General features: G+C 59.2%; 48 protein-coding genes and 1 pseudogene (1 of these 49 running past the window's edge). 25 read left to right on the top strand and 24 right to left on the bottom strand.

Going from position 1 to position 57,506, the window contains the following annotated elements; genetic code table 11:
- Positions 1-1,066: the 5' portion of an undecaprenyl-phosphate glucose phosphotransferase gene (locus COA65_06810; GenBank protein ID PCJ59137.1), read on the bottom strand. 380 nt of this gene lie to the left of the window's left edge; 1,066 of the gene's 1,446 nt are visible here — the first part of the coding sequence; it begins with the start codon at positions 1,064-1,066; its stop codon lies beyond the left edge, outside the window.
- Positions 1,067-1,112: 46 nt separating this feature from the next.
- Between COA65_06810 and COA65_06805 the strand changes: the two genes are divergently transcribed.
- The 5 genes from COA65_06805 (at position 1,113) to COA65_06785 (ending at position 7,637) form a co-directional block, all read left to right on the top strand.
- Positions 1,113-1,313 (top strand): hypothetical protein, encoded by a 201-nt coding sequence (locus COA65_06805; GenBank protein ID PCJ59136.1) that lies wholly within the window; start codon positions 1,113-1,115, stop codon positions 1,311-1,313.
- A 14-nt stretch (positions 1,314-1,327) separates the two neighbouring features.
- The gene (locus COA65_06800; protein ID PCJ59135.1) at positions 1,328-1,684 is read left to right on the top strand and encodes a hypothetical protein; all 357 of its coding nucleotides are present in this window, start codon (positions 1,328-1,330) and stop codon (positions 1,682-1,684) included.
- A gap of 112 nt (positions 1,685-1,796) precedes the next feature.
- Complete coding sequence (locus COA65_06795) at positions 1,797-3,044, top strand: hypothetical protein (protein ID PCJ59134.1); 1,248 nt, start codon at positions 1,797-1,799, stop codon at positions 3,042-3,044.
- Positions 3,004-4,521 (top strand): efflux transporter periplasmic adaptor subunit, encoded by a 1,518-nt coding sequence (locus tag COA65_06790; protein PCJ59133.1) that lies wholly within the window; start codon positions 3,004-3,006, stop codon positions 4,519-4,521. Before COA65_06795 ends, COA65_06790 begins: the two co-directional genes overlap by 41 nt.
- Positions 4,518-7,637, top strand: coding sequence for a CusA/CzcA family heavy metal efflux RND transporter (locus COA65_06785; GenBank protein ID PCJ59132.1), 3,120 nt, complete (start codon positions 4,518-4,520; stop codon positions 7,635-7,637). Before COA65_06790 ends, COA65_06785 begins: the two co-directional genes overlap by 4 nt.
- A gap of 8 nt (positions 7,638-7,645) precedes the next feature.
- Here COA65_06785 and COA65_06780 read toward each other — a convergent pair whose 3' ends face one another.
- From COA65_06780 to COA65_06770, 3 genes are read right to left on the bottom strand one after another with little or no spacing between them, the layout of a single operon-like run.
- A complete protein-coding gene (locus tag COA65_06780; GenBank protein ID PCJ59131.1) occupies positions 7,646-10,342 on the bottom strand; it encodes a nitrate reductase in 2,697 nt (898 codons plus the stop codon).
- Positions 10,339-10,680 carry a nitrite reductase (NAD(P)H) small subunit gene (nirD, locus tag COA65_06775; GenBank protein PCJ59130.1) on the bottom strand — a complete coding sequence of 114 codons (342 nt, stop codon included), beginning with the start codon at positions 10,678-10,680 and terminating at the stop codon, positions 10,339-10,341. Before nirD ends, COA65_06780 begins: the two co-directional genes overlap by 4 nt.
- Positions 10,677-13,121, bottom strand: a complete 2,445-nt coding sequence (locus tag COA65_06770) for a nitrite reductase large subunit (protein PCJ59129.1) — start codon at positions 13,119-13,121, stop codon at positions 10,677-10,679. The genes nirD and COA65_06770 overlap by 4 nt, the downstream gene beginning before the upstream one ends.
- A 426-nt stretch (positions 13,122-13,547) precedes the next feature.
- On the opposite strand from COA65_06770, the gene COA65_06765 reads away from it, so the two are divergent.
- The 3 genes and pseudogenes from COA65_06765 (at position 13,548) to COA65_06755 (ending at position 18,144) form a co-directional block, all read left to right on the top strand.
- On the top strand, positions 13,548-15,020 hold the full coding sequence (locus tag COA65_06765; GenBank protein PCJ59128.1) for an MFS transporter: 1,473 nt from the start codon (positions 13,548-13,550) through the stop codon (positions 15,018-15,020).
- Positions 15,021-15,035: 15 nt separating this feature from the next.
- Positions 15,036-16,748 (top strand): protein kinase, encoded by a 1,713-nt coding sequence (locus tag COA65_06760; protein PCJ59127.1) that lies wholly within the window; start codon positions 15,036-15,038, stop codon positions 16,746-16,748.
- Between the two features lie 371 nt (positions 16,749-17,119).
- Positions 17,120-18,144: pseudogene (locus tag COA65_06755) on the top strand (phosphodiesterase).
- Here the strand turns inward: COA65_06755 and ccmI are convergent.
- The 9 genes from ccmI to COA65_06710 are packed head-to-tail and all read right to left on the bottom strand — an operon-like array spanning position 17,979 to position 24,545.
- Entirely contained in the window at positions 17,979-18,833 is an 855-nt protein-coding gene (gene ccmI / locus COA65_06750; GenBank protein PCJ59126.1) for a c-type cytochrome biogenesis protein CcmI, read from the bottom strand. The pseudogene COA65_06755 and the gene ccmI overlap by 166 nt on opposite strands.
- The gene (locus COA65_06745) at positions 18,830-19,306 is read right to left on the bottom strand and encodes a cytochrome C biogenesis protein CcmH (GenBank protein PCJ59125.1); all 477 of its coding nucleotides are present in this window, start codon (positions 19,304-19,306) and stop codon (positions 18,830-18,832) included. The genes ccmI and COA65_06745 overlap by 4 nt, the downstream gene beginning before the upstream one ends.
- Positions 19,303-19,830 (bottom strand): DsbE family thiol:disulfide interchange protein, encoded by a 528-nt coding sequence (locus COA65_06740; protein PCJ59124.1) that lies wholly within the window; start codon positions 19,828-19,830, stop codon positions 19,303-19,305. The genes COA65_06745 and COA65_06740 overlap by 4 nt, the downstream gene beginning before the upstream one ends.
- Positions 19,831-19,832: 2 nt before the next feature.
- A complete protein-coding gene (locus tag COA65_06735; GenBank protein PCJ59123.1) occupies positions 19,833-21,815 on the bottom strand; it encodes a heme lyase NrfEFG subunit NrfE in 1,983 nt (660 codons plus the stop codon).
- Positions 21,812-22,273, bottom strand: coding sequence for a cytochrome c maturation protein CcmE (locus COA65_06730; GenBank protein ID PCJ59122.1), 462 nt, complete (start codon positions 22,271-22,273; stop codon positions 21,812-21,814). The genes COA65_06735 and COA65_06730 overlap by 4 nt, the downstream gene beginning before the upstream one ends.
- Positions 22,270-22,452: a heme exporter protein CcmD gene (gene ccmD, locus COA65_06725; GenBank protein ID PCJ59121.1), complete on the bottom strand. Its 183-nt coding sequence runs from the start codon at positions 22,450-22,452 to the stop codon at positions 22,270-22,272. Before ccmD ends, COA65_06730 begins: the two co-directional genes overlap by 4 nt.
- A 22-nt stretch (positions 22,453-22,474) precedes the next feature.
- Positions 22,475-23,215, bottom strand: a complete 741-nt coding sequence (locus COA65_06720; protein PCJ59120.1) for a heme transporter HemC — start codon at positions 23,213-23,215, stop codon at positions 22,475-22,477.
- A 15-nt stretch (positions 23,216-23,230) separates the two neighbouring features.
- A complete protein-coding gene (gene ccmB / locus COA65_06715; protein PCJ59119.1) occupies positions 23,231-23,896 on the bottom strand; it encodes a heme exporter protein CcmB in 666 nt (221 codons plus the stop codon).
- A gap of 4 nt (positions 23,897-23,900) precedes the next feature.
- Complete coding sequence (locus COA65_06710) at positions 23,901-24,545, bottom strand: heme ABC transporter ATP-binding protein CcmA (protein ID PCJ59118.1); 645 nt, start codon at positions 24,543-24,545, stop codon at positions 23,901-23,903.
- Between the two features lie 217 nt (positions 24,546-24,762).
- Here COA65_06710 and acnA point away from each other — a divergent pair, with 217 nt between their 5' ends.
- Entirely contained in the window at positions 24,763-27,450 is a 2,688-nt protein-coding gene (gene acnA / locus COA65_06705) for an aconitate hydratase AcnA (protein PCJ59117.1), read from the top strand.
- A gap of 10 nt (positions 27,451-27,460) precedes the next feature.
- Here the strand turns inward: acnA and COA65_06700 are convergent, their stop codons facing one another.
- The 4 genes from COA65_06700 to COA65_06685 form a co-directional block, all read right to left on the bottom strand.
- Positions 27,461-29,764 (bottom strand): RND transporter, encoded by a 2,304-nt coding sequence (locus COA65_06700; GenBank protein PCJ59116.1) that lies wholly within the window; start codon positions 29,762-29,764, stop codon positions 27,461-27,463.
- Between the two features lie 49 nt (positions 29,765-29,813).
- Complete coding sequence (locus COA65_06695; GenBank protein PCJ59115.1) at positions 29,814-31,268, bottom strand: histidine kinase; 1,455 nt, start codon at positions 31,266-31,268, stop codon at positions 29,814-29,816.
- 69 nt (positions 31,269-31,337) lie between these two features.
- Positions 31,338-32,765, bottom strand: a complete 1,428-nt coding sequence (locus COA65_06690; protein PCJ59114.1) for a dihydrolipoamide dehydrogenase — start codon at positions 32,763-32,765, stop codon at positions 31,338-31,340.
- Between the two features lie 13 nt (positions 32,766-32,778).
- Positions 32,779-33,525 (bottom strand): hypothetical protein, encoded by a 747-nt coding sequence (locus COA65_06685; GenBank protein ID PCJ59161.1) that lies wholly within the window; start codon positions 33,523-33,525, stop codon positions 32,779-32,781.
- 194 nt (positions 33,526-33,719) lie between these two features.
- Between COA65_06685 and COA65_06680 the strand changes: the two genes are divergently transcribed.
- Genes COA65_06680 through argB form a run of 6 tightly spaced genes read left to right on the top strand, consistent with a single transcriptional unit; the run spans position 33,720 to position 37,983 of the window.
- Positions 33,720-33,854: a 50S ribosomal protein L34 gene (locus COA65_06680; protein PCJ59113.1), complete on the top strand. Its 135-nt coding sequence runs from the start codon at positions 33,720-33,722 to the stop codon at positions 33,852-33,854.
- A gap of 9 nt (positions 33,855-33,863) precedes the next feature.
- Positions 33,864-34,262, top strand: a complete 399-nt coding sequence (rnpA, locus tag COA65_06675) for a ribonuclease P protein component (GenBank protein ID PCJ59112.1) — start codon at positions 33,864-33,866, stop codon at positions 34,260-34,262.
- Positions 34,259-34,516 (top strand): membrane protein insertion efficiency factor YidD, encoded by a 258-nt coding sequence (locus tag COA65_06670; GenBank protein ID PCJ59111.1) that lies wholly within the window; start codon positions 34,259-34,261, stop codon positions 34,514-34,516. The genes rnpA and COA65_06670 overlap by 4 nt, the downstream gene beginning before the upstream one ends.
- 18 nt (positions 34,517-34,534) lie before the next feature.
- A complete protein-coding gene (locus COA65_06665; protein PCJ59110.1) occupies positions 34,535-36,322 on the top strand; it encodes a membrane protein insertase YidC in 1,788 nt (595 codons plus the stop codon).
- A 51-nt stretch (positions 36,323-36,373) separates the two neighbouring features.
- Positions 36,374-37,063, top strand: coding sequence for a YihA family ribosome biogenesis GTP-binding protein (locus COA65_06660; GenBank protein PCJ59160.1), 690 nt, complete (start codon positions 36,374-36,376; stop codon positions 37,061-37,063).
- 11 nt (positions 37,064-37,074) lie between these two features.
- Positions 37,075-37,983, top strand: a complete 909-nt coding sequence (argB, locus tag COA65_06655) for an acetylglutamate kinase (protein ID PCJ59109.1) — start codon at positions 37,075-37,077, stop codon at positions 37,981-37,983.
- A 21-nt stretch (positions 37,984-38,004) separates the two neighbouring features.
- Here the strand turns inward: argB and COA65_06650 are convergent, their stop codons facing one another.
- The gene (locus COA65_06650; GenBank protein PCJ59108.1) at positions 38,005-39,561 is read right to left on the bottom strand and encodes a hypothetical protein; all 1,557 of its coding nucleotides are present in this window, start codon (positions 39,559-39,561) and stop codon (positions 38,005-38,007) included.
- Complete coding sequence (locus COA65_06645) at positions 39,558-41,279, bottom strand: diguanylate cyclase (protein ID PCJ59107.1); 1,722 nt, start codon at positions 41,277-41,279, stop codon at positions 39,558-39,560. The genes COA65_06650 and COA65_06645 overlap by 4 nt, the downstream gene beginning before the upstream one ends.
- A 153-nt stretch (positions 41,280-41,432) precedes the next feature.
- Between COA65_06645 and COA65_06640 the strand changes: the two genes are divergently transcribed.
- From COA65_06640 to COA65_06630, 3 genes are all read left to right on the top strand, one after another.
- Positions 41,433-42,143, top strand: a complete 711-nt coding sequence (locus COA65_06640) for a pyrimidine 5'-nucleotidase (GenBank protein ID PCJ59106.1) — start codon at positions 41,433-41,435, stop codon at positions 42,141-42,143.
- Between the two features lie 90 nt (positions 42,144-42,233).
- Entirely contained in the window at positions 42,234-43,100 is an 867-nt protein-coding gene (dapD, locus tag COA65_06635; GenBank protein ID PCJ59105.1) for a 2,3,4,5-tetrahydropyridine-2,6-dicarboxylate N-succinyltransferase, read from the top strand.
- Positions 43,097-44,257, top strand: a complete 1,161-nt coding sequence (locus tag COA65_06630) for a succinyl-diaminopimelate desuccinylase (protein PCJ59104.1) — start codon at positions 43,097-43,099, stop codon at positions 44,255-44,257. Before dapD ends, COA65_06630 begins: the two co-directional genes overlap by 4 nt.
- On the opposite strand, the gene COA65_06625 is transcribed toward COA65_06630, so the two are convergent.
- The 3 genes from COA65_06625 to COA65_06615 are packed head-to-tail and all read right to left on the bottom strand — an operon-like array spanning position 44,251 to position 46,470.
- The gene (locus COA65_06625) at positions 44,251-44,988 is read right to left on the bottom strand and encodes a tRNA pseudouridine(38-40) synthase TruA (protein ID PCJ59103.1); all 738 of its coding nucleotides are present in this window, start codon (positions 44,986-44,988) and stop codon (positions 44,251-44,253) included. The genes COA65_06630 and COA65_06625 overlap by 7 nt on opposite strands.
- A gap of 10 nt (positions 44,989-44,998) precedes the next feature.
- Entirely contained in the window at positions 44,999-45,952 is a 954-nt protein-coding gene (locus COA65_06620) for a methionyl-tRNA formyltransferase (GenBank protein PCJ59102.1), read from the bottom strand.
- Positions 45,952-46,470 carry a peptide deformylase gene (locus COA65_06615; protein PCJ59101.1) on the bottom strand — a complete coding sequence of 173 codons (519 nt, stop codon included), beginning with the start codon at positions 46,468-46,470 and terminating at the stop codon, positions 45,952-45,954. The genes COA65_06620 and COA65_06615 overlap by 1 nt, the downstream gene beginning before the upstream one ends.
- Positions 46,471-46,522: 52 nt before the next feature.
- Here COA65_06615 and COA65_06610 point away from each other — a divergent pair, with 52 nt between their 5' ends.
- The 6 genes from COA65_06610 to COA65_06585 all read left to right on the top strand — a co-directional run bounded on the left by COA65_06610 (position 46,523) and on the right by COA65_06585 (position 53,910).
- Positions 46,523-47,593, top strand: a complete 1,071-nt coding sequence (locus COA65_06610) for a DNA recombination protein RmuC (protein PCJ59100.1) — start codon at positions 46,523-46,525, stop codon at positions 47,591-47,593.
- Between the two features lie 4 nt (positions 47,594-47,597).
- Positions 47,598-48,941 carry a modulator protein gene (locus COA65_06605; GenBank protein PCJ59099.1) on the top strand — a complete coding sequence of 448 codons (1,344 nt, stop codon included), beginning with the start codon at positions 47,598-47,600 and terminating at the stop codon, positions 48,939-48,941.
- 120 nt (positions 48,942-49,061) lie between these two features.
- Positions 49,062-50,858 (top strand): lipid A export permease/ATP-binding protein MsbA, encoded by a 1,797-nt coding sequence (gene msbA / locus COA65_06600; protein ID PCJ59098.1) that lies wholly within the window; start codon positions 49,062-49,064, stop codon positions 50,856-50,858.
- Positions 50,758-51,612: a hypothetical protein gene (locus COA65_06595; protein PCJ59097.1), complete on the top strand. Its 855-nt coding sequence runs from the start codon at positions 50,758-50,760 to the stop codon at positions 51,610-51,612. The genes msbA and COA65_06595 overlap by 101 nt, the downstream gene beginning before the upstream one ends.
- A complete protein-coding gene (locus COA65_06590) occupies positions 51,612-52,922 on the top strand; it encodes a 3-deoxy-D-manno-octulosonic acid transferase (protein PCJ59096.1) in 1,311 nt (436 codons plus the stop codon). Before COA65_06595 ends, COA65_06590 begins: the two co-directional genes overlap by 1 nt.
- Positions 52,915-53,910, top strand: coding sequence for a tetraacyldisaccharide 4'-kinase (locus COA65_06585; protein PCJ59159.1), 996 nt, complete (start codon positions 52,915-52,917; stop codon positions 53,908-53,910). The genes COA65_06590 and COA65_06585 overlap by 8 nt, the downstream gene beginning before the upstream one ends.
- Here COA65_06585 and COA65_06580 read toward each other — a convergent pair.
- Both COA65_06580 and COA65_06575 read right to left on the bottom strand, forming a co-directional pair.
- Positions 53,894-54,757 carry a peptidase M23 gene (locus COA65_06580; protein PCJ59095.1) on the bottom strand — a complete coding sequence of 288 codons (864 nt, stop codon included), beginning with the start codon at positions 54,755-54,757 and terminating at the stop codon, positions 53,894-53,896. The two genes, COA65_06585 and COA65_06580, sit on opposite strands and share 17 nt — an antisense overlap.
- A complete protein-coding gene (locus tag COA65_06575) occupies positions 54,757-56,208 on the bottom strand; it encodes an exodeoxyribonuclease VII large subunit (protein PCJ59094.1) in 1,452 nt (483 codons plus the stop codon). Before COA65_06575 ends, COA65_06580 begins: the two co-directional genes overlap by 1 nt.
- Positions 56,209-56,280: 72 nt before the next feature.
- Between COA65_06575 and COA65_06570 the strand changes: the two genes are divergently transcribed.
- A partial coding sequence (locus tag COA65_06570) for a phosphoribosylamine--glycine ligase (protein ID PCJ59158.1) occupies positions 56,281-57,506 on the top strand: 1,226 nt, incomplete at its 3' end.

The raw sequence follows: 57,506 nt of genomic DNA, 5'->3' as shown, positions 1-57,506 counted from the left end.
CCAGCTTGCTTGCGTCCTGGTCTGTCTGGCCATGATGCATGGTTCTAAATTTATAGACTTCGATGAGTTGATTGTTAAACCCATAGCGTTGCTGGCGAAACAGAACCGGGCCGGGGCTGGTGGTTTTGATGACGATGGCGATCAGCAACATTATCGGAGCGGAAGCGGCCAGAAGGACGGCGCCGGCCACGCGGTCTTCGATTATTTTCAGGACGTAATTCCAATCCGAAATTGGCTTGTCGAAAATATCCAGCATCGGAATGCTGCAGCAGCGGTCAAAATTATGAAACAGGGGATTTAATCCAATCTTGTCCGGGCTTAATCGGATGCGCGCCGGAATGACTTTGAGTTTTCTGAAAATGTCGAGCAACCGGTTTTCGGCCTCCCAGGGAATTGCGATCAGCACTTCATCGACCCGCGTATGTCTGGAAAATTCAATCAGGCCATCCAGATTGCCTTGCAGCCTGTGGTTTCCCAGCTGGCATGGGATGCGGTCGGTGCGGTCATCGAAAAAACCAAGAATCCGAATCCACGGCTCGCGATGTTTCTCCAGCGCTTCGAGCAGGCGAACCCCCTGTTCGCCGCCGCCAACGATAACGAGGTTGCGCGTTAGTTTTCCGGCTCTTGCCAGAGAGCGAACCAGATAGGACGTTGTGCCCCTGAGTATGCTCAACGCTGCGACGGTCAGCAGATACCAGGAAAAAAACCATATGCGCGAATATTCGAAGGAAAGCTTTAATGCGAATGCGAGCCCGATCAGGACAAGGAACAGGATGGAAACGCTGAGGATAATTCGTTTGATCGAATAAAGATGGCGCAGAAGCGAATCGAAGCCATACAAGCCAAGAAAATAAAACGTGGTTACAATGATAGCGGACTGAATGACCATGGCCGTGACATAAAGCTGCGCCTTGTCCTCCGCATTCCAGCCGAGATAGGCGAGATAGAGGAACAAGCCAGTCAGAAAAACGGCAAGCCCGTCGCCAATGGCAAACAGCCCCGCCGCAATACGCGGCGAAAATGCCTTGCCGCGTCGAAGGTCGTGCTTTGCGTCACGTTCTGCCATAAAAATTTCCGTATTCTTTGCCCCTGGAAAGGGCTCTTTTTTTATTATGTCCAGCGCGCCAGCCTACAGCAAAATGGCCGTGCATGCTGGCAAAGGCGGGGTTTTTTCAATCTTTTCCAGCGGTTGCCAGCGTTTTTCGGGAATAACTGTCGTGTCGGAAAGGGCGTTGCGATCGGCTCTGACCGTATTTATGATCGTATTTGAACGGAAGGATGGATTCCCTTGGGCAGAATTGGTGCGAATTTAAGGCTGAAAACCGCCATGGCATTGCTGCTGCTGGCGGTTGTCGTGCTGGCACCCGGGGCGTTTGCCTATCCGTCTGCCGCGCCGGTGGCTTCAATGGAAAGCGCCGACACGCATTCTACTTCTATGCATTCTGCGCATTCTACGGATAGGACTCAGGGTTCGGCCCATGCCTGTTGCGACCAGCATGAAGGCGGGGCCTGTCCGGCGGATATGAATTGCAACCTTCCCTGCGGCGCATTTTCCGGGTTGTTTGCGGTCCTTCCGGAAATTCGTTCTGCTGAAAGAACGCCGAAAATGTACGATCCAATCCAGACCGACTGGAACCGGGATGGCCGGTTGATTGCGCAGAACACGCCGCCTCCTCGAAGCTAGATCTTTTCAACGCATTTTCAGGCCTGCATTTTTTGCGGGGCTATTTTCGCAGGCCCATTGGCCTGTGCGCGTAATGTAAAGATTTCGGCTTTGAAAAAAAGGGGCGTACCTCATGACCTCACCTATCTTCACTTGCATGCTGGCCGTTGTGGCGGGCGTGCTGCTTGCGGTTCCGGTTGCCGCGCAACCCCTGGGCCTGGCCGAAAGTGTGACCATTGCCGTGCGGGCCAATGATCCGAGCGTGGCGCTCTTTGACGAACGCGCCGAGGCGTTGGAAGAACGCGCCATTGCCGACAGCCAACTCCCTGATCCGACCTTCACGGCGCGCATGCAGAACGTGCCGCTTTCTTCCCTGGACATCAACCGCGAAGGCATGACGCAATTGTCTCTTGGCGTGCGCCAGGCCTTTCCAAAGGGCGACAGCCTTCGTCTGATCCGGCGAAAGCGTTTTAGCGAAGCTTCGGCCGAGCGCGAACAAAAAACGTTGCGCGAGCGGCAGATCGCCCTTCAGACGCGCACCGCATGGCTGGAGATTTTTTACTGGCAGGGTGCGCACAGGATTATCAAAGAAAGCCGGGCGCAAATTGCCGAGCTTGGCGGCATTGCAGAGGCAGTGTTTGCCACTGGACGCAGTGCTGCGCAGAATGTGCTGCGCATTGATCTGGAAACCAGTCTTTTGGACGCGCGCCTGGTGGAAATTAGCCGCAAGGCGGATATGGCGCGTGCGGACCTTACCCGGCTGATCGGCATGGCCGATGCGGTGCGTCCGTTGCCAGGGACATTGCCGCATTTGCCACCCCTTCCGGCGGTGCAGGAAATAAAGACGGGCCTGATCCATCATCCAAGCATGAAGGCGTTTGATGCCAGAATCGCCGCCCGTGACCGCGACGTGGACATTGCGGGTGAGCAATACAAACCCGGCTTTTCCGTTGAGGGCGCCTATGGCCTGCGTGACAGCCGCTCGGATTTTGGCACAATCGGTGTGGTGCTCAGCGTGCCGCTTTTTACCGCGAACCGCCAGGCCCCAAACCTTCGCGCCGCCAAGCGCCTGAAGGCTTCCGAGCGTCTTGGCCGCGACGCGCAATTGCTGGAATTGAACCGTGAGCTTGGACGCGCCTACGCTGAATGGACGCGCCTTGGCGAGCGTGTCGCACTTTACGATGGCGACGTGCGCAAACGGGCGCAACACGCCGCCGGGGCCGCTCTCATCGGGTATGAAAATGAAACGGCGGATTTTTCCGAACTGGTGCGCGCAGAACTTGCCGTGCTGGACGCCGAGTTAACCCTTTTGCATCTGCGCACCGACCGTAAAAAAGCCCATGCGGCGTTGCTCTACCTCAATGGAGAAGGCCATGAATAAGCCAAAGATCATCGGGTTCGCTTTCGTGCTGGCCCTTGGCCTTGCGGGCGGCTTTGCCCTGTCGGAATGGACGGGTCATGGCGGCGGCAAAAGTGATGCGCCCGCATCGGATACAAAAAAGATTCTCTATTGGCAGGCCCCGATGGACCCGAATTTCAGAAGGGACCAGCCCGGAAAATCTCCCATGGGGATGGATCTGATCCCGGTCTATGGGGAGGAAGAAGCTGGCGCGGGTGATAAAAATTATGTGCGCATCAACCCGGTGGTTGAAAACAACATCGGCGTGCGCATTGCGCGGGTTGTGCGCGCGACGCTTTACCGCAACATCGATACGGTTGGTTTCGTGCGCGCCGACGATGACAAAACCGCCATTGTGGATGTGCGTTCCGAAGGCTGGATTGAAAAACTTTATGTGAAATCACCGGGCGAGGTGGTGCGCCGTGGTCAGCCCTTGTTTGATCTTTATTCGCGGCCTCTGGTGAGTGCGCAGGAAGAATATTTACAGGCGGTGCGTATTGGCAAGGCCTCGCTGATCCGCGCGTCGAAGAGCCGTTTGCAGGCCCTTGGCATGAGCGTGGCGCAGATTGCATCGGTTCGGAAGTCCGCCAAGGCGCAGCGCCTGATCCGTATGTATGCGCCACAAGACGGCGTCATCACCATGCTTGGTGCGGGCGAGGGGGCCTTCGTCAAGCCGGGCCGGCAGATTATGATGCTGGCGGACCTTTCAAGGGTCTGGGTGTTGGCGGAAGTTTTTGAAAGTCAGGCCGGGTGGGTGAAAGCCGGGCAAAACGTGGACATGCGCATCGATGCCAGCCCCGGGCGCGTCTGGAAGGGCGTGGTGGATTATGTCTATCCCACGCTGATTGCCAGTTCGCGCACCGTGCAGGTGCGCCTGCGGTTTGACAATCCGGATGGTGCCTTGAAGCCGGACATGTACGCAAAAGTGAACATCAAGGCCGAGCCGCATGTCGGCGTGCTGGCGATTGATCGCGAGGCCCTGATCCGTACCGGCAAGGCGGACCGGGTGATCCTGGCCCTTGGCGATGGGCGCTTTCGCCCGGCCCATGTGGTGGCCGGAATGGAATCGGGTGACAAGGTTGAAATCCTGGAGGGTCTGGCAGAAGGCGAGACCGTGGTTATTTCCAGCCAGTTCCTGATTGATTCCGAAGCCAGTCTGCGCGGCACCAGCCTGCGCATGTACGCGCCCGTTACGGATTTTGCCAGCGAGGCTGAAACCACGGGCGTGGTGGAATCCATGATGGCTGACCACGGGATGATTGCCATTCGTCACGAGCCCGTTGAGGCTTTTGGCTGGCCTGCCATGAACATGAATTTCGTCATCAATCCAGGTTTTTTGCAAAACCTTGAGGCCGGGGATGCCGTGCGTTTCACCATTCGCGGAAAGGCGAATAAAAACGGGGATTTTGTCATCACGGCCATTCGGAAAGTGGCGAAGAAAAAAGGACCGGTGCAATGATTGTCGCGCTCATCCGCTGGTCCATCGGCAACCGTTTTCTGGTCGTCATGCTGGCTTTGTTGCTGGCGGGCTGGGGGGCCTATGCGTTGAAAAATACGCCCCTTGATGCCATTCCGGACCTTTCCGACGTGCAGGTGATTATCAAGACCTCTTATCCGGGTCAGGCGCCCCAAGTGGTCGAGGATCAGGTGACCTATCCTCTGACAACCGCCATGCTGGCGGTGCCGGGCGCAGTCACGGTGCGCGGCTATTCTTTCTTTAATGACAGTTTTGTCTACATTATTTTCAAAGACGGCACGGACCTCTATTGGGCGCGTTCGCGCGTGCTCGAATATCTCTCGCAGGTTGCACCGACCCTGCCGGATGGGGCCAAACCGGCCCTGGGGCCGGATGCCACGGGTGTCGGCTGGGTCTATCAATACGCGTTGATCGATCGCACCGGAAAACATGACCTGGCGCAATTGCGCTCTCTTCAGGACTGGTTTCTGAAATATGAATTGCAGACCGTGCCGGGGGTTTCCGAGGTTGCCAGCATTGGTGGCATGGTTCGCCAGTACCAGGTTGTTGTCGATCCGGACAAGTTGCGAAGTTTTGAAATTCCGCTTTCGAAAGTGCGCACCGCCATCGCGCGCGGCAATCAGGAAAGCGGCGGGCGCATCATTGAAATGGCCGAGGCCGAATACATGGTGCGCGCCAGTGGCTACATCAAATCAGAGGCAGATTTGCGCCAGATTCCGCTGAAAGTCACCAAAGACGGCACGCCGGTGCTTCTTAGGGACGTGGCGCAGATTCGCATCGGACCGGAATTGCGCCGTGGCATTGGCGAACTGAATGGCGAGGGCGAGGCCGTTGGCGGTATCATCATCATGCGTTTTGGCGAAAATGCCCTTCGCGTCATTGAACGCGTGAAGAAAAAGCTGACGTCCTTGGAAAAAAGTCTGCCCGAAGGGGTGGAACTGGTTACGACCTATGACCGCTCGTCGCTGATTGAACGCGCCGTCGATACGTTGCGCGAAAAGCTTACCGAAGAATTCATCGTCGTCATTCTGGTCTGCGCCATCTTTCTTTTTCACCTGCGTTCGGCCCTGGTCGTTGTGCTTAGCCTGCCCCTGGGCGTGCTCATCGCCTTTATCGTGATGAACCTGCAGGGCATCAACGCCAATATTATGTCATTGGGCGGCATTGCCATTGCCATTGGTGCCATGGTCGATGCGGCCATCGTGATGATTGAAAACATGCACAAACATATTGAGCGCACGGGGCTGACAAAAGAAAACCGCTGGCGTCTCGTTGCCGATGCGGCCACGGAAGTGGGGCCGGCGGTCTTTTTCTCGCTGCTGATTATCGCGTTCAGCTTTGTGCCGATTTTTGCTCTGGAGGCCCAGGAAGGCCGCCTATTTCATCCCCTCGCCTATACCAAAACCTACGCCATGGCGGCGGCGGCGGGACTTGCCGTTACGCTGGTGCCGGTGCTGATGGGCTATTTCATTCGCGGGCGCGTGTTGGCGGAACAGAAAAATCCGATCAACCGGATGCTGATCACCCTCTATCGGCCCTTTATCGGCCTGGTGTTGAAACACCCTGTCCGGATGTTGCTTGTCGCAGGCCTTGTGCTGGCAAGTGCAATGGTGCCGTTGTCGCGTGTGGGCGGCGAGTTCATGCCGGATCTCGATGAAGGGGATCTTCTTTATATGCCGAGCGCCTTTCCCGCAGCCTCGGCGGGCAAAATGGCGCAAATCATTCAGCAGACCAACAAGCTGATTATGACCGTGCCAGAGGTAAAAAGCGCCTATGCCAAGGCCGGACGCGCCGACACCGCAACCGACCCGGCGCCGCTGACCATGGTGGAAACGACCATCCGCCTGCATCCGCACGATCAGTGGCGGCCCGGCATGACCATGGAAAAGCTGAAGAAGGAACTCGATCGCATCGTGCAGGTGCCAAGCCTGACAAATGTGTGGATCATGCCGATTAAAAATCGCATCGACATGCTGGCCACCGGTATCAAGACGCCCGTTGGCATCAAGGTGGCCGGCCCCGATTTAAAGGGCATCGGTGCGATCGGCGAGGCCATTGAAAATGTCATCAAAACCGTTCCCGGCACGGCGTCCGTCTATGCGGAGCGGGTCACCGGAGGACGCTTTATCGATATCGATATCCGCCGCGCCGAAGCGGCGCGTTTTGGGCTTAACGTGGCCGATGTGCAGGACGTGGTGCGAACGGCCATTGGCGGCATGACGATTACCCAGAGCGTTGAAGGGCTGGAGCGCTATCCGATTAATCTTCGCTATCCGCGCGATTACCGCGATAGTCTGGGAAAATTGAAAACCCTGCCGGTGGTCACACCCATGGGCGCGCAGATTCCCCTTGAGCGGCTTGCCGATATTTCCATTTCCGACGGGCCCGGCGTGATCCGTAGCGAAAACGCCCGGCTGAACGGGTGGATCTATGTGGACATTGCAGGCCGTGATATCAGCTCTTACGTGGCCGACGCTAAAAAGGCGGTGGCTGCGGGCATCGTTCTGCCGCCGGGTTATTCGCTCACCTGGTCTGGCCAGTATGAATATATGGAGCGCGCGAAAGAACGCCTGTCGGTGGTGGTGCCGGTGACCCTTGCTATCATTCTTTTGCTTCTGTTTTTGAACTTCCGGCGCGTTGCGCCGGTGTTGATTATCATGAGCACGTTGCCGCTGGCGCTTGTTGGCGGTCTGTGGCTTATGGCTTTGCTTGACTACAATTTCTCGGTGGCCGTGGGCGTCGGCTTTATCGCCCTTGCCGGGGTGTCGGTCGAAATCGGCGTTTTGATGATGGTCTATCTGGAACAGGCCCTGACCGGGCAACGTGCCATCGCTGAAAAAGAGGGCCGCGTGTTGACCCTGGACGATCTGCGCCACGCCATCGTCCATGGCGCCTTGATGCGCGTGCGTCCGATCCTGATGACGGTGACGGCGACCATCGCCGGGCTGCTTCCCATCATGCTTGGGTCCGGCACCGGATCGGAAGTCATGCGCCGCATTGCCGCCCCCATGGTGGGGGGCATGGTGAGCGCCACGGTACTTACCTTGCTGGTTATTCCGGCGGTGTTTCTGATCTGGAAACGGGCCGGACTGCGTTAGTGCGACGCTTATGCGCGTGGTGCTTGTGTGGCAGGGGTGGCCGCCTTTTCAAGGAGGCGGCTGAGTTCTGGTTTGCACGAACCGCAATTGGTCCCCGCGCCAAGGCTTTCGCCAATTTCGTCGAGGCTTGTCAGGCCGCCAAGCGCGATGGCGGAAGCGATTTGCTTACAGCCTATGGAAAAACATGCGCAGACGATGGCCCCGATATCCTTTCGGCCGGCGGGTGGCTGACCGGAAAGCAGGGTTGCGCGCTCTAACGCGGTAACGCTTTCTGCCGCAAACAATTGCCCGATCCAGTCGAAGGCTTCTTCGACCTGGACATCGGCTACGAACAGGCTGGCTTCAAGCCGCCCATCCATGAAGCAGGCATAGCGATAGATGCCCGAGGCGGCATCCCGGTAAGATATCCATTCGGCGTCCTTGTGCGCATCGGGCAAAAGCATGCGCGCATGGGCATCCCAATCAACCGGGGTTTGCCTGCCTGCAAGGTGGTGACGCCAGAAGCCGTTGCCGCGCGCACATGTCCAATAATCTGCGGCGGCGGGGCGAGTCCTGTTCCGGGTTAACGCCAGGGCCTGCCACGAGGTTGATACAGGTTTGATAGCAACCGGCGTGTGTTTTAATTCGGGCTGGCCAGAGACCGGGTCCGTCACGGGATTGACAAGATTGGCGACGCAGCCCGCATTGGTAAATTGATTGTTCCAATGAATGGGGACGAAAACCTGCCCGGGAATTTGGCCGGGTTCGGTCGCAATCCGGGCCGTCATTTCACCCCACCGGCTGACGAGGCGCGCAAAATTCCCCGCCTTTAATGCGTAGGCCGTGGCATCGTTCGGGTGAATTGCGATCGTCGGTTCTTCCATATGGGCTGATAGTTTTGGCGAGGCCCCGCTGCGCGTCATGCTGTGCCAATGGTCCCGGGTTCGACCCGTGTTCAGGACAAGGGGATAGGCCCTATCGCGTTCATGGCTGGGGGCGTTGGCCGGGCTATGGGGCGGCACGGCAACAAATTGCGCGCGGCCATCAGGGTTGAAAAATTTTCCGGTCGTAAACAGGCGCGCGGTACCGTTGGCCTGCGCGTTCGTCACTGGCCATTGAATAGGGGCAAGGGCGTCGTACCCGGCATCGTCAAGCAATGCCAGGCCGGAAATGTCGAAACTGCGCGTGCCATTGTTTTGGTGGCCGGACAAGGCCGCATGCTCGCGGAAAATATCTGCCGGTGCTTGATAGCGAAAGCCGGTCACAAACCCCATGCGTTTTGCAACTTCGCAGAAGGCCCACCAATCGGCCTTGGCTTCGCCGGGCGGATCCAGAAAGGCGCGTTGGCGCGAAATGCGACGTTCGGAATTGGTGACGGTTCCATTTTTTTCGCCCCAGGTCAGCGCTGGTAGCAACACATCGGCATGGGCGGTGGTGTCGGTCTTTGCCATGCAATCGGACACCACAACCAAAGGACAGGCGGCAAGCGCACCGGCGACACGCCCGGCATCGGGCAGGCTGACAACCGGATTGGTTGCGACGATCCAGATGGCCTTGATCTTGCCGTCGGCAACGGCCTGGAACATGTCCACGGCCTTGAGCCCCGGCGTGTCGGCTATCACCGGCGCGGTCCAGAATTTTTGCACCAGGTTGCGATGGGAAGCGGTTTCGATGTTCATATGGGCGGCAAGCTGGTTGGCCATGCCGCCGACCTCGCGTCCCCCCATGGCGTTCGGTTGGCCGGTCAGGGAAAATGGCCCCATGCCGGGACGGCCAATGCGGCCCGTCACCAGATGGCAATTGAGGATGGCATTGACCTTGTCGGTTCCGGCAGAGGATTGATTGATCCCCTGGGAATAAAGGGTCACCGTGCGTTCGGTTTTGGCAAACCAGTCAAAGAATTTTTTGACGTCCGCTGTGGCAAGGCCGCAGGCGGTCGCGATGTCCTCAACCCTTTCAGGGCCAAGTCTGGCCACCGCCAGGGCCGGGTCGAGGCCCGTGGTGTGGTCTGCGACGAAGCCGCTGGAAATTTGATCCTTGGCAGCCAGATGCATCAAAAGGCCGTTGAACAGCGTGGTGTCGCTGCCAGGCTTCAGCGCTAGGTGGAGATCGGCTCCTTCGCAGGTGGCGGTGCGGCGGGGATCAATGATCACCATCCGCCGGGTGGGGTTCTTTTCTCGTGCCGCCATGATCCGTTGGTAAAGCACCGGGTGGCACCAGGCGGCATTGGAACCGGCAAAAATGACAAGGTCGGCTTCGTCGAGGTCCTGGTAATTTCCGGGCACGCTATCGCTGCCAAAGGCGCGCTTGTGTCCGGCCGTCGATGAGGCCATGCACAGCCGTGAATTGGTGTCGATATTTGCGCTGCCGATAAAGCCCTTCATCAGCTTGTTGGCGACGTAATAATCTTCGGTCAGAAGTTGACCGGATACATAGAACGCCACGGCGTTCGGTCCATGTTTGGCGATAGTTTTGGTGAAGCCTTCTGCGGCGCGGAAAAGAGCGGTGTCCCAATTCGTGCGTTTCCCATCGACCATGGGATGAAGCAGGCGGCCCTTATGGTCGAGGGTTTCGTCCAGGGCGGCGCCCTTGGAACAGATCCGGCCGAAATTGGCTGGATGTGCAGGGTCGGGTTTGATGACAACGTCACCCGCAACGCCGCATGACGCAATCAGGCCACAGCCGACCCCGCAATAGGGGCACGTGGTCTTGACCTCTCTTGTCATTGGACGGAAGTGACGGCCTGGCCGTTTTTGGCGAGGTTGATTTCGATCTTGTCATTGGCAATGCGCACAGCATAGGTGGTGACGCAGCCCTGATCGGGGGCGACGGCTTTGCCGGCGGCAAGGTCGATGGTCCAGTCGTGGAGTGGGCAGGTCACGCGCCCGCCATGGACGATGCCCTGGCTCAGCGGCCCGCTCTTATGTGGGCAGCGATCCTCAATCGCGTAAATCTGGTCCCCGGCGACGCGGAAAACGGCAATGTCGATGCCGTTCCTGCGCACCACCCGCGCGCCCAGGCGCGGGATGTCTTTGACATGGCCAATGGCGACCCAATTGCTCATGCGCCTAGCTCCGCAAGGGGTACGTATTCGCGCCGTTCGGGGGCGTCTTTTTCGGTCCGCCTGGCCCATGGATCGTGCTGGCATGCGGCCTGGGCGGCGAGAAAACGGGCATGGAGGCTTTGACGGCCTTTGGCATCTTCGACAACATGCGATTTGACATAGGCAAGGCCGACCCGTTCGATCCAGGGGGCGGTGCGCTCCAGATAATGCGCCTCTTCGCGGTAGAGCTGCATAAAGGCGCCGCAATATTCCTTCACCTCGTCGGGTGTTGTCACCCGGCACAAGAGGTCGGTGGTGCGAATCTTGACGCCGCCATTGCCGCCAACATGAAGTTCCCATCCCGACTCCACGGCCACCACGCCGAAATCCTTGATGGTGGCTTCGGCGCAGTTGCGTGGGCATCCCGACACCGCCATCTTGAACTTATGGGGTGTCCAGCTGCCCCAGCACATTTTTTCAAGTTCGATTCCCATGGCGGTTGAATCCTGGGTGCCGAAACGGCACCATTCAGAACCGACGCAGGTTTTGACGGTCCGAAGCGACTTGCCATAGGCGTGGCCCGATACCATCCCGGCGGCGTTCAGATCGTGCCACACGTCTGGCAGGTCTTCCTTCTTCACGCCCAGCAGGTCGATGCGCTGGCCACCGGTAATTTTCACCGTCGGGATTTCGAATTTGTCGGCGACATCGGCAATGGCGCGCAATTCCGCAGAATTTGTCGTGCCGCCCCACATGCGCGGCACCACCGAATAGGTGCCGTCTTTCTGGATGTTGGCGTGGGCGCGTTCGTTGATAAAACGCGACTGACTGTCATCCACATATTCATCCGGCCAGGCGCAGATCAGGTAGTAATTCAGCGCCGGGCGGCATTTCTGGCAACCGTCAGGCGTGTGCCATTCCATGAATTCCATCACATCGGGAATGGACATCAGCTCCTGATCCAGGATTGCGTGCCGCACCGTGTCATGGCTGTGTTCGGTGCAGGGGCAAAGGGGCTTTTCCTTGGGCGTTGCGGAATAGTCGCCGCCAAGGGTGAACGCGATGAGCTGTTCCACCAGGCTGGTGCAAGATCCACAGGAAGAAGACGCCTTGGTGTGGGCGCGCACCTCGTCCAGGGTGAATAATTTCTTGGTCGTAATTGCGTTGACGATTTTACCCTTGCAAACGCCGTTGCAGCCGCAAATTTCGGTGTTGTCGGGAAGGGAAACGATCGACTGGCTGGTGCCATGTTCCGAATTGCCAAGATAGGCCTGGCCGAACACCAGCCCGTCGCGCATGGCCGAAATATCGGTGCCGTCGCGCATCAGCCGGAAATACCAGCTGCCGTCAATGGTGTCGCCGTAAAGCACGGCACCCTTGATGCGCCCGTCTTTGAGGACCAGTTTTTTATAAACGTTGCTCGCCTTGTCCTGGAGCACCACTTCTTCGGTGCCGTCGCCGCCGGAGAAATCCCCTGCCGAGAACAGATCAATGCCTGTTACTTTGAGCTTGGTAGAGGTGAGAGAGCCGCTATAGGCGGCATAGCCAAGCATTGCCAGATGTACGGCGCAGACCTTGGCCTGTTCGAACAGGGGCGCGACGAGGCCATAGCAGGTGCCCCGGTGCTGGACGCATTCGCCAACCGCGTAGATGGCAGGGTCATAGGTCTGCAAGGTGTCACCCACGACGATCCCGCGTTCCACATAGAGGCCCGCCTTACGGGCAAGGCTGACATTTGGTCGAATGCCGACCGCCATGACCACCAGATCGGCGGCAATTTTCCGACCGTTCTTGAGGCGTACGGCGCTGACATGGCCGTCGCCCAGGATGGCCTCGGTCTCGGCCTCCATGGCGAAGGTCAAGCCGCTTGTGTTGAGGGAGGCGCGAAGCATTTCACTTGCGGCTTTATCTAGCTGACGGTCCATCAGACTGGTGCTGAGATGCACCACGGTGACCGACATGCCCCGCTTCATCAGGCCGTTTGCAGCTTCCAGGCCAAGCAGGCCGCCGCCGATTACCACGGCGTTTTTGTGTTTATCGGCAGCCTGGATCATGGCGTCGACGTCATGGAGGTCTCGGAAGGTCACGACCCCGGGAAGGTCAGCACCGGGCAGCGGCAGTATTACCGGATCGGACCCGGTTGCCAGCAGCAACCGGTCATAGGGGGTCGTCTCTCCCGTCTCATCCGTTACATTGCGCACACGCCGGTCGATGCCGACAATTTTACGATCGGATTTCAGAGTGATTCCGTTGGCGTCGTACCAGTTGAAATCGTTGAGCATGATTTCATCAATGGTTTTTTCCCCGGCCAACACCGGCGACAACAAAATCCGGTTGTAATTGCCGAAGGGTTCCGCGCCGAACACGGTGATGTCGTAAAGGTCGGGCGCCAGCGCCAGCAGTTCTTCGACGGTGCGCATTCCGGCCATGCCATTGCCAATAACGACCAAGCGTTTTTTCATAAGCCTTCTCTCCTTTTGCCTGGCTTTCGGGCGCAATTTCCGCCGGCCCGGTTTCCGACCGTTCGCGCGCGTTTTTTTCTTGTTTCGTGCCCCTCCATTACCAGAAAGAGAGCAAGAAGCTTGCCAACCCGGAATTTGCCCGGAATTTTGCGAATTTTCTTGGTTTTCCAAGGGTTTTTTGGGCGGTGGAAAGTGCGGATGCGAAACGGATCTGGCCATTTCCTGCGCAGGGCCTAGAAACTCTGCCTAACATTTAATCACACAATTTGGCTGATTAAAAAACAGTCAGTTTAAGCAACTCATTAAAATCAAAGGAAAAATATCCTAAGACGGTGGTGGTTCCGACTTGGCACAGCTTTCGCAATCTTTGCTGGCAACAGGTCTTATTTTTTCCGTTCAGCTGATTTGCCGGAGCCTCACACAAATATGGAAACCCCTGCGAAACTTCATCTCTTCTCGTTCAAAGGGCGCATGCGCGTGCTTCACCTGAACTGGGTGGCGTTTTTCATCACCTTCGTCATCTGGTTTAACCACGCACCCTTGCTGGCCTCCATTCGCGATACGTTGCATCTGACCGATCAGGAAATTGGCGCGCTTTTGATTCTCAACGTGGCGTTGACCATCCCGGCGCGCATTCTCATCGGCATGTTGGTCGACAGCCACGGGCCGCGGCTTGTGTATACGGCGTTGCTGGCGGTCTCGGGCGTGCTTTGTTTGCTATTCGCCGTGGCCGACAGTTTCGAAATGCTGGCCCTGACGCGTTTCCTTCTTGGGTTTGTGGGTGCCGGATTCGTTATCGGTATCCGCGCCATCGGCGAATGGTTCCCGGCGCGCCAGGTTGGTCTTGCCGAAGGCATTTATGGTGGCTGGGGGAATTTTGGTGCGGCTGCCGCCGCCGTGGGGCTGCCCACCGTGGCGCTGATGTTTGGTGGTGCCGATGGCTGGCGTTACGCTGTTGGTGCGACTGGGTTGGTCGCGCTTGTTTATGCGGGAATCTATTACCGTTGGGCTCGCAACACGCCGAAAGGTTCAACCTATTTCAAGCCAAAGAAAACCGGGGCCATTGAGGTGTCGGACAAGACCGACTTTTTCCTTCATGCGCTGATGCAGGTGCCATTATATTTGGCGCCGGGCCTGCTTGCCTGGAAGCTCGGACCCGGTTATTTGGCGCTTCTCTCTCCTTTGGGCGTTGCCTTGGCGTATGGGGTGCTTGGTGCGTTCTATATCTATCAGATTTTCCGCAGCTACCAGATCAACCGACAGGTCTTCACCGCGCCGGTAGCAAAAATTCACCGTTATCACTTCAAGCAGGTGGCGGTGTTGAACCTTGCTTATCTGGTGACGTTCGGTTCGGAGCTTGCGGTGATTTCCATGTTGCCTCTGTTTTTCATGGATACGTTCGGGCTTTCGCAAATTGTGGCCGGAATATTGGCGGCGGGCTTTGCCTGCATGAATCTTTTCGCGCGGCCCGGTGGCGGCATGCTTTCGGACCGGTTCGGTCGCAAGCGCGTTCTGATGGTGTTGATCGGCGGTCTCGGTTTTGGCTTCCTCGCGATGTCGCAAATCGACCAAGGCTGGTGGGTGCCGCTGGCGGTCCTGGTTTCCATGTTCTGCTCTTTCTTTGTTCAGGCTGGCGCGGGGGCTGTTTTTTCCATGGTTCCGCTGATCAAGCGTCGCCTGACCGGCCAGATTGCCGGCATGGTGGGCGCTTATGGAAATGTCGGCGCCGTGGTCTTTCTGACCGTGCTGTCCTTTGTTTCACCGCACGTGTTTTTCCTGGTTATCGCGGGGACGGCGGTGCTGGTCCTGATCGGCATCTATTTGTTTCTGAATGAGCCTGAGGGTCATATGGTGGAGGTGTTGCCCGACGGCACCGTACAGATGATCGACGCTGGCTGAGGCGCGTAACGCTCTATGGGACGGACACCAACGCTTACCATTGGCCAGCATTCCGAGGCCGGACGGAAGGAGAGGAATGAGGATTCTTTTGGAATTCTTATTCCTGATGAGCCGCTGCTCACCACCAAGGGCATTGTCATGGCCATCGCCGACGGCATGAGCGGCAGCGAAGCAGGCAAGGAAGCCAGCGAAAGCTGCGTCAAAAGCCTGCTGTCCGATTACCTTTGCACCCATGAATCCTGGTCGGTGCAGACCTCGGTGGAACGCGTGATGGTTGCCGTCAATCGCTGGCTTTGCAGTCAGGGGATGGCGCTTGCTCCAGCCGGCATGGGCATGGTCAGCACCCTAAGCGCGCTTATTCTAAAACCGGGCACCGTCGCCTACATCTTCCATATTGGTGATTCGCGCATCTACCGCTTGCGAGGGGGCGGGCTTGAAACCCTGACCCGGGATCACCGGATGCAGGTTGCGGGCAACAAGACCTATCTAAGCCGTGCCATGGGGGTCGATACGGATCTTAAAATCGACCATCGCAAGATCGAGGTGGAAGCCGGTGACGTCTTCATTTTCACCACCGACGGCATCCACGATTTTTTGCCGGACAGCGAGATCGTGGCAACAATTGCATCTGCGTCAACTTTGAACGAGGCGGCTGGAAAGCTGGTCGCTTCGGCTTTGGAGCATGGGAGCACCGACAACGTTACCTGCCAGATTGTTCGCGTCGACGATACGGGCATTGAGGACAACGAAGCCTATTTTCAAAAGCTTCAGGCGCTTCCCTTCCCGCCGGATCTGGAACCGGGGATGGTGCTGGACGGCTATCGCATCCTTCGCGAATTGCACGCCAGTAAACGTAGCCAGGTTTACCTGGCAGTTGATACGGAGACGGATTTGCGCGTGGTCATGAAGACGCCGTCAGTCAATTTCGAGGATGACGAAGCCTATCTTGAACGCTTTGCGCGCGAGGAATGGGTCGGCCGCCGCCTGGCGAGCCCCCATGTGCTGAAAATTATCGAGCCGAAACGGAAAAAGCAGTGCCTCTATTACATCAGCGAATATGTCGAAGGGCCGACCTTACGCCAATGGATGACGGACCACCCGACACCCAGCCTGATGGAAGTCCGTGATCTTGTCGCGCAGATTGCCATGGGGCTTCGGGCCTTCCACCGCAGGGAGATGATCCATCAGGATTTGAAGCCGGAGAATATTCTTATCGATGCTTATGGCACGGTGAAGATTATCGACTTCGGATCCGTCAAGGTCACCGGCCTTGAGGAAGTTGCTTCACCTGTTAACTCGGGCGGCGTTCTTGGAACCCTTGCCTATACGGCCCCGGAAGGCTGGCTTGACCAGCCATCCACCAACCGGACCGACATTTTTTCCCTGGGGGTTATCGCTTACGAAATGCTGACAGGTGAGCGGCCTTACGGGGATGGGTTTTCGTCGCGGCGCTCTGCGCAGCGGCGTTCCTTTGTTCCCGCCACGCGCCACAATCTGGATTTGCCGACATGGGTGGCCGCGGCTCTCGCCAAGGCCGTGGCTCGCGATCCGGAAAAACGCTACGACGTGCTATCGGCTTTTATCACCGATCTTTCACGGCCAAATACGGCGTTTCTTACCCGTAAAAAACGTCCCTGGATCGAAAAAAACCCCGCCGGATTTTGGAAAAGCACGGCCTTGTTGCTTCTGGCGACGGTGATGGTTCTGCTTTACAGGCTTTTGGGCTGATTCATATAGGAGGTCTGATCTCGGGCGGATGTTGTGGCTTCCAGCAACCGTTGGCGCACCCGCCACGGCCAGGGTGGATTCTTGATCTAGACTAAGCAGCCAGCCGTGTGGGCCTGTTCCGGCGCTGCATTTTATCCCGGCAATGCGTTGCTTCGGCAATGCGTTCATGGGGGAGTTGATTTTTCGACATGGTCCTTCACCAGCCTAATAAGAAAAAGCAGATGGGTCGAGGATTCCAGGGGGCGGGGCCGGATGGGTATCCTTCCCTGCGCGCCACCGCCAATAGCGTATAGTGTCGTCCTTCACTTTGGATTTTTCGGATTTTTCGGATTTTTCGCGGGTTTTTTACGCGCAACGCAGGATTCTTATTTATGATTTTGGCTCAGATTACCGATCTTCACGTCCGTTCCCCCGATATTCCTTCGCATTTTCAGTTTGACCCGATCCAGATGCTGAAAAATGCCGTCGCGCGGTTAAACGCGCTGACCCCCAGGCCCGATGCCGTCATCGTGACGGGGGATTTGGTTGATTGCGGGCGCCCCGATGAATACCGGTTGCTGGCCGAAACCCTTGAGCCGATGGAAATTCCGCTCTTCCTGATTCCCGGAAATCACGACAACCGCGACAATTTACGCGCGGTGCTGCGTTCCCGTTATCCGTATCTGCCAGAGGCGGGGTTCCTCAATTATGTGATCGAGGATCTTCCGCTGCGCCTGATTGGTCTGGACACGACAATCTTGGGCAATGACGCCGGCCTCCTTTGCGAGGAACGCCTGGACTGGCTTGCGGCGCGTCTTGACGAGGCGTCGGACCGGCCGACGCTTTTGTTTATGCACCATCCGCCTTTTCTTACCCGGATGCAGGAAATGGATGCACTGACATGTGCAAACGGGGACAAATTGCGTGCCCTTCTTGCCGACCACCCCCAGGTGGAACGCGTTATCTGCGGTCATGTGCATCGGCCCATTCAGACCCGTTGGGAACATGCGCTTGTCAGCGTATCCCCCAGCACGGCCCATCAACTCTACCTTGATTTTAATACGGAACTGACGGGCTATGTACTGGAGCCGCCGGGCTTTCAATTGCATATGTGGGATGCCAAGGACGGGTTTGTCAGCCATACCGCGCCGATTGACGCTTTTCCCGGCCCCTTTGATTTTCACCCGACCGCCCGGGCAGCGCTGCGCAAGAACCTTGCCTAAGTCAGGCTTCGGGCCGTTGCGTCTGGAATTATTTTTCGGTGGCGTCTTCGCGCATCTTTTCTTCGAGCCATTTGACCTGGCTTTTGAGGGGCGTAAGCAGGGGGTGGTCTGCGGGTAAATCCACGATCAGACGTTGCCAGCGCAACAACGCGTCGGCGAATTTCTTGTCCTGCATGGCAGCGAGGCCGAGATAGTAGCGGGCCGACGGGTCCTTCGGGTCGTAGTCGAGGACAGAGGAAAAGGCGCGCCTCGCTTCGGGCGTTACCGCGCCTTCTTCTGCAAGCACCAGCGTTTCGCCATAGGCGGCAAGCAGGTCCGGGCGTTCCGTTCCCAGCAGTCCGACAGCGACAGAATAGGCCTCTGCCGCCTCTGCGTAACGGCCAAGAAAGCGGTAAATCAGGGCTAATTTTGTCCAGGCATCGGCGTTTTCCGGTTCGTCCTGGAGTGTTTTTTCCAGTTTTTCGAGAAGCTTGGTCACCTTGCCCTGGGGGTCTGCGGCGGCGGTTTCGGCGTCAAAGGGGCGGCTCTGAAGCATCGGCGCGCCGTGGTACGCATAGATGATCACGGCGCCGATGGTCACGCAAAGCACGATGAGGCCGGCCGTCCTCAGGGGGTCGAAATAGAAATGGGCTTTCGGCGCTTCTTTCTCTGCGGCGATCAACCGGCGGCCAATTTCTGCGCGCATCGCTGCGGCTTCTTCCGGGGAAAGGGTTCCGGTTTCAATGTCACGCTGAAGCGCGTCCAGCTGGTCGCGATAGATCGCAAGATCGGCGTTGTCTGTAAAGGCGGCCTCGATGGTTTCATGCCGGCGAATGAACGGGCGCAACAACAGAACAAGTGTGACACCGGTAAGAAGGATGGCAAGCAGCCAGAAATAGCTCATGGGTGGCGATCCAAAATTTCCTGAATACGGCGTTCTTCATCGGGCGAAAGCGTCCGTGGTGGTGCAAGATGACGTCTTCGCCGGTGAAGATAAAAGGCGGTGACGGTGATGGCGATCGCGAAAAGAAGAAAGGGGCCCAACCACAGAAGATAGGTCGTCGGCTTCAAGGGTGGGCGCAGCAACACATAATCGCCATAACGTTCGACGACGAAGGCAAGGGCCTCGTCGTCCGATGCCCCCGCCAGCAATTGTTCGCGGATAAGCATGCGCAGATCGCGCGCAAGTTGGGCGTCCGAATCGTCGATCGACTGATTCTGGCAAACAAGGCAGCGTAACCCTTTGCCGATTACGCGCGCGCGCGCCTCCAGCGCCGGGTCTTTCATGATCTCGTTCGGTTCAATGGCAAGGGCCGGCACCATGACGAGGGACGGCATCATGGCGAAAGACAGCAGCGCGATGAAAACGGCCCTCATTTTTCCAGCTCTTCAATCAGAGGCAGAAAATCTTCCTGCCAGGCGTCTGGGGTGAGCATGCCCACATGTTTCCAGCGTATGCGACCTTCGCGATCCACCAGATAGGATTCCGGCACACCATAAACGCCCCAATCGATGGCGGTACGGCCGGAAAGATCAACGCCGATGCGGTCATAGGGATCGCCGCGCTCGGCCAGCCAGCTTTGCGTTGCTTCGGGCGTGTCGCGGTAGGAAATGCCGACGACGGCAATTCGGCCTTCCTGTTTCAGCTTGAGAAGCAGGGGGTGTTCGATCTTGCAGGGCAGGCACCAGGAAGCAAAAAAATTAACGAGGGTCACCTTCCCCACCAGATCTGCTTTTTTGAACCCGTCTTCGCCGCCTTCGAGGGAGGGAAGCGCAAACTCCGGCGCTGGTTTATCGATCAGGGGCGACGGCACGACGGCAGGGTCAAGGCCGAGGCCCACCAGAAAGACGGCAAGAAGGCCGACGAAGAAAAGCAGCGGCAGAAGAACGGTAATGCGCATGGTCAGCTTTTCCCGATTTGTGGCAGGCGGCCTGCCTTGCGCGGGGTCTGCTTCCGGCGGCGCCGTTCCATCAGCGACAGTCCGCCGCCAAGGGCCGTCAGGATAGAGCCAATCCAGATCCAGGGGGCCAACGGGTTGTGATAAAGGCGCACGGCCCAGGTGTCGGCGTCTTCCGATTGTTCGCCAAGCACGACGTAGAGGTCGGAAAGCCATGTGGTATGAATGGCGGCTTCCGTCGTCCAGCGTTTCTCGACCGGGTAATAGCGCCGTTCCGGTGCAAGGGTGGTCAGAAGCGTGCCGTCCCGATGGATGCGGAAATCGCCGCGATCGGCAAGGTAGTTTGGCCCCTGGACGCGCTTGGTCCCCTTAAAGCTGATTTGATACCCGGCGATGTCAACAACCTCGTCCACTTTCAAGGCACGGATTTCTTCCGTTTGCCACACCGTCGCGCCGGTGATACCGGCCAGCAGGACGGCAATGCCGCCATGGGCGACAAGCATGCCGAAAAAACGGATGGGCAGGCGGCGAAGCCTTGCCAGGCTTGCCATGGGGGCGACGCGAAAAAGCTGCACACGTTCGCTCAGCAACACGAGCAGGCTGGCAAACAGCCATGTGGCCAGGCCGATGCTGAGAAGGGCAAGGGGCGATTGGTCCGAATGAAAGGCATAGGCGATGACGGCGACGGCAAGGCTTGCCAGCCCGGCTGCCCAAAGGCGCTTTAAAACCGGAAAAATGTCGGCCTTCTTCCATGGCAGGAACGGTCCGATTGCCATCATGAAGACAAGCGGCAACAAAAGCGGAAAGGTGGTCGCGTTGAAAAAGGGCGCGCCGACGGAAACCTTGTCGTTGCTCAGCACATCAAGAAGAAGGGGATAGAGCGTGCCGAGGAAAACGGTGGCGGTGACCGTTATGATCAGCAGGTTGTTGAGCAACAGGGCGCCTTCGCGTGACAAGGGTCTGAGGGTGCCGGGTGTTTTTAGCGTATGGGCGCGCGCCGCATAGAGGGACAGCGATCCGCCGATCGTGATCCCCAGCAGAGCCAGGATGAAGACGCCGCGCGTTGGGTCCGTCGCGAAAGCATGGACGGAGACCAGAACACCGGAGCGCACAAGGAAGGTGCCAATCAGACTTAGCGAAAAAGCGAGGATGGCCAGCAGCACCGTCCAGCTTTGCAGACATTCACGCTTTTCGACGATGCAGACGGAATGAAGAAGCGCCGTGCCGGCAAGCCAGGGAAGAAGGGAGGCATTTTCAACCGGGTCCCAGAACCAAAACCCGCCCCACCCAAGTTCGTAATAGGCCCACCAGCTTCCAAGGGCGATGCCGATGGTAAGAAAGCTCCAGGCGGCCAGCACCCAGGGCCGCACCCGCCGCGCCCAGGCCGATCCGATCTGGCCCTCAAGAAGGCCGGCGATTGCAAACGCAAAAGCGATGGAGAAGCCGACATAGCCGAGATAAAGAAAGGGCGGATGAAAGGCGAGGCCCGGATCCTGCAACAGCGGGTTCAGGCCCTGGCCATTCATCGGCGCCGGATCGAGGCGGAGAAAGGGATTCGACGTAAAAAGAATGAAAAGCAGAAAGCCCGTTGAAAGGCATCCCTGCACGCCAAGGATGCGGGCTCGCAGGCCGTGGGGCAGGTCTTTTCCAAGCAGGACAAGAAGCTGGCCATAGATGGCAAGAATAAAGACCCACAGCAGCATCGAGCCTTCGTGGTTTCCCCAGACACCGCTGATTTTATAAAGAAGCGGTTTTGCGGAATGGGAATATTTCGCGACGATGGCGACGGAAAAATCGGACGTGACGAAGGTGTAAGTCAAGGCAAGGAAAGCAAATGCGACGAGCAGGAATTGCGTCGAGGCAGCCGATCTGCTCGCCAGAATCCAATAGGCATCTTTTCGTGCGGCGCCCAGCAGGCCAAGGAGGCCCTGTACGCCCGCTGCGAAAAGGGCGAGCACCAATGCGTAGTGACCAAGCTCGGGGATCATTCCAGCGGCTCTTCTTTCCGCTGTCCGTCCTTCCATTGGCCGGATTTTTTCAAGGCGTCCGTCACCGCTGGTGGCATGTAGTTTTCATCATGCTTGGCCAGAATTTCGCTTGCCTCGAAAATGCCGTTTTCCTGCAAGTAACCCTCGGCAACGATCCCCTGGCCTTCGCGGAAAAGATCCGGCAACAACCCGCGGTAGTGTACGGGAATGGTGTTGCGCAGATCCGTCACCCGAAAGGTTATTTCCAGGCTGTTGGCACCGCGCGCGATGCTGCCTTCTTCGACAAGCCCGCCGATGCGGATGCGTTCCTGCGCGCGGACGGGATTTGTCTGAAGGTCCGTTGGGGAATGGAAGAAGACGAGGTTGTCCTCAAGGGAGGAAAGAATCAAAGCGGCGGCCACGCCTAAGGCGAGCAATCCGGAAAGAACGAAGAAAAGACGGCGGCGTTTGGGCGTCATGTTTCTGGCCCAGCCTTCGCTGCCTGCGACCGAAGACGGTGCAGCGCTTGCCTGTTATGGCGCAGCTCGCGCAAGGTCCATGTGAAAAGCCCTGCCAGCATAAGAAGGGCAAGACCATAGGCGGGCCAGACAAAGACGCCATAGCCATCCAGAGTCAGGAAATTTTCGATCTGGTTCATGTTGCCTCAGACAGGAGCGCGCTCAATTCCCTGCAATATGAGGGTCTGTGCCAGCTTGAGCAAGGCGAAGCACACGAATTTTCTGGGCCAGCAGGGCGCTTTTGACGCGAATAAGCAGGAGAACGACGAAAATGGCGGCAAAGCTCACGGCCATCAGAAGAAGGGGTGCCAGCATGGAAATGTGGATCGTCGGTCCGTCCAGGCGGAGCACACTCGCCGGCTGGTGGAGCGTGTGCCACCACTCGACGGACCCTTTGATGATCGGCACGTTCACAAAACCAACCAGCGCCAGGATGGCGGCGGCTTTGGCGCTGCGCCCCCGGTCGTCAAAGGCGTTCTGCAAGGCGATGTAGCCAAGGTAAAGAAAGAAAAGGATAAGCACCGATGTCAGCCGCGCATCCCACACCCACCATGTGCCCCAGGTCGGTTTTCCCCAAAGCGATCCGGTGACAAGGGTCAGCAGGGTAAAGCTGGCACCGATTGGTGCGGCGGCGCGCGCCACAATGTCCGCCAGTGGATATTTCCATATAAGAAAGAAGGCGCTGGCGGCAGCCAGCATTGTATAGGCGCCGATGCCGACCCAGGCCGATGGCACATGGACGTACATAATGCGCACGCTTTCTCCCTGCTGATAGTCGGGTGGGGAGGCGAAAAGGCCAAGGCCAAGGCCCCCAAGCAGGCTCAGCACGGCAAGGCCAGCCACCCAGGGGAGAACCAAGTCAGCGAGTTTTAAAAAGTGCTTTGGGTTGGCAAGGCGAAACATGGGGCGCAGACAACCTTATTCCAGCGCCTGGCGCAAGGTCGCCGCACTGACCCATGGCGAGAAGGCAAGGGCAAGGACAAGAAAGCCTCCAAGCACGGCAAGCCGCGGGGTGGGATCGGTGCCTTGAATGGCGGCATCCACGGCGGCAACCCCGAAAATCAGGACCGGAACCAGCAATGGCAGCAACAGCAGCGCCAGCAGAACACCGCCCCGGCGCGCACCAAGAACAAGCGCTGCGCCCACGGCACCTAAAAAGCTTAAAACCGGCGTTCCAAGCAGCAACGCCAGTTCCATGGTGCCGATGGCCGAGATGGGCAGGTTCAGCAGCAAGGCCAGAATGGGGGCGGCGATCAACAGCGGCAGGCCGGTCGTCAGCCAATGGGCCAGGCATTTTGCCAGAACAATGGCTTCCAGCGGCACGGGCGCGATGACAAGAAGTTCCAGGCTGCCATCCTCAAAATCCGCCTGAAAAAGCTGTTCCAGGGAAAGCATGGCGGCCAGCAGTGCCATCACCCAGATCACGCCGGCGGCAATCCGCGCCAGAATTTCGGCTTCCGGACCGACACCAAAGGGAAAGAGCAGGGCACCCAACAGGAAAAAAAGCACAGCCGTGGCGCTGTCGCTCGCTTGGCGATAGGCCAGTCGCAGTTCACGGCGGAGAAGGGCGGTAAAACGGTTCATGGGTTCAAACCCCCTTCCACGCCGCAACGACAAGTTCGAGGGTTGTATGGCCCGGGGGCATGTCGTCGCCATGGGTTGCAAAGACAACGATGCCGCCATGGTCGCGGTGGCGGGCAATGGCATCGCGTAAGCTATTCATTGCCTGGGTGTCCAGGGCGGTTTCCGGTTCGTCGAGCAGCCACAGCGGGGCGTCCGTCACGCATAACCGGGAAAGGGTCAGCCGGCGGCGCTGGCCTGCCGAAAGAAATCGCGCCGGAAGGTCGGCCAGACGGTCGAGCCCGAAGATGCCAAGGGCCGCCGGCACCTTTTCTTCGGTGCCATGCAGGGTGGCCCAAAAGGTAAGGTTTTCTTCGACACTCAGGCTTGCCTTGACGGCGTTCCCATGGCCGACAAAGCAAAGCCTTGCGTGATGGGCGTCGGGGTCGTCGGTGATCGCGATCCCCTGCCAGCAGATGGCACCGGCATCGGGGCCACGAAGGCCGGCCATCAGACGCAGCAAGCTCGTCTTGCCGCTGCCATTCGGCCCTGTCAGCATCAACGCGCCGCCGTCCTCGATGGCAAAGTCCAGCCCTTCGAAGACGTGACGTTCGCCGCGAATGCAGGTGAGGTTTTGGCCGGTAAATGCCGCCATGAGGTGCCTTCGTCGCATTGGTTTCGGACACGAGTATAGGGAAAGGGTGGCGACGGTCCAGAAGTCTGGGATACCCTGGCGCGCGCCGCAGGTGCAGGTTCAGCCCCCCCCGCGACGCGTCGGTCTCACCTCTTTAAAAATTTTCCAGAAAAAGGGCTCCGGCATCCTCGGGCGTGAGGACGGCGGCGGCAATTTGTGTTAGCTTTGGCGCGCTTGAACCCCAAGGAGGAAACTTATGCCCGCCACGACGTCCCCCACGCCATCCGATAGCTTGCACGCCAGAAAATCGTTCAAAAGCGGGGGCAGGGCTTACGACTATTTCAGCCTTGAGGCGGCAGCGAAGTTCGGCGATGTCGCCCGGCTTCCTTTTTCGCTGAAAGTGTTGCTGGAAAACCTTCTGCGCCATGAGGATGGCGAGACGGTCACCCTTGCGGACATTGAGGCCCTTGCAAAATGGACGGAAACCCGGACCGTCCAGCGCGAGATTGCGTTCCGTCCGGCACGCGTGCTGATGCAGGATTTTACCGGCGTTCCCGCCGTTGTCGATCTGGCGGCGATGCGCGACGCGATGGTGGCGATGGGTGGCGATGCCGGCCAGATCAACCCGCTTTCACCGGTCGATCTTGTCATCGATCATTCCGTCACCGTCGATTACGCAGGCAGCGCCGGGGCGTTTGCGAAAAATGTCGCCGGCGAGTTCAAGCGCAACCGCGAACGCTATAGCTTTCTCCGCTGGGGTCAGGCGGCGTTCGACAATTTTCGCGTCGTGCCGCCAGGCACCGGCATCTGCCATCAGGTCAATCTCGAATATCTGTCCAAGGTCGTCTGGACGTCGCAAGTGGCGGGGGCCGAGATTGCCTACCCCGACACCCTGGTCGGCACGGACAGTCACACGGTCATGGTGAACGGCCTTGCCGTTCTCGGTTGGGGCGTTGGTGGCATCGAAGCGGAAGCGGCGATGCTGGGCCAGCCGATTTCCATGCTGATTCCCGACGTCATCGGCGTCCGGTTGACCGGCAAATTGGCGGAAGGCGCCACCGCAACGGATCTGGTGCTGATGATTACGGAAAAACTTCGTGCCAAAGGCGTCGTTGGGAAATTCGTTGAGTTCTTCGGCCCCGGCCTCGATCATTTGCCCCTGGCCGACCGCGCCACAGTTGCCAACATGGCACCGGAATATGGTGCGACCTGCGGTTTTTTCCCGGTCGATGAGGAAAGCCTTCGCTATTTGCGGCTTACCGGCCGCGAGGACGCGGACATTGAACGCGTCGAAATTTACGCGAAACTTCAGGGAATGTGGCGCGACTCTGCCAATCCGGACCCGATCTTTACCGAGACGCTTGCCTTTGACCTTGGCGAGGTCGAACCAAGCCTGGCCGGGCCGAAACGGCCCCAGGACCGGCTTTTGCTTTCCGACGTGCCGACGTCCTTCGGCGAGACGCTTGCGTCTGCGGGCGTGCCTGAAAAACGAAGCGTCGCGGTTGAGGGAACGGATTACGCATTGTCGGACGGCGACATTGTGATCGCCGCTATCACCAGCTGCACAAACACCTCGAACCCGACCGTCATGATCGCCGCCGGGCTTTTGGCAAAGAAAGCCATTGAAAAGGGCCTTGCGGTCAAGCCATGGGTGAAGGCGTCGCTGGCCCCCGGTTCGCAGGTCGTGACGGAATATCTTGAAGCTGCGGGCCTGCAGGCCCCCCTTGACCAGCTTGGGTTCAATCTGGTCGGCTATGGATGTACGACCTGCATCGGCAATTCCGGTCCGCTGGCCCCGCCGATTGCTGCGGCGGTCGAGAAGGGCGATTTGATTGCAACCAGCGTGCTTTCCGGAAACCGCAATTTTGAAGGCCGCATCAGCCCATCGGTGAAGGCAAATTACCTGGCCTCGCCGCCGCTGGTTGTGGCCTATGCGCTAGCGGGTTCCGTCACCGTGGATTTAAAAAAGACGCCGCTTGGCGAGGGGACGGATGGGCCGGTCTATCTGCGCGATATCTGGCCGACGAACGCCGAAACCCATGCGGCGGTCAAAGCGGTGCTGGGACCGGACATGTTTCGCAAACGTTATGGAAATGTCTTCGAGGGGCCTGAAGAATGGCGCGCGGTGCAAGCGCCTGTCGGCGAGACCTATCGCTGGGAAGCGGACAGCACCTATGTCAAGCATCCGCCCTATTTTGAAGGCCTTTCGGACACACCGGCGGCCATCACCGACATTCTTGGTGCACGTCCGCTTGCCATCCTTGGCGACAGTGTGACGACGGACCACATTTCGCCTGCCGGGGCCATCAAGGAGGCATCTCCCGCCGGGGCTTATCTGCTGGAGCGGGGCGTCGCCCGGGCCGATTTCAATTCCTATGGGGCGCGGCGCGGCAATCACGAAATCATGATGCGCGGCACATTCGCAAACATCCGTCTGCGTAACGAGATGGCGCCGGGAACGGAAGGCGGCGTCACGCGCCACATGCCAGACGGCGAAGCAATGTCGATTTACGACGCGGCGATGGCCTATGGCGAGCAACGCGTGCCGCTGGTTGTCATCGGCGGCAAGGAATATGGCACCGGGTCGTCGCGCGACTGGGCGGCGAAGGGCACACGCCTGCTTGGCGTGCTGGCCGTGATTACGGAAAGTTTCGAGCGCATTCACCGCTCGAACCTTGTCGGCATGGGGGTGCTGCCCCTTTGTTTCCCGGAAGGCGTTGACCGCAAATCGCTTCGGCTCGACGGCAGCGAAATGTTTGACCTGCTGGGCCTGAGTGCCGGCGTGACGCCGCGCATGAAAGTCAACTGCCGGATCACGCGCGCAAACGGGGAAAGCGAAATGCTGTCCCTGCTATGTCGCATCGACACGACGAACGAGGCGGAATATTTCCGAAACGGCGGCATTCTTCATTACGTGCTTCGCCGTCTTGGAAAGGCTGGCTAAGAAGGCCGCCTCACGGCAGCGGGGCGTTTTTCTTTCCAAGCCACATCAGCAAAGGCGGCAGGAACAGAAAATCCGATAGCAGGGCGAGGGCAATTGTGACCGCGGAAAGCAGTCCGAAGGTCACATTCACCTGGAAGGTCGATAAAGTCAGAACAAGGAATCCGAGGATAAGAATAACCGACGTCGTCACCATCGCCTTGCCGACCGTTGCAAAGGCATAGTGGACGGCGTCCTCGGAGGTTAGTTTCATTTCCCGCATGGCGCGCAGATATTTGCTAAGGAAGTGCACCGAGTCGTCGACAACGATGCCCAGGCAGATGGCCGCGACGATGGCGGCCGAAACGTTGATCTGTCCGACAACGGCGCCCCAAAGGCCAAAGGCCAAAAGCATCGGCACCAGATTTGGGATCATGCTCAGCATTCCGATCTTGATGCTGCGCAGCGCAAGCACAAGCGTCAACCCGATCAGCAGAACCGCGAGGGATGTTCCAATCAACATGCTGCGGATGTTGCGCTCGGAAATATGCGCAAACATGATCGAGCCGCCGCTTCCCTCCGCCCACATGTGGCTGGGCGTGTTTTCCCGAAGCCAGGCCTCCGATCTGGCAGCAAGATTTTTCAAGGCCTCGGTGTTCATGTTTTCCGTTGTGACGACGAAGCGTGCGGCGGAACGGTCGATGTTGATCTGGTTGTTTAAATCAAGCCCAAAGGGAAGCGACAGCTCGTAAAGCAGCAGATATTGCGCGGCGAGTTCGCGGCTGGATGGCAGGCGGTACCAGTCCGGGTCGTCGCCGTGCATGTTTTTGTTCAGCCGTTTGAACGTATCGGTCAGTGTGTTGACGTGGATGACGCCGGGCTGTTGCCGGTACCATTCGGTAAAGCGTGCGACATTTTCCAGATAATCCGGTTCCGCGATGCCGCCACTTTCGGCGGCTTCAAGGGAATAATCGATAATCGAAATGCCGGTCAGATTGTTCATCACGAAATCCGTGTGCTGCCGGAATTCCATTTTCTCATCGAAATAGCCAACCCACTCGTCGTTAAACTCGATACGCGGGATCATCAGGCTGACCAGGACGATCAGCGCGCTCATGCCGTAAAGCAGCGGTTTCCGGCGCGCGATGACAAAATTGGCGAGGGCGTTCATCGGTGTCCCGGTCGTGCGGGTTTTTGCAGGCACACGCACCGGAAGCGACGCGACAAGCGCCGGCAGGAACAGGATGGAATAGAAGAAGGCCGCCACGACCCCCATGGCGGTGATGTTGCCCAAATCCTGAAAGGGCGGCGCGTCGCTGAAATTCATGGTCAGGAAGCCGATGACGGTGGTCAGGCTGGTAAGGAAAACCGGCTGCATGTTGATGCGAAGGCTTTCAACAAGGGCCTCGTTGCGGTTCATGCCCCGGCCCATGGCGGCAAACATCGAAATCAGGATATGCACGCTGTCGGCGACTGCCAGAGTCATGATGACGGTGGGCGCACCCACCGAGGACGGGGTCAGCAGAATGCCGAGCCACCCGGCAAGCCCCATCGCGGTGACGACGGCAAGCAGAATGATGCTGACGGTTCCAAGCACGCCTGCGAAAGAGCGCAGCATCAGGATCATCGCCACCAGCAAGATGCCGTACATAAGCGGCGTCAGGTTCTCCATGTCCGCAATGCTGGCTTCGGCAAAGGCGGCGTTCAGCATCACAAGCCCGGACAGGTAAACGGCCACATTTGGATGGGCTCCGCGAATTTTTTCGGCCAGCTTGCGCGCATAGGCAACGGTTTCTTCTTCGGCCTTCGGGTTTTTCCGTTTCAGGTAAATGGTCACATTGATGCCGGTGACGTGGGCCGTCTCCGAGATCAGGCGGCGCAGGAGCAACGGCTCGCCAAGGGCAACGCGCCGGATTTCGGCAAGGGTTTCGGGGGAAAGTTTTGTCGCATCCGGCACCAGATCGGAAACGATCAGATTGTCTCCTTCGGCCCGGGTGTGTTGATAATTCGTGATTGAATCGACGCGCGTCGAATGGGGGGTTTTCCAGGCTTCCTCGGTCAGTTCACGAACGGCTGCCAGGGTTTCCCGGGTGAACACCCGGCCGTCTTTCGGCGCAAGGACGAAAAGAACGTTGTCGTTGCGGCCATAGATAGCCTGCAAGGCTTCGAAAGCCTGCAACTGCGGATTGTTCTCGCCGAAATAAACGCGGTAATCCTTTTCGAATTGCAGCCGGCCCATGCCAAGGCCTGCAAGAACGGTCACCAGAATGCAGCCGACCATGACGACGAAGCGATAGCGGATCACCCAATTGGCATAGCGAATGACACGGTCTTCCATCGTTATTGATCAGGCTTTCCAAGTTGGTTGGAAGGGGGCGGCTTGAAAATCAGGCGGCGGTGCCGTCATTTTTTCGAAAGGTGCGCCAGCGGCGGGAGGGAACGTGGATTTTGGCTGGCAGGTGAATGCAAAACGTCGTTCCTTCTCCGGACGTTTTGACAAGCTCAAGCCGGCCACCATGCGCTGCGAGAAGCTCGTTGGAAATGACAAGGCCAAGACCGGTGCCCCCGGCTCGCGTCGAGCCGGCGAAGGGCTGGAACAGGTGTTCGAGAGTTTTTTCCGGGATGCCGTGGCCATTATCGGCAACATCGATGATGATTTCATCCCCGACAAGGACGGCTGAAATCGTCAGCCAATTGGCACCCGCTTCTACCGCGTTGCGGGCGAGGTTGCTCAGCGCCCGGTAAAACTGGTCGCGATCCAGTTCGAGGACAAAATCCGCCGATACCCGGTTGTCGATGGCAAAAACACGCTTTTCCTTCTCGGCGAAAAGAAGGCCGGTCCCCACTTTGTCAACCAGATTGCGAAGGGAGACCTGGGCAAGCTGCAAAGGCGGCGGTCCTTCCCGTGCGAAGGCCAGGGTTTGCGTGCAAAGCGACGCGGCCCGGTCGATGGCATCGAGCAGGCGCGGCGCGACGCGTTTTACTTCCGGGTCGCTGCTGAGGGAGAGGCGGTCAGAAACAAGGGACGCCGTTGCAAGGATGTTGCGTAAATCGTGGTGAATTTTGGCGACCCCTTCACCAAGGGCGGCGAGGCGCGTCTTCTGGGTGAGGGCAAGGCGCAATTCTTTCTGCATATGGGCCAATTCGCGCTCGGCGAGGCCGATCTCGTCCATGCGGGTGCTAAGCGGCTCGCGTCGCGTCGCGTCCTCGGGCGCTTTGCGGAAGGCAACCATGCTGGCTGTAATCCGCTGCATCGGTCGGACGAGAAGGCGATGCAGGGCGATGTAAACGAGGCTGGCGGTAATCAGGGAAATCACGATTGAAAGCGTAATCACGCGAACGGCAAAATCGTACATGGCCTCGCGAAGCGGCTGTTCATCCATGACGATGCGCACGACGGAGTCCGGTGCCGTTGTCGGGTTTCCGGTCACCTGGATGACGCGGTTGATATTCTGGGACAATGCGGTCATCGCCTGGTGGAGATGGGTAAAAAAACTGTCTTCACGAAGGTCAAACATGACTTCGATTGGTGTCGGCATCGCGCGGCGAAGCATGTACGTTGCCGAGCCTTTGTGAAAGGTTGCCGCATCGTCCACACGCGCGTTGTCGAGAAGTTTTTCTTCCAGTTCCGGGCTTACTTCGAGGGTCGGCGTCGCTTCAAGGGCAAGGGTTGCAACATGGGCGGCGTTGATGTGTTCCTGAAGATAATTGATCCGGTAACGGCTGATCGACGGGAAGAAGATCAGCATTTCGCTGACCATCACAAACGAGACCGTCAGCATCAGAAGCCGCGCCGAAAGGCTTCTTCCAAATCCAGGCAATTGCAGGTTTTGCGGGGCCATTTCCTATTCTACCCCGCTCCGTTCCTTGGAACAGGATACGGAATTTTTTTATTTAAAAACAATTACTTCCTATCCAAATTTGGCCAGGAAGCGGACCAGTTTCTGCGTCCGTTCTCCGAAAAGGGTGGGGGCGTAATAACTTCCGGCGGCGCGCTTGCTGGCTTCGCCCAGGGTGGGATAGGGGGCCATGGCGTTGGCCATGGCGCCGATCTTTAGCCCGCTTGCAATGGCCAGCACCCAGGGCTGGATCAGCTCGCCCGCCCGGGGGCCGAGGATGTCGGCGCCAAGGATGCGGCCTTTCTTGTCTGTTGCGATTTTTACCAGCCCCGACGTCAGGCGTTCGGTCTGGGCGCGATCGTTTTCCGAAAACGGCCAGCGCAGGACACGAATGGAACCCGTTGCCGTTTTTGCTTCGCGTTCGCTCAAGCCCACATGGGCAAGTTCGGGCGTGGTGTAGGTCACCCAGGGCACGTTTGTCGTATCGGCTTTTGCAGGCAGGCGAAAAAGCATATTCCGAATGACAATCCCGGCGTGGTAGCTCGCCACATGGGTGAATTGCGGCCCGCCGGCGACGTCGCCGATGGCATAGACCCGTCGGTTCGTCGTGCGCAGGCGGGCGTTTACGGAAATGCCTTTTGGATGCCAGGCGATGCCGGCCGCGTCCAGGCCGAGGTTCTCGACATTCACCTGCCGGCCGGCGGCGATCAGAAGGTGGGACGCCATGATGCATTCTTCGCCGCCATCCTTTTTTTTCAGCATGACGCAGATTTTGCCGTCCTTTTTTTCAAGACGGGTAATGTTGACGCCTTCGCGGATGGCCAGCCCGTCTTTGCGCAAAAGCGTGCGCAGAAGGTCAACAAGTTCGGGGTCGTCCCGGGGAAGAATGCTGGCAATTTCCAGCACGGTGACCCGGGCGCCGAGAAGGCAATGGGCCTGGGCCATTTCAATCCCGATGGGGCCGCCGCCGATGACAACAAGGTGTTCGGGCAATTCGGAATTGTTGAAAATCGTCTCATTCGTGAAATAGGGAACGTCCTTGATGCCGGGAATGGGGGGCACGGCGGCACGCGAACCGGTGGCGATGACGAAACGTCGCGCGCGGATGCGTGTGTCGCCGGCAAAGACTTCCCTGGGGCCGGTGAAGTGAGCCTCTTCCTGGAGGACATTTACGCCCATGCCCTCAAAACGTTCGACGGAATCGTTCGGCGCAATTGCCGCGATGACGTCCTGAACGTGTTTTTGCACGGCCGGAAAGTCGATTTCAGGCTCCCCCGCCTGTACGCCGAAAAGAGGGGCACGGCGCACCGCCGCCGCCGCATGCGCGGCACCAAGCAGGGCTTTCGACGGCACACAGCCGGTGTTTAGACAATCGCCGCCCATCTTGCCGCGTTCGATCAGCACGGTTTCGGCACCCATTTGCGAAGCGCCTGCGGTGACGGAAAGGCCGCCTGAACCGGCGCCGATGACGCAAATGTCAGGGGTAAGAAGGGTTGTCATGTTGCGGTCCCGCCTAGGTTGGGGGTTGCTTGTGCGCCCGGATTTTTTTGATGGCGATTGGCAGTAATGCCAGAAGGGCAAGGCCCATGATCGGAATCAAAATTGCCGGCTCAAAGACAATGCCGAGATCCGGCGTCTCGCCATGATCAAAAATCGCTCCGAGGCCATTGCCGATGCTTGTATAGACAAAGGTTCCGGGAACGATGCCGAGAAAGGTGGCGGTGATATAGGTCCGAAGCGGTACCTTTAGAAGCGCCGGCGCAAGATTGACAATCCAGAATGGAAAGACCGGGATGAGGCGCAGCACGAGAAGGTAGTGAAAGGCGTTTTCCTGAAATCCGGCTTCCATTTTGAGAATGGCGTTTCCCGCTTTTTTACGCAGCAAATCGCCGAAGGCCAGCCGCGCGGCGAGGAAAACACCTGTCGCGCCAAGGGTGGCGCCAACCACCGTGGCAAGGGTGCCGGTTGTCAGCCCCAGCAGGAACCCGCCGGCGATCGTTAAAATCGCCGCGCCGGGAAAGGAAAAGGCGACGGCGACCGTATAGCCGGCACCATAGAGAAGGATTGCCAGAACGCGGTGCCGGTCGACAAAGTCAAGAAGCTCCTCGCGGTTTGCCTTCAGGGTTTCGAAGGAAAGGTAGCTATGCAGGTCGAAAACGAAGAAGGCGCCCAGGCCCAGGGCCAGGATGGCGAGTGGCAGTATCCGCCAAAAAACCCCTTTTTGGGCCGTGACGGGTGTTTCGGGTGTGGGCGAGTTCATGTGGGAGACGCACCGTTTGCCGCTGATTTTCAACCGGGTGTAGCGTTTCCAAAGGGGCCGGGCAAGTCAACGGCCATCAAAAGAGCGTGAAGGTTCCGCCAGGCCCCACAATGCCCGGATAGCGTTGACTTGCCCCGTTCAAGCCCTTATACAGCGGGGCTTGTGGGACAGGTCCGCCGGATGGAGTATTATCGGTGAAGCGTACATATCAACCCAGTGTTCTTATTCGAAAACGTCGTCATGGCTTTCGCAGCCGTATGGCGACGGTTGGCGGGCGTTGTGTGCTGGCCAGGCGCCGCGCGAAAGGCCGCAAGCGACTGTCGGCTTAAAGGGTGCGGATGTCGGTTGGACGTCTGCAGCACCGGGCCGATTTTCTTCGTGTTGCCGGCCGGGGCCGCAAATGGGTTACCCCAGGATTGGTTCTTCAGGTGGCATCCATGGCAACGGCGGAAGCCGGATCCGATGAAGAAGGCGTGCGCGTAGGTTTTACGGCAAGCCGGCGGGTTGGCAACGCGGTTGAACGCAACCGGGTGCGCCGCCGTCTGAGAGCTGCCGTGCGAGAAGTGCTGGCTTGTCATGGCAGGCGTGGGCGAGACTATGTTGTCATCGGGCGGCGCGCTTCCCTCGGACGGCCCTTTCGCAGTCTTGTTCAAGACCTGAAAGCGGCCCTTGTGCGCCTGGATTCTTTTGTCGAAGCAACCGGGCCAGACGCATCCGGCCCAGGAGAGGCAAAATGAAAGCGATTGCGAATTTTCTGCGTGGAGGCATCAAGCTGTACCAGTGGACGCTCTCGCCATGGCTTGCGCCAAGCTGCCGCTATTTCCCAAGCTGTTCGGAATATGCAGAGGAAGCGATCACGAATTTTGGCCCGGCGCGTGGCGGCTGGCTCGCCTTGAAGCGTCTTGGGCGTTGTCACCCCTGGGGTGGCGATGGCTACGATCCCGTACCGCCGCAGGTTGAAAAACCGACTCTGCATCCGGAAAACATCTAACCAAAGCATTCGAGACATATGGAACAGCGCAACCTTCTTATTGCCGTCGTTCTTTCGCTTGGGATCCTGTTGAGCTTCCAATCGTTTTACGACTACCACTATCCGGCACCGGCGGATGTGTTGCCGCACCAGGAAACGGCGGTGGCGGTTCCCGGAACGCCGGCGACGGGTTCGGCAAATGCCGTGCCCGCGCCTGGCGTTGGGACCGGCGCTGTGTCGGCACCTGCCAGTGTGGCCAGCGGATTGGAGGTCGGCGGGCCGCTTGCCGGTGGGCTGGATCGCGGTACGGCGCTGGCGACAGATGCCCGGATCGTCATCGACTCATCCCGTGTTCGCGGTTCGGTTCGCCTCAAGGGCGGCCGCCTCGACGATATTGCGCTCAAGGCCTACCGTGAGACGACGGACCCATCGAGCGCGGAGATTGTTCTTTTCCAGCCTTCGGGAACGGCCTTGCCCTATTACGCCGAATTTGGCTGGGTGGTGGGCGCGGGGGATGTCGCCATGGCGGTTCCAAATGCTGACACCCTCTGGCAGGCGGACGCCGCGACCCTGACGCCGGAAAAGCCCTTGGTTCTTCGTTGGAAAAACGGTCAGGGCCTCGAATTCACCCGTCAGATTGCGCTTGACGATACCTATCTTTTCACCGTCACGGACAGCGTCAGGAACGTCGCTGCGGCCCCGCTGACGCTTTATCCATACGGCCTTGTTTCGCGCACCGGGACGCCGGAAACCCAAGGGTTCTTCATCCTGCATGAGGGGTTGCTCGGCGTCTTCGATCAAACCCTTGAAGAAGTGGATTACGACGACCTTCAGGAAACGCCGGACATGGTGCGCAACAGCCAGGGTGGCTGGATCGGGATTACGGACAAATACTGGCTTGCCGCCCTTATTCCCGATCAAGGCGTCGAAAATCACTACCGCTTTACGCACCGCCTTGCGACCGGTCGCGACAAATACCAGGTGGATTTCCGGGGCGCTGCTCTGGCCCTTCCGGCGGGTGGTGTGATCGAGTCCGTCACCCGTCTCTTCATCGGCGCAAAGGAAGTCCGCCTGCTTGATGGCTATGGGGAAAATCTAAACATTCCGCTCTTCGATCGTGCCGTCGATTTCGGCTGGTTTTACTTTCTGACGAAGCCGATTTTTTACCTGCTCGATTACATGAACCAGCTGATTGGAAATTTCGGGCTGGCCATTCTTGCGCTGACGGTTTTAATCAAGCTTGTCTTCTTCCCGCTTGCCAACAAATCCTACCGCTCGATGAGCAAGATGAAATTGCTGCAACCGAAAGTCGTCGAGTTGCGCGCGCGTCTAAAGGATGATCGCCCGCGCATGAATCAGGAGATGATGGAGCTTTACAAGCGCGAGAAGATCAACCCCCTGGCCGGGTGCTTGCCGGTGCTAATTCAGTTGCCCGTCTTCTTCTCTTTGTACAAGGTGCTGTTTGTGACGATTGAAATGCGTCACGCGCCTTTCTATGGTTGGATCAGAGACCTTTCGGCACCAGATCCAACCTCGCTCTTCAATCTCTTTGGGCTAATCCCCTGGACGCCGCCGGATTTTCTGCATCTCGGCATCTGGCCGATCCTTATGGGGATTACGATGTGGGCGCAGTTCAAGCTGAACCCGCCGCCCGCGGACCCTATTCAAGCGAAGCTTTTCCAGTTTATGCCGCTTGTCTTTACGTTTCTTCTTGCCAATTTCCCGGCCGGGCTGGTGATCTATTGGGCATGGAACAACGTGCTCTCAATTGCCCAGCAATGGGTGATCCTGCGCAAGACGACCAGGGAAGCGGCCGAAAAAAGCTGACGGCGTTCTGCGGGGCTTGGGCCGGTCTGGCGGGCCTGGAAAGTGGAAAAAATGACAGAGACAGGCGACAGGGCGAAGACACCGGCGACCTCCGTGGCGGAAGATGCGGCGGCGCTGGAAATTGGCCGGCGGCTGTATCTTGGCCCTTGCGTTTTTGAGTTTGGCGCGACCACTCTTGCGGCGTTGCCTGAAGCGGATTTGCCGGAAATCGCGTTTGCCGGGCGGTCGAATGTCGGAAAATCCAGCCTGTTGAACGCGCTGACGGGGCAAAATGCTCTGGCCCGGACCTCGAAGACGCCGGGAAGGACGCAGCAGATTAATTTCTTCCGGCTTGGGGACAACCGGCAAACCCTCGTCGATCTTCCCGGCTATGGCTATGCGCGTGTTTCGAAAAAAACCGTGCGGGAATGGACGGAATTCGTCAGCCTTTATTTGCAGGGCCGGTCCAGTTTGAAACGGGTGCTGCTGCTTGTCGATGCGCGACACGGCTTTAAAGATTTGGATCGCGATCTTCTAAAGATGATGGACAAGGCCGCCGTCTCTTATCAGATTGTCCTGACAAAGGCCGATTGCCTGAAGCCGGAAGCGCTTGCCGCCCGGCTTGCCGAAACCGAACGCGAGTCGCGCACCCACGGGGCGGCGCATCCGGAAATTCTTGTCACCAGCGCTAAAACCGGAAGCGGCATCCCCGAGCTTCGCGCGCATCTGGCTATGCTGGCGCAGCCGGCCGAATTCCACTAGAGTTTTTCGTTATGAAAAAGATAGATTTCAAGATTGATTCCAAATGGCTTGACCAGGCGAAGACACTTTCCCATGCGCTTCCCTATATGCGGCGCTATGCCGGCGAGATATTTGTTATCAAATATGGTGGCCATGCGATGGGCAACGCAGACTTGGCGGCGCAATTCGCCCGCGACGTTGTGTTGCTTAAGCAGGTCGGCATTCATCCAATCATCGTTCACGGTGGCGGGCCGCAAATCGGCGAAATGCTGGAACGGCTTAAGCTAAAAAGTGAATTTATCGACGGGCTTCGGGTGACCGACAAGGAAACCGTCGCCGTCGTCGAAATGGTGCTGGCGGGGACGATCAACAAGGCGATCGTCGCTGCGGTCAGTGCCGAGGGTGGTTTGGCCGTGGGTCTTTCAGGCAAAGATGGCAACCTTATCCGGGCGCGCAAGCTGCGGCGGACGAAGCGGGACATGGATTCCAACATCGAGAAAATTCTCGATCTTGGCTTCGTCGGCGAACCGACCGAAATTGATCCAACCATTCTGCTGTCCCTGGTTGAATCCCAAATCATCCCGATCATTGCCCCAATCGGCAGCGGCAGTCGTGGCGAAACCTTCAACATCAATGCGGATACGGTGGCGGGTGCGGTGGCTCAGGCCGTGGGCGCAACGCGGTTGCTTTTGCTGACGGACGTGGTGGGCATCCTCGACAAGGAGGGGGGGCTTATCCCGGAGATGGCAGCCTCTGCCGTCAAGGCCGCCATCGCCGACGGCACGATCCATGGCGGCATGATTCCGAAGGCCGAAACCTGCCTGACAGCGGTGCAGGAAAATGTCGAGGCTGCCGTCATCCTTGATGGACGTGTGCCCCATGCGTTGTTGCTGGAAATTTTTACGGCCCATGGTGTTGGCACGCTGGTCCGCGCCGGTTAGGCGGCGGCCTGGCCTTCTGGTTTAGGCGTCCGGGGCGGTCTTTCCCGATGTTTTTGCAGGCGGCGTCTTTGCCGCTTCTTCTTTTTCTTCTTCGTTCGCCAGGCTTGCGTCGCCCGTCGCCCAATCCGGCTCCGCGACTTGCTGCGCCGGGTTTGTTTCGCCCGTCGCCCAGTCCGGCTCCGCGACTTGCTGCGCCGGGTTTGCGTCACCCGTCGCCCAGTCCGGTTCCGCGACTTGCTGCGCCGGGTTTGTTTCGCCCGTCGCCCAGTCGGGTTCCATGAGGCCGCCGCCGCTTGGCGGTTCCCCGGTTGCGGCGTCGATTTCCATTTCTGTGGCGGATTGGAATGAGTCCAGTTGCAGGCGCATCGCCGCTTCGTCCATTGGATAGGTGTCCGTTTCGACGCTTAGGGCCTCGGTTGGTGGCACATGCGCGATACGGGTTTGGATGCGTGACGCGAGACGTGCGCCAAGGGAGGCTTTCCAGCTAAGCGCCGCAACGGCGGCGGCATTGCCGGCACCAAGGATGCGCGCCGCCATTTTGACCGGCACATGGGCGAGGGCGGCAAGGGCTTCGGTAACGAAGAAATGTTTTCCTTCGCCCACCGCCGCTGCGATTGCCTTTTCATCAAGCTGGCCCTTTTCCAGCAGGGCGCGCACGTCCGATGCGGCATTTTGCTGCGCGTTCCCTTCCGATGGGGCCAGGTCGCCGGCCTCCTCTCTCTGCAGGCGGTCATGGATCGCGGTGGCCACCATGGCTGCGGTTTCCGGGTCAAGGTCGCCACGGTTTTGCAGGGTCTTTAGCAGGGAAGCGGCAAGAAATCCGGTGAGTTTACGGATCATGGATGGGGAAAGTTCCGGGCGACGCGCAAGCGGGGCGTGCCAGGAAGGAATGGCAGGGGCCCTTGTCACGAGGCGGTCCAGGGTCTCTTCGCGAATCTGTGCTGACGGGTTGGCCAGAAGGGTGGCAATGGCCGGGACGTTTTCGGTTTCGACGATGGCGTCCGAGACGGGTTTAGAAACGGCGTCCCGTCGGGCAATGGCCGTTACCAATTCTTTGTCAGGGCCGGTGGCAATCAGCGTCAGCAGATCGGTATCCGTCAGCAGCGGGGAAAATTCCAGCACCGGTGCGGCCACCTCGATTTCCCGATCCCGGGCGAGTTTGCGGATGACATCTCTCGGTGCCTGCGTCGTCGCCCGCAATTCCTCGGCCAGCATCCGCCGGACATCCGGCAGGCGATCCCGGGCAAGAATTTGGAGAATCTCAAGGGTCAGGTCACGCATGCGGTCTTGTGCCGCCTCGGAGATATTGGGAACAAGACGGCCTATTTTCCGGGCAAGCTGGCAGCGCACGGCATCGTTTGGGTCGCGCGCGAGAAGAAGGTCGGCATGGCCCGGCGTTTTTTGGTTTGCGGCAATGGTTGCGCGCACGTCTGCATCGCTGTCCTCGGCGAGGTAGTAAAGAATTTCCGGGCGAATATCTTCTCGCGCCGCAAGGTCGCGCCGGACATTGGCGTCGGCGTCCCGTGCGATGGCCTTGGCGTTTTCGTAATCCTGCGACATCGGTCGTTGCCCGGTCATCGCGGCGTTGCCCGGGTCGCGCTAGCAAGGCGATAGCCACCCTTGCCGTCCTGTTTTGCCAGATACATGGCGGCATCGGCGCGGCTCAGGAGATCGGCAAGGGTTTCGCCGTGATCCGGGTCGAAAATGGCAATCCCGATCGAGAAGCCAAGCGGGCAATTCGTGCCGCCTGAAAATTCGGCAAGGGCGATAGCATCGTCGAGAAGGGCGCGCGCCTTTTCTTCCGCCGTTGCGGCATTCGTATTTTCCAGCCAAAGGACGAATTCATCGCCACCATGCCGGGCGACAAGGTCATTGCCGCGCGTGTTCCGCAGCAGAATTTCACTGGTCTTGCGAAGGGCCGCATCCCCTGCTCCATGACCATGGTGGTCATTCGTCTGCTTGAAATTGTCGAGATCAAGGTAGAACAGCGCCGCTTTTTCCTGGCCGTGTGCGGCGCGTGCAAAGCGGCGGTTCAGTTTGTCATGGAAGGCGCGTCGGTTGAGAAGGCCCGTCAACGCGTCTGTCGTCGATAAATGCACCAGGCGGTGGTGGATGGCAATTTGTTCATTGGCGATGCCAAGCTGGTCGGCAACGCTGATTAAAAGGTCGCCTGTGTCCGGGTCGAAGGGGCGCGCTTCTCGCCAGATGCTAACCGCCCCGTTTTGTCGCCCCTGATAGGAGGTTGGCGATAACAGGCCCGGTCGGGGGGAGGAAAAGGCGGCTGGAAAGGTGGTTTTTGGGTCGCAAAGGACGGTTTTTTCGACATCGAAGGCGGGCACATCGCCAAATTCGGCCCCATGGCTGGGGGAGCCTTTTTCCATCAGGGTAACAATCCGGCAACCCTCGGCACCGGTTGCGTGTGCGATGGCCGCGGCGGCGCGGGCAAGCATTCTGTCGGGTTCGACCTCGTCGCGGATGGTGCGTACCAGGAAAAGCAACAGGCGTTCCCGACTTTGAAAGCGGGCGATTTCCATCTGGTGCAGACGCATTTCCGTGATGTCCTGGCAGGCGCCGCGCGCGCCTTTCCAGATGCCGGTTTCGTCACCAAGCGGCCGGGCCGAGATTGAAAGACAGGCGGCACTTCCTTTGGCGTCCCGGAACCAAAGTTCAACCCCCGTCATTTCAGAAATTGCATGGAAGGGGATTGCCAGTTCGGTTTCCGTTGCGTCGAAAAGAAGGCTTGCGGGATTGCGTCCAAGCAGGGCGTTTGCCGGAAAGCCCAGCGCGCCCGTGGAAGAAAGAAAAGTAAAACAGCCATCCGCCCCGGTTTCCCAGACGAAATCGCTTGCCGTTTCGGCCAGCTCCTTGTAGCGCTGGCGGGATTCGATCAAGGCTTCGCGTAAATTCCGGTCAAATGTCACGTCTTGACCAAGAAGCAGGACAAGGCCGTCTTCCGGGAAAGGCAGCAGGAAAAAACCAAGGGTGGCGGCGGGAATGTCGGTGCCATTTGTTGCACTATCTTCCGGAAACACCAATTCGACCTGGCGGGCCGCGTTCGCGTCCAGGGCTTCGGCAATCTTTGCGGCAAGGCTTTGGGCGGTGGTTTTGTCGAGGCGGTCAAGCAGGGATCTGGCCACCGCGTTGGCCTGGTGAATTTGTCCCCGGCCGTCGGCAAGGCATGCTGGGAAAGCTGCCTCGGCCAGCGCGCCTGCTGCCGCGAACAGGGTGTCAAAGCGCGGGGTTGCCGGGGCATTTTCCGGAGATATGAAGTCTGTCGATACGAGCGGGTCGTTCATCCCACTTCGCCCCACTGCCTAGCCATTGTCTTGTCTGTGTTAAAACCAAAGCCTATTGCTAGGGGGATTTTAGATGCGGAAGGTTAAGGAATTCCTCAGGCTCGGGGTCGGTTTGCCTGAAAAACCGGCAGTTTCAAGGGTTTTCAAGAGAGAATGTCTGTCATGAATTTGCCGAGCACCTTGGGCCCCCCGCCTTCTCTGGAGGATGTCGAGACCTGGATTTTTGATCTCGACAACACGCTTTACCCGGCAAGCTGTGGGCTGTTTGCGCAGATTGACCGCAAGATGCAGGAATTTATTCGCAACCTTCTCGGCGTTGAGGCGGACGAGGCGCATCGTTTGCAAAAAGAATATTTTCATCGCTATGGAACCACGCTGTACGGCCTGATGGAATGTCACGATGTGGACCCGGTCGGCTATCTCGACTATGTCCACGCCGTCGATTTTTCGCCGGTTCTGGCCGACCCCGATTTGGATGGAGCGCTGGCGCAGCTCCAGGGGCGGAAATTCATCTTCACGAACGGCCCGGCCTCCCATGTGATGGAGGTGCTGTCCCGGCTTGGTGTCGGGGCGCATTTCGATGGCATTTTCGATATTGAAGCCGCCAATTTTCTTCCGAAACCGAAGCCGGTGGTTTATCGGCGGTTGCTTGACCGCCACGAGATCGATCCAGCCAAAGCGGTCATGATTGATGATCTGCCGAAAAATCTTGCTCCGGCGGCGGCCCTTGGCATGGCGACGGTCTGGTTGCGGACCGGATGGGAGGATGCCGGTCCCGGTGAAGGGGAAGACCACATTCATTACATTGCCGACGATCTCACAAAATGGCTGAAGGGGGCTGTGTGCAATGATTCAGGCGGTTGAGGGCCGGACAGGCGCGTGGTTGACAGGCCGGGGGGGCGGGCTCATCTTCGCCGCCAATCTGACGCAGGACCGAAGGGCAAGGTGGATCGAATGAACATTGTTACGCTCGAAAATGAAATCAATGCCGCCTGGGACGCGCGCGAAACCCTGTCGCCAAAGACGAAGGGGGGGCTGCGCGATGCCGTTGAGACGGCGCTGACGGCCCTTGATAGCGGGGCTTTGCGCGTTGCCGAACCCAGTGAGAGTGCCGAGGGCGGCTGGCAGGTGAACGCGTGGCTGAAGAAGGCGGTGCTGCTTTCCTTTCGCCTGAACGACATGGCGATCCTTCCGGGCGGGCCGGGGGATCCCCAGGCGGGTCCGGCAGCCTGGTTCGACAAGGTGCCGTCGAAATTCGCGGGATGGGACGAAAAGAAATTTCGCCAGGCGGGCTTTCGCGCCGTGCCCGGCTCCATCGTACGCCGTAGCGCCTATATCGCACCGGGGGTTGTCCTGATGCCGAGCTTTGTAAACATCGGTGCCTATGTGGGCGAAGGCACGATGGTTGACAGTTGGACGACGGTCGGTTCCTGCGCGCAAATTGGAAAGAACTGCCATCTTTCCGGTGGTGTGGGCATCGGCGGCGTGCTGGAACCTTTGCAGGCTTCGCCGGTGATTATCGAGGACGGCTGTTTTATCGGTGCGCGTTCCGAAGTTGCCGAAGGCGTCGTCGTTGAGGAAGGCGCCGTGTTGGCAATGGGCGTTTACATCGGGGCCTCGACGAAGATTGTCGATCGCGCCAGCGGCGACATCACCTATGGCCGGGTGCCGGCTTATTCCGTTGTTGTGCCGGGAACCCTTGCCGGTGCGCCGCTTGCCGATGGGCGTCCAGCACCGGCGCTTGCCTGTGCGGTGATCGTCAAGCGTGTGGATGAACGCACGCGCGCGAAAACGTCCATTAACGAACTGTTGCGGCAATGACGGCTTCTCTGGATGCCCTTGCCCTTGCGCGCGACCTCATTCGCTGTCCCAGCGTAACGCCCGAGGATGCCGGTGCCCTTGGGGTGCTGGAAGCGGCTCTGGTGCCGCTTGGCTTTCGCTGTCGGCGGCTTCCGTTTTCGGATGCGGTGGACAGCGTGGATAATCTTTATGCGCGCATTGGTGACGCCGCGCCGGTTTTCTGTTTTGCCGGCCACACCGACGTTGTGCCGGTGGGCGATGACGCGGCGTGGACCGTGGCGCCCTTCGCCGCTGAAATTGCCGACGGTTTTCTTTATGGCCGGGGGGCCGTGGACATGAAGGGGGCGCTGGCCGCCTTTGCGGCTGCCGTCGCGGCCTTTCTTGATGCGCGCGGCGGCGAATTTTCCGGGTCCATCGCCATGTTAATCACCGGCGACGAAGAGGGCCGGTCTGTCAACGGGACGCGCAAGGTGCTGGAGCAGCTTACCCGGGAGGGCGAAAGTTTCGACGCCTGTCTGGTGGGGGAGCCAACAAATCCGCGCTACCTTGGCGAGATGATGAAGATCGGCAGACGGGGCAGTCTGTGCGGCAGGCTTGCCGTGGACGGTGTGCAGGGCCATGTGGCCTATCCCGATCTGGCCGACAATCCGATCCCAAAGCTGCTGGCTTTGCTGGACGCGTTGCTGGCAACGTCTCTCGATCGGGGAAGCGAAAATTTTCAGCCCTCGCATCTGGAAATGACAACCATTGACGTTGGCAATGGGGCGACGAATGTTATTCCGGGACGGGCCGAAGCCGGTTTCAACGTCCGTTTCGGCGACAGTTTTACAGCGGCCAGTCTGGAACGCCATTTGCGCGCCTGCCTTGACGCCACGGGAATTGCGTACACCCTCGACATTGCCGTTACGGGGGAAGCTTTTCTCACCGCACCGGGCACGTTGACGGACCTTGTTGCGGCGGCGGTTGCGAAAACAACCGGCAAGACTCCGGAACTCAGCACCACCGGCGGCACATCGGACGCGCGTTTTTTGAAAGACGTCGCGCCGGTTGTCGAATTTGGTTTGGCCGGTTCAACGATGCACAAGACCGACGAGCGCGTTGCGCTTGCCGATCTTGAGGCGCTGACAGAAATCTACCGGACGATTCTGGAATCTTTTTTCTCTACTGCGAATCAATAACGCACGCCGACAAGGTAAAGCCCTTTCGGCGGTGCTGTCGGCCCGCCTTTCGCCCGGTCCCGGGCGGCTAGTGCCGCTTCAACATCTGCCTTCGTCCATTTGCCTTCGCCGACCATTTTCAGGGTTCCGGCAAAGATGCGGATCTGGTTGTGCAGGAAGGAACGCGCGCTGGCTTCGATGTGAATTTCGTCGCCCCGTTTTTTGACACAAAGCCGGTCCAGGGTTTTGATGGGCGACGCCGCCTGGCAAAAGGTCGAACGGAACGTTGTGAAATCATGCTTGCCAACCAGCGCGGTGGCGGCCTCGGCCATCGCGTCGACGTCAAGCGCCGTGCTGACGTGCCAGACGCGGCCCGCGTCAAGGGTGCTTGGTGTGCGCCGGTTCAGGATGCGATAGCGATAGCTGCGTTTTTTTGCCGAATGGCGGGCGTCAAAGCCGGGGTCGACGGCTTCGGCATCTACAATCACGACCGGCTGCGGGCGGAGATGGGCGTTTAGGCCATCGCGGACGCGGATGCTTTCGAAGGCGCGATCCAGATCGAAATGGGCCACCTGGCCAAGGGCGTGGACGCCGGCATCCGTTCGCCCGGCACCGTAAAGGGTGCAGGTTTCGCCGGTCAGGCGCGTGATCGCTTTTTCGATGGCCTCTTGCACGGCCAGGCCGTTTGCCTGACGTTGCCAGCCGACGAAGGGGCCGCCATCATATTCAATGGTGAGTTTGAAACGGGTCATTTGCAGCGGGTCATGGTTCGGTTTTTGTTTCTGGGCAGGCCAGCACCGTGCCGGCTGGCATGGCATTGCCGCGTAGAAATTCAGCCGCCGTCAGGACCGCGCGGCCCGGGCGCTGCAATTCCAGAATGCGGATGGTGCCCTTACCGCAGGCGATGGTCAATTGGTCGTCAAGCAGGGTGCCGGGTGCCCCATGGGCGTGGCCTTCGCCAAATGTGACGGACCGCACCTTGATGGCTTCGCCCTTATGGGGGAACCACGCGCCCGGCTTGGGGTTAAAGGCCCGGACGCGGCGTTCAAGCACGTCGCTTGCAAGCCGCCAGTCCAGTGCAGCCTCGTCGCGGTGCAGTTTTTCGGCATAGGTGACGCCGGCATCGGGTTGGGGCCGTGGCGCAATGTTCCCTGCCGCCACCGCGTCCAGGGCCTTTCGCATTAACGTCGCCCCATGTTGGGCCAGGCGCGCTTCCAGGCTGCCGCCCGTATCCTCGGCCAGAACAGGGATTTCCTCCTGAAGCAGCACAGGGCCATCGTCCAGGCCAAGGCCCATTTGCATGATTGTTACCCCGGTCATTGCGTCGCCGGCAAGCAGGGCGCGCTGGATCGGGGCCGCACCGCGCCAGCGGGGCAACAGCGAGGGATGCAAATTGATGCAGCCAAGCCGGGGCGCTTCAAGGATCGCTTGCGGCAACAGCAAGCCATAGGCGGCAACAACCGCCACATCCAGGTCCAGATCGGCAAAGACGCGGGCTTCTTCTTCCGTCTTCAGGCTTTTGGGCGTTCGCACCGGAAGCCCGCGTTCTTCGGCAAAGCGTTGCACGGGCGAGGGCCGGGTTTTCTGGCCACGACCGCGCGGGCGCGGCGGTTGGGCATAGATGGCGGCCATCCGATGGCCCGCTTTGACCAATTCGGCCAGGGTTGGGATGGCAAATTCTGGCGTGCCGAGAAAGGCGATCTTAAGAGGTGTCATCAGGCGGTTGCCTGCAGCCTTTTCACCTTTGCAAGCTTGCGAAGGATGATGTTGCGTTTCAGCATCGAAAGATGGGTAACGAACAGCACGCCGTTCAGGTGGTCGATTTCGTGTTGAAGGCAAGTGGCGAGCAGACCTTCCGCCTCAATCTCACGGATTTCGTTTTCAGGGTCGAGGTAACGGATTCGCGCGCGCGCCGGGCGGGCGACGTCCCCATATTGATCCGGCAGGGACAGGCAGCCTTCTTCGTAGATAAGCATTTCTTCTGCGGTCCAAAGGACTTCCGGGTTGGCAAGCTGCAAGGGGGCCGGCGGGTTGCCATCCTTGGCGATGTCGATAACCAGCACGCGTTTTTGCGCGCCCACCTGGGGGGCAGCCAGGCCGATGCCCGGTGCGGCGTACATCGTTTCCAAAAGGTCGTCCATAAGACGGCGAATCGCGCCATCCACTTTCTCAACGGGTTGCGACATCGCTTCGAGCCGGGGGTCCGGCGCTGTCAGAATCGGTAAAATTGCCATCTTTCAAGGATACCCCTTTTGTGAAGATGCGCCAATCCGGGTAGGATGCGTCATGGATCCGGTTTTTCAGTTTGTTCTGTTTCTTGCCGTCGTCATCTTTCTTGGTGGCGGCCTTCTTTATTTTGTGGCTCAGCTTCGCGGGCGGATGGATCAACAGGCGCAAGCCGTGGCTGAAGCGCAACACCACCTTGCCCAAAGCCTACAGGCGCAGGAGCGTGCCATTGGCGACCGGCTGGAGCAGGTTTCGCGCCGGCTGAACGAGGGTTTGACGCAATCCACTGAGAAGACAACGAAGACAATGACGGATCTTCGCGAGCGTCTGGCCGTGATCGATGCCGCCCAGAAAAACATTGCCGAACTTTCGACCCAGGTCGTCGGCCTGCAGGACATTCTCGCAAACAAACAGGCCCGTGGCGCCTTTGGCGAGGTGCAGTTGAAGGATCTGGTGCAGGGCGTGTTGCCGGCGTCCGCCTATCGCTTTCAGGCGACGTTGAGCAACGGCAAGCGCGCGGACTGCCTGCTGGATCTGCCCAATCCGCCGGGGCCGATTGTGATCGACGCAAAATTTCCACTGGAAAGYTAYCGSGCCATTCGSGCCGCCGKGGACGACGCYKCCYTGCRKRMGGCRTCGCGGCGTTTCGGCACGGATGTCATGAAGCAYGTCCGYGCRATTGCTGAAAAATAYATYCTKCCCGGCGAAACGGCAGAGATYGCCCTGCTGTTTCTRCCGTCTGAAGCKGTGTATGCGGAGCTRCACGCAAATTTTCCGGACATCGTYGAAAAAGCGCACCGYGYGCGCGTCTAYACYGTTTCRCCAAGCACGCTTTGGGCKACCCTGAACACRATTCGCGCYGTRTTGCAGGACGTSCATATGCGYGAACAGGCRCAYGTCATTCAAAAGGAAGTSATGATCCTKCTGGAAGAYGTCGKYCGCATCGAYGARCGTGTCGGYAARTTRAAAACCCATTTCAAGCAGTCGGAGGMCGACATCGAAGCCATTCAAATCTCGACCCGCAAGGTGACAAAGCGGGCGGAACGCATCAATGAACTCGATGTTCAGGAGACCGATGCGTCTGAGGAAATCATCGCATCGCAGCCCACCAAGCCGCGTCTGGTAGAGTAGCGCGATGCCATCTTTTCAGGACGCAAGCGGGCATCTCGAAGCCCTGTTGAAGAAAGTGCGCAGCCTGGGTGCCAGCGCCGCCGATGCCGTTCTGGTCGAACAGGAAAGCCTTTCGGTTCCTTATCGCCTTGGCCGTTCGGAGGGGCTTGAACGGGCAGAGGTCATGGATTTGGGCCTGCGGGTCTTTTTTGGCCATCGTCAGGCCATTGTCTCGACGACGGATTGTTCCAAGGCATCCCTTGAAACCCTGGCCGAGCGCGCCGTCGCCATGGCCAAGGTGGTGCCGGAGGACCCTCATTGCGGTCTGGCAGAGCCGGAAGAACTGGCGGGGTCCCCGCCGGATCTCGATTTATGCGATCCGGATGTCCCCGATGTTGAACAGCTGATGGCGCGCGCGCGCCAGACGGAGGAGGCAGCGCGCGCTGTCTCCGGAATCACAAATTCCGAGGGCGCGGAAGCTGGCTGGCAACGCAGCGACGTTACGCTTTTGGGCACGAATGGCTTTTCCGGTGCTTACACGGTGACGCGTCACGGGCTTGGTGTTTCCGTGCTGGCGGGAAGCGGTACGGAAATGGAACGGGATTACGGGTCTTCAATCGCCCATCATGGACAGGATTTGGAAGCTCCGGAAGCCGTCGGCAGGCAGGCGGGCGAGCGCGCCGTGGCGCGATTGCATCCGCGCAAGGTGCCGTCGGCAGCCGTTCCAGTCGTTTTTGAGGCGCGAGTTGCCGGTGGCCTGCTGGGCCATTTTGCTTCCGCCATCAATGGTGCCGCGATTGCGCGCGGGACAAGTTTTCTGAAAGATTGCCTGGGCAAGCGCATTTTTCCCAAAAACATGCGCATCGTGGACGACCCGCACCGCCCGCGTGGCCTTGCCTCGCGGCCTTTCGACGGCGAGGGCGTTGGCAATTCGCGCCGCGACCTTGTGGAAAACGGGGTTTTGAAAAGCTGGCTGCTGGATTTGCGTTCCGCGCGCCAGCTTGGCCTTCGCTCGACAGGCCATGCCGGGCGCGGCATTTCTTCGCCGCCATCGCCCGGCGTGACGAATTTTTACCTTGCGCCAGGGGATGTGAGCCGCGAAGCGCTGCTGAAAGCCATTGATAATGGCTTCTATGTGACCGAGCTGATCGGCATGGGGGTCAATGGGTTGACAGGTGATTACAGCCGTGGCGCGGCCGGTTTCTGGATCGAAAAGGGCGAAATCGCCTATCCGGTAAGCGAAATCACGATCGCTGGCAATCTGCGCGACATGTTTTGCAACCTGACAGCGGCGGATGATCTTGAATTTCGCTATGGCGTGAATGCGCCGACATTGCGGGTGGACGGCATGATGGTCGCAGGTGTCTGAATGCGCGCAGGCGTTGGCGGCAGCCCGGCCGGCGTGCTATCTTGCGCGGCTCAACCCATATGCACTGCGTAAACATGTGCATTGCGTAAAATTGAATTGCGTAAAATTGAATTGCGTAAAATGACTTCTCCTTCCCTGAATCCGGATGAGACGACCCAGGCGCTTGTGCGCCGACTTTTTCGGGAAAGCATCCGGCCCTATATCTGGCGACTGACGTTCGCGGGTCTGTGCATGATTTTGGTCGCCGCCACCACGGCAGCCAATGCGTGGATTATGCAGCCGGTTCTAGACGACGTTTTTCTGAAACAGGACCCGACGATGCTGTTCCTGGTCCCGGCCGCCATTCTGGTGATTGCCGCGATCAAGGGGTTTTCCACCTATGGTCAGGCGCTGTTTCTGAATTACGTTGGCCAGCGGATCGTCGCCAATATTCAGGTCCGGATGTATGCCCATTTAATTCGGGCAGACCTTGCCTTCTTTCATGGCACGTCGACCGGCACCCTTGTCTCGCGCTTTACCCATGATCTGCAATTGCTGCGCGCGGGGATTGCAAACGCGTTGAGCGGCATGGTGAAGGATTCACTGACGCTTATCTTTCTTGTCGGCGTCATGTTTTACCAGGATTGGACCCTGGCGCTGATCACCTTCGTGATCTATCCGGTGGCGGTCTTGCCAATCATGCAGGTGGGCCGGCGGATGCGAAAAGTTTCGACCGGCATGCAATTGCTGGTGGGCAAGTTCACGGCGCTTCTGGAAGAAACCTTTCATGGGGCGCGGCATGTCAAGGCCTATGGCATGGAAAGCCATGAGACGGCACGCGCCAGCAACATCGTCGAAAAGATTTTCAAGCTTGGCTACAAAACGACGAAGGTTCGTAACATCGTTCATCCGGTTATGGAGCTTTTGGGAAGTTTAGGGATTGCCTTCGTCGTCTTTTATGGGGGGAACCAGGTTCTTTCCGGAACGACGACGCCGGGCGCTTTTTTCTCGTTTATTGCGGCACTGCTTATGGCCTATCAGCCGATGAAAAGCATCGCCAATCTGAACGCGACGCTTCAGGAGGGGCTTGCGGCGGCATCGCGGGTCTTCGCACTTCTTGACGATGCCCCGAAGGTCTGCGACCGGGCGGACGCAAAACCGCTGAAGGTGACCGGGGGTGAAATTGTTTTTCGCGATGTGCATTTCGCCTATGGAGAAAACAGCCCGGCACTGCACGGCGTGACGCTTACGGTTCCGGCGGGGAAAACGGCGGCCCTTGTTGGCCCGTCGGGCAGTGGCAAGTCCACGATTTTAAATTTGATTCCGCGCTTTTATGACGTCAATTCCGGAAGCCTGAAAATCGACGGTCAGGACGTTCGCGACACAACCCTTGCAACCTTGCGCCGCACCATCGGGCTTGTCAGTCAGGAGGTAGGCCTGTTTGACAACACGGTGCGTGAAAACATCCTCTACGGCGATCCGGACGCGACCGACGCCGCAATTGTCGCGGCGGCGAAGGCGGCGGCAGCCGATAGCTTTATCGACAAATTGCCGGAGGGCTATGACACGGTAATCGGGGAACGGGGCGGCAGGCTTTCCGGCGGCCAGCGCCAGCGCATCGAAATTGCCAGAGCGATGCTTCGCAACGCGCCGATCCTGTTGCTGGATGAAGCGACGTCGGCGCTCGACACCGAATCGGAACGTCAGGTTCAGACGGCGTTGCAACGGCTAAAGCAGGGCCGCACCACCCTGGTGATCGCGCACCGGCTCTCCACCGTTCAGGATGCCGATATTATCTATGTGATCGACGCGGGGCGCGTTGTCGAAGAAGGTACCCATGCGTCGCTGCTTGCCCGGAACGGGGTCTATGCACGGCTTTATGCGCTTCAGTTCGAAAATGGGACCGAGGCACAGCCCCCAACTTGCGTTCAGGTCTGATTCGGTGCGGCTGCACAAGCGAATTCTTGGTTTTGACTTTGTGCAGCGCCTGCTTGGCGCCTTGATGGCGTTTTACGTTTTTCTGGTTCGCCGGACGAGTCGCTGGTCTGTCGAGGGACGGGAGCATCCGCAACCCTTCTGGGATGCGGATAAAAACTTTATCGTTTGCTTCTGGCATGGGCGGCTGATGATGCTGCCCTACGCATGGGAAAGCCGTCGCCCCTTTACCCAGCTGAATTCCGGGCATCGGGATGGCATGCTCAGCATTCGCGCCCAGGCGCATTTTGGCTTTCGGACAATCATTGGTTCGGCAACCACGGGGGCGTTGACAGCACTGCGCGGGCTTTTGAAGACGGTGCGTTCCGGCAACACCATCGGGATGGCGCTGGATGGGCCCCGTGGTCCGTGCATGCGGGCAAAGCCGGGCGCTGTGACGATTGCCAGTAAGACGGGTGTGCCGATCCTGCCGCTGACGTTCTCGGCATCGCGCTGCAAATTGCTTTCAAGCTGGGACCGGTTTTTTCTTGCCACGCCCTTTAATCGCGGCCACTTCGTGTGGGGGGAGCCGATCCACGTGCCAAAAGACATCGACGAGGCGGGGATTGAACGCGTGCGCCAGGAACTGGAAGACCGGCTCTACGATCTGACAGTTGTGGCAGATGCAAAATATGGCCACCCGGCGATCCCAAAAGCAGGCCCGGACGAAGGGAAGAAGGCCAGCCGGGCACCCTCCACGGAAGAAGTGTCCGGCTGATGGTATTTGCCTTGTATCGCGTGGCGACGGTCCTTGGTGCCCCGGCGATCCGCCTTTACCTGCATTGGCGCCGGTATCGTGGCAAGGAGGACCGGGCCCGTTTTTCAGAACGTCTCGGCGTTGCGGGCATTCCACGGCCACCGGGGCCGGTTATTTGGGTGCATGCGGCCAGCGTCGGCGAATCCCTTTCGATTTTGCCACTGGTGGAGCGTATGTGCCAGGCGACACCGTCGCCACATGTGCTGGTCACAACCGGAACGGTCACCTCGGCAAAGCTGATGGGGGACCGCTTGCCAGAGGGGGGGCTTCATCAATTCTCGCCCATTGATCTGCCTGGGGTTGTGGCGCGCTTTCTTGACCATTGGCGGCCGGATCTGGTGTTGTGGGTTGAGTCGGAATTCTGGCCGAATGTCCTTTCCGATATCCGGGCCCGGGATCTTCCGGCGGTCCTTTTGAACGCCCGGATTTCCGACCGTTCCTTTCGAGGCTGGCAGCGGGTGCCCGGTCTGGCGGCGAAGCTTCTCGGCACCTTCCGGCTTTCTCTGGCCCAAAGTGACGTGACGGTGGACCGTCTGCGCTGTCTGGGGGGTGAAAACATCGCCTGTGTCGGCAATCTGAAATATGCCGCTCCACCCCTGCCGGTGGCGACCGGTCCCCTTGGCGAACTTAAGGCAGGCTTGAAAAACCGGCCCTGCTGGCTTGCGGCCAGCGTGCATCCCGGCGAAGAGCACTTTGCTGCCCAGGTGCATGGCAAATTAAAAGCGGCCTATCCGGGGTTGCTCACCTTCCTGGTGCCGCGTCACCCGGCCTTGGGTGTGAAGATGGCGGCAAGGTTCCGTGCCGAGGGCCTTTGTGTCGCCCGGCGGGCCGGCGGCGATGTTCTGACGGCGGCGACGGACATCTACCTTGGCGATACTTTGGGCGAGCTTGGCCTTTTCTACCGTCTGGCACCGATTGCCTTTGTTGGCGGTTCGCTCGTGCCCCATGGGGGGCAGAACCTGCTGGAGCCGGCGCGGCTGGATTGCGCGATTTTGCACGGGCCCCATGTCGAAAATTTCGCCCGCATTGCCGAGGCCCTTCAACTGGCCGGCGCGTCGGAACAGGTCGCCAATGGCGATGCCCTGGCCGACGCGGTGGCGGCGCTTTTGGAAAGGCCCGACCGGGGCCGGCGCATGGCGGACGCGGCAAAGCAGGTTGCCGCCGGCGAGGCGGGCGTACTGGATCGCGTGGTTGAACGGGTGCAGCCTTATCTTGATGGCCTTGGGCTTGCGCCCAACGATGCTGCTGCCAAAGCGGGGCCGGATGCGTAGCCCGCGCTTCTGGCAGGCGGGTGGCTGGCGCGCCGTGGCGTTGGCTCCACTCGGGTGCCTCTGGGCCGCTGGGGTATGGCTTCACCGGGCCCTTGCCAAGCCATACCGATCTTCCATACCGGTAATCTGTGTTGGCAATCTTGTTGTTGGCGGCACTGGGAAAACCCCTGTAGCTATTGCAATTGCTGAATATTTTAAGGAACATGGCGGCACGCCGCATCTGCTTAGTCGCGGGTATGGCGGTAGTGCCAAGGGGCCTATTTTGGTAGAGCCTGGCCACCATGACGCCAGCCAGGTGGGCGACGAGGCGCTGTTGTTGGCGGCGTCTGCTCCAACCTGGGTCGGGGGCAACCGGGCTCTTTCGGCCCGGGCGGCGGAGGCGGCTGGGGCGACCTGCCTGATCCTGGACGATGGTCTGCAAAACCCGACCCTGGCGAAAGATATGTCTCTGATTGTCGTCGATGGCGGTTTTGGCTTTGGCAATGGGCGGCTGCTTCCGGCCGGGCCTTTGCGTGAGCCGATTGGCCGCGGGCTTTGCCGGGCGGCGGGGCTCGTCCTCATCGGCCAGGACCGGACCGGGGTCGCGGATGGCCTGGCCGCAGGTCTCCCCATTCTTCGCGCCCGGCTTGCACCGGGACCTGAATTTTCTCAATTAAAGGGCCGTCGCGTGCTGGCCTTTGCCGGCATTGGCCGCCCGGAGAAATTCTTTGAAAGCTTACGCGAGGCCGGCCTTGAAATTGTCGGGACGCGGGAATTTTCCGATCATCACCCCTATCGGGATGGCGAGATAGAAGCGTTGCTTGACGAGGCGGCAACGCTGGACGCGGTGGCGGTTACGACGGTAAAGGATGCCATGCGGCTGCCGCCGTCCTTGCGCGCGCGCATTCTGGCCCTGCCGGTCCATATCGAATGGGAAGACCGGGCCGCCTTTGAAGCCCTGCTTCGCCCCTTTCTGGGAAAGAAGAAAGGCGCTATCGGGCCTTCGTAATGGGTGGTGTTGTCGCGGGCATGGCCCCGGCCGCGCTTTGGGGGTCGAGGGCGATGCCAAACCAGCTGATGCCCCAATGCAGATGCGGTGCCGTTGCCCGCCCGGTTGCGCCGATGATGGCAATCGGATCGCCCTTTTTGACCCGGGCCCCTTCTCCAACGTCGATGCGGTCAAGATGGGCATAGACCGTGAAAAGCCCGTGGCCGTGGTCGAGCACCAGGGTCTGGCCGGTGAAAAACATATCCAGATGGCGTAGGGCGACGATGCCGTCCGCCGGGGCTGTCACCGGGGTTCCCCTTGGCGCAGCAATGTCGGTGCCGGAATGGGGGCTGCGGCGCACGCCGTTCAAGATGCGCTGGCTGCCATAAACGCCGCTGATCCGCCCCAGGACCGGCCAGGAAAAGCCGTTCACGAAGAAAGCCTCGTCGTGGTCGCCACGCCGGGCTTTTGCAAGGAGGGCACCTTCCGCACGGATGCGCGCCATTCTGGCGGCGTCGGGGGTTACTTTGTCGGCGGCCAGGCCATTAATTTTTTCGGTGGGAAAGTCCCGTGATGCGATGGTCAGGTGGCGCACGCCTTCGCTGCCATCGGCCAGACGGTAGGCCAGATCGGCGTCGGCCTTCGCGTTACGGCCAAAGGCGATGACGAATGCCCCCGCCCGGGAAATTCGCAGGGCGCGCCCCTCGAAATGCAGCGTCGAACCCGCAGGTGCTTTGCCGGTTACGAGGCCGCCCTGGTGGAAGGCCCCCTTGAAATTGAAATCGATTTTGCCGCCGGCGCAAAGGGCTGGCGAATAGAGAAAAAGGGCCGCAAAAAAACAGGCGATGGCAACCCGTATCCCCGGCATTAAAAAAGATCTCCCTGATTTATCTTTTTCACCGGCTTCTTCTTTGCCGGGGTTGGCTTTTTTTCTTTTGTGCCAGCAATGGCATTGCCATCAATGGCATCCCCATCGATGACGGCACCGATATGGCCATCGTGGAAATGGATGCCGACCGCCATGCCGGGCTTTGTTGCGCTCGCCGATGTAACCGGCTCGCCTTTTCGGTCGCGCACAAGGGCAAAGCCGCGATCCAGCACGCGGGCATAGGAAAGGCTTTCGAGGAGGCGGCCGGTCCCGGTCAGATGGCGTCGGTGGGTTTCCAGGGCTTGGGCGATGGCGGTTTCCATGCGGTTTGCCCGCTCATTCAGACGCTGCGTTGCCATTTCAAGCAGAGCTTTCGGGTCGAGCAGGCCGCGCGCCAGCGCCGTCACCTGCAGGCACCTGCCGTCGAGAAAACGCGTCATCGTTCCTTCCAGGCGGTCCGTCCATTCGTCCAGACGCTGCGTTGCCATTTCAAGAAGGGATTTCGGGTCGAGCAGGCCGCGCGTCAGCGCCGCCACTTGCAGGCGTCTGCCGTCGAGAAAACGCGTCATCGTTCCGACCAGGCGGCGGGAATGATTGAGGACATCCTCCAGCAATTCGGCGCGCACCGGCACCGCCATTTCCGCCGCTGCCGTTGGGGTCGGCGCGCGCCGGTCGGCGGCAAAATCGATCAGCGTCGTATCCGTTTCATGGCCAATGGCGGAAATCAGCGGGATTTTGGATGCCGCCGCAGCGCGCACGACATTTTCTTCGTTGAATGCCCACAAATCTTCCAGACTGCCGCCGCCCCGGGCAATGATCAGCACGTCCGGCCTGGGAATGGGGCCGTCTTTCTCCAGCCGGTTAAAGCCTTCGATTGCCGCCGTAATCGCGGCGGCCGCGCCCTCACCCTGGACCAGGACGGGCCACAACAGGACGTGGCGTGGAAAACGGTCGTCCAGCCGGTGCAGAATATCCCGGATGACGGCCCCGGTTGGCGACGTGACAACGCCGATCCGTTCTGGCAGATAGGGCAGGGGCTTTTTCCGCTCGGCGGCGAAGAGGCCTTCGCCGTCCAGTTTTTTGCGCCGTGCTTCGAGAAGCTTTAGAAGCGCGCCTTCGCCGGCCAGCTCCATTTCCTCGATGACGATCTGGTAGTTTGAGCGCCCCGGATAGGTCGTGATGCGGCCCTTGCAGATGACCTCAAGCCCGTCTTCGGGTGACAGGTCGAGCTTCGTGCCGCGCCAGCAGATGGCGTCCAGCACGGCCTTTTCGTCTTTCAGCTTGAAATAGCAATGACCGGAGGTCGCGCGCTTGAAGCCGGAAATTTCGCCGCGCACCCGCACCTGGCCGAAGGCCGCCTCAACCGTTCGTTTGAGGGCGAGCGAAAGCTCGCTTACGCTGTATTCGGCGATGTTCGGGCGGGCGTCCGGTTCGGGCGAATTGTTCCTCATGGGTTCCGATGATATCAAGAGGCACGGCGCAAGGGAAAGGCGTCCACGAAAATAGTCAGATAGGGGAAGAAGATGACAACACCGGCTTTGCCCGGTCGGGTGCTTTTGATTGGCGGCGGTGGCCGCGAGCATGCGCTGGCACGTGCGATTGTAAAATCGCCGCTTTGTGAGGTGCTTTATTGCGCGCCGGGGAATGCCGGCATTGCGGCTCTTGCGAAATGCGTACCCATCGCGGCGGATGATGTCGAGGGCCTCGTTCGTTTTGCGCAAGACGAACGCATCGCCTTTGTTGTCATTGGCCCAGAGGTGCCACTGGTCCTTGGTCTGGTGGACGCGTTGGAAATTGCCGGTATTCCGGCCTTCGGCCCCAATAAAAAGGCGGCCGCCCTTGAAGGCTCAAAGGGCTTTATGAAGGACATCTGCGCGAAATACGGCGTCCCAACGGCGGCCTATGCGCGTTTTACGGACGTTGCGGCGGCAAAGGCCTATCTGCATGAACAAGGTGTCCCAATCGTCATCAAGGCGGACGGCCTGGCGGCGGGGAAAGGGGTGACCGTGGCTCACAGTCTGGAAGAGGCGGAAGCCGCCATTGAAGCGGCGCTCGTCGATGCCCGTTTCGGTGCGGCAGGCCGCGAAATTATCATTGAGGAATATCTTGAAGGTGAAGAGGCAAGTTTCTTTGCCTTTGTCGATGGCGAACATGTTCTGCCGCTGATTGCCGCCCAGGATCACAAGGCAGTTGGGGACGGCGATGTGGGGCCGAACACCGGTGGCATGGGGGCCTATTCGCCAGCCGCCATCGTTACCGACGCCATTGTTGATGAGGTTATGGCGCGTATTTTAAAGCCGACGGTTCGCGGCATGGTGGCGGAAGGCTGTCCCTTTCAGGGCGTGCTGTTCGCCGGTCTGATGATTGGCAAGGGGGGGGTGAAGCTGATCGAATTCAACATTCGTTTTGGCGACCCGGAATGCCAGGTCCTGATGGCCCGGCTGGATTCAGACCTTCTCGAAGCCCTTGTCGCGACCCAGGAGGGCCGTCTGAACGACATCACCCTGCGCTGGCGGCAAGAGGCCGCCCTTTGCGTCGTTCTGGCCGCGAAGGGCTATCCGGGTGCCTATGAAAAGGGAACGGAAATCAACGGTATCAATGCGGCGGAAAAATTGCCGGGCGTTGCCGTCTACCACGCCGGCACGCGCGCGACGGAGGATGGCCGGATTGTCGCCAATGGCGGGCGCGTCCTTGGCGTGACCGCGCTCGGCACGACAATCACCGATGCCAACCGCCGCGCCTATGCGGC

Source organism: Rhodospirillaceae bacterium (genome assembly GCA_002746255.1).
Lineage (GTDB): Bacteria > Pseudomonadota > Alphaproteobacteria.
This window is presented reverse-complemented; position numbering and strand designations above follow the sequence as displayed.

What these genes read in the sequence shown, in the direction of transcription:
- COA65_06805 (PCJ59136.1), top strand. Translation starts at nt 1,113, where the DNA reads ATGTCCAGCGCGCCAGCCTACAGCAAAATGGCCGTGCATGCTGGCAAA.
- COA65_06800 (PCJ59135.1), top strand. Translation starts at nt 1,328, where the DNA reads ATGGCATTGCTGCTGCTGGCGGTTGTCGTGCTGGCACCCGGGGCGTTT.
- COA65_06795 (PCJ59134.1), top strand. Translation starts at nt 1,797, where the DNA reads ATGACCTCACCTATCTTCACTTGCATGCTGGCCGTTGTGGCGGGCGTG.
- COA65_06790 (PCJ59133.1), top strand. Translation starts at nt 3,004, where the DNA reads ATGCGGCGTTGCTCTACCTCAATGGAGAAGGCCATGAATAAGCCAAAG.
- COA65_06785 (PCJ59132.1), top strand. Translation starts at nt 4,518, where the DNA reads ATGATTGTCGCGCTCATCCGCTGGTCCATCGGCAACCGTTTTCTGGTC.
- COA65_06780 (PCJ59131.1), bottom strand. Translation starts at nt 10,342, where the DNA reads ATGACAAGAGAGGTCAAGACCACGTGCCCCTATTGCGGGGTCGGCTGT.
- nirD (PCJ59130.1), bottom strand. Translation starts at nt 10,680, where the DNA reads ATGAGCAATTGGGTCGCCATTGGCCATGTCAAAGACATCCCGCGCCTG.
- COA65_06770 (PCJ59129.1), bottom strand. Translation starts at nt 13,121, where the DNA reads ATGAAAAAACGCTTGGTCGTTATTGGCAATGGCATGGCCGGAATGCGC.
- COA65_06765 (PCJ59128.1), top strand. Translation starts at nt 13,548, where the DNA reads ATGGAAACCCCTGCGAAACTTCATCTCTTCTCGTTCAAAGGGCGCATG.
- COA65_06760 (PCJ59127.1), top strand. Translation starts at nt 15,036, where the DNA reads ATGGGACGGACACCAACGCTTACCATTGGCCAGCATTCCGAGGCCGGA.
- ccmI (PCJ59126.1), bottom strand. Translation starts at nt 18,833, where the DNA reads ATGAGCTATTTCTGGCTGCTTGCCATCCTTCTTACCGGTGTCACACTT.
- COA65_06745 (PCJ59125.1), bottom strand. Translation starts at nt 19,306, where the DNA reads ATGAGGGCCGTTTTCATCGCGCTGCTGTCTTTCGCCATGATGCCGTCC.
- COA65_06740 (PCJ59124.1), bottom strand. Translation starts at nt 19,830, where the DNA reads ATGCGCATTACCGTTCTTCTGCCGCTGCTTTTCTTCGTCGGCCTTCTT.
- COA65_06735 (PCJ59123.1), bottom strand. Translation starts at nt 21,815, where the DNA reads ATGATCCCCGAGCTTGGTCACTACGCATTGGTGCTCGCCCTTTTCGCA.
- COA65_06730 (PCJ59122.1), bottom strand. Translation starts at nt 22,273, where the DNA reads ATGACGCCCAAACGCCGCCGTCTTTTCTTCGTTCTTTCCGGATTGCTC.
- ccmD (PCJ59121.1), bottom strand. Translation starts at nt 22,452, where the DNA reads ATGAACCAGATCGAAAATTTCCTGACTCTGGATGGCTATGGCGTCTTT.
- COA65_06720 (PCJ59120.1), bottom strand. Translation starts at nt 23,215, where the DNA reads ATGTTTCGCCTTGCCAACCCAAAGCACTTTTTAAAACTCGCTGACTTG.
- ccmB (PCJ59119.1), bottom strand. Translation starts at nt 23,896, where the DNA reads ATGAACCGTTTTACCGCCCTTCTCCGCCGTGAACTGCGACTGGCCTAT.
- COA65_06710 (PCJ59118.1), bottom strand. Translation starts at nt 24,545, where the DNA reads ATGCGACGAAGGCACCTCATGGCGGCATTTACCGGCCAAAACCTCACC.
- acnA (PCJ59117.1), top strand. Translation starts at nt 24,763, where the DNA reads ATGCCCGCCACGACGTCCCCCACGCCATCCGATAGCTTGCACGCCAGA.
- COA65_06700 (PCJ59116.1), bottom strand. Translation starts at nt 29,764, where the DNA reads ATGGAAGACCGTGTCATTCGCTATGCCAATTGGGTGATCCGCTATCGC.
- COA65_06695 (PCJ59115.1), bottom strand. Translation starts at nt 31,268, where the DNA reads ATGGCCCCGCAAAACCTGCAATTGCCTGGATTTGGAAGAAGCCTTTCG.
- COA65_06690 (PCJ59114.1), bottom strand. Translation starts at nt 32,765, where the DNA reads ATGACAACCCTTCTTACCCCTGACATTTGCGTCATCGGCGCCGGTTCA.
- COA65_06685 (PCJ59161.1), bottom strand. Translation starts at nt 33,525, where the DNA reads ATGAACTCGCCCACACCCGAAACACCCGTCACGGCCCAAAAAGGGGTT.
- rnpA (PCJ59112.1), top strand. Translation starts at nt 33,864, where the DNA reads ATGTCGGTTGGACGTCTGCAGCACCGGGCCGATTTTCTTCGTGTTGCC.
- COA65_06670 (PCJ59111.1), top strand. Translation starts at nt 34,259, where the DNA reads ATGAAAGCGATTGCGAATTTTCTGCGTGGAGGCATCAAGCTGTACCAG.
- COA65_06665 (PCJ59110.1), top strand. Translation starts at nt 34,535, where the DNA reads ATGGAACAGCGCAACCTTCTTATTGCCGTCGTTCTTTCGCTTGGGATC.
- COA65_06660 (PCJ59160.1), top strand. Translation starts at nt 36,374, where the DNA reads ATGACAGAGACAGGCGACAGGGCGAAGACACCGGCGACCTCCGTGGCG.
- argB (PCJ59109.1), top strand. Translation starts at nt 37,075, where the DNA reads ATGAAAAAGATAGATTTCAAGATTGATTCCAAATGGCTTGACCAGGCG.
- COA65_06650 (PCJ59108.1), bottom strand. Translation starts at nt 39,561, where the DNA reads ATGACCGGGCAACGACCGATGTCGCAGGATTACGAAAACGCCAAGGCC.
- COA65_06645 (PCJ59107.1), bottom strand. Translation starts at nt 41,279, where the DNA reads ATGAACGACCCGCTCGTATCGACAGACTTCATATCTCCGGAAAATGCC.
- COA65_06640 (PCJ59106.1), top strand. Translation starts at nt 41,433, where the DNA reads ATGTCTGTCATGAATTTGCCGAGCACCTTGGGCCCCCCGCCTTCTCTG.
- dapD (PCJ59105.1), top strand. Translation starts at nt 42,234, where the DNA reads ATGAACATTGTTACGCTCGAAAATGAAATCAATGCCGCCTGGGACGCG.
- COA65_06630 (PCJ59104.1), top strand. Translation starts at nt 43,097, where the DNA reads ATGACGGCTTCTCTGGATGCCCTTGCCCTTGCGCGCGACCTCATTCGC.
- COA65_06625 (PCJ59103.1), bottom strand. Translation starts at nt 44,988, where the DNA reads ATGACCCGTTTCAAACTCACCATTGAATATGATGGCGGCCCCTTCGTC.
- COA65_06620 (PCJ59102.1), bottom strand. Translation starts at nt 45,952, where the DNA reads ATGACACCTCTTAAGATCGCCTTTCTCGGCACGCCAGAATTTGCCATC.
- COA65_06615 (PCJ59101.1), bottom strand. Translation starts at nt 46,470, where the DNA reads ATGGCAATTTTACCGATTCTGACAGCGCCGGACCCCCGGCTCGAAGCG.
- COA65_06605 (PCJ59099.1), top strand. Translation starts at nt 47,598, where the DNA reads ATGCCATCTTTTCAGGACGCAAGCGGGCATCTCGAAGCCCTGTTGAAG.
- msbA (PCJ59098.1), top strand. Translation starts at nt 49,062, where the DNA reads ATGACTTCTCCTTCCCTGAATCCGGATGAGACGACCCAGGCGCTTGTG.
- COA65_06595 (PCJ59097.1), top strand. Translation starts at nt 50,758, where the DNA reads ATGCGTCGCTGCTTGCCCGGAACGGGGTCTATGCACGGCTTTATGCGC.
- COA65_06590 (PCJ59096.1), top strand. Translation starts at nt 51,612, where the DNA reads ATGGTATTTGCCTTGTATCGCGTGGCGACGGTCCTTGGTGCCCCGGCG.
- COA65_06585 (PCJ59159.1), top strand. Translation starts at nt 52,915, where the DNA reads ATGCGTAGCCCGCGCTTCTGGCAGGCGGGTGGCTGGCGCGCCGTGGCG.
- COA65_06580 (PCJ59095.1), bottom strand. Translation starts at nt 54,757, where the DNA reads ATGCCGGGGATACGGGTTGCCATCGCCTGTTTTTTTGCGGCCCTTTTT.
- COA65_06575 (PCJ59094.1), bottom strand. Translation starts at nt 56,208, where the DNA reads ATGAGGAACAATTCGCCCGAACCGGACGCCCGCCCGAACATCGCCGAA.